Genomic DNA, 57,671 nt, shown 5'->3' with positions numbered 1-57,671 from the left:
GCGCATCGCTGGCGCAAAGTGCTGGGCGGCGGCATGCGGCAATCGGGCGTGCTGGCGGCGGGGTGTCTGTACGCGCTGGATCGCAACGTCGAGCGACTCGCGGACGATCACGCCAACGCCCAACATCTTGCCGACGGTCTCTCGCAGATCGATCAGGTGACGGTGCAGTCACACGCGACGAACATGGTGTTCGCGCAGTTTCCGCAAGAACATTGCGCCCCGCTCGAAGCGTGGCTCAAGGCACGGGGCATTCTCACGCAGATGCTGTATGCGTCGCGCTTTGCGACACATAAGGACGTCTCGCGCGCGGACATCGATACGTTTCTGTCGGCTGTAAAGGCGTATTTCGCTCGCGGCTGATGTCCGTGCGATGCCGGTTTTTTCACCGCGTGTTGACATGGCGCGTTCGGGACGGACAATAATCTCAGCCCCGACACTCGCCAACTCAGGTTCCAAGCGTGAACGACATCACCGGCATTCCCTCCTCGCGGGCTGATCATGTCTATGTCAGCGTCCGCGAAGATATCTTCGATATGCGCCTGCTGCCCGGCGACCGCGTGACGGAAGGCAGCATCGCCGAGCGCTTCGGTGTGTCCCGCACGCCTGCGCGCGAGGCCTTGCAGCGCCTGCAAAGTGACGGCCTGATGCGCGGCTATGTGCGCGGCGGCTGGGAAGTCGTGCCGGTCGATTTCAAGCGCTTCGAAGACCTCTACGAAATGCGCAAGCTGATTGAAACCTTTGCGGTCTCGAAGCTTGCGAGTGCCGAAGGAGAGCTTTCCGAAGGCGTCGCACAGATGCTCGGTCAGCTCGAACAAATCTGGAAGATCCCGCCTGCTCATCGTAGGCGTGACGGCCGCGAGATGGTCGCGCTCGACGAAGCATTTCATCACGCCCTCGTGCAGGCCGCCGATAACGCCGAGCTGACCAATGCGATGCAGCGCGTGACCGATCGCATCCGGGTCGTGCGGCGACTCGATCTCGTGTATGGCGACTGCATCGACGAAACCTACGACGAACATGTGGCGATCCTCGATGCGATCCGTTGTCGCGAAACGGATCGTAGCGTTGCGTTGATCGCGCGCCATATCGAGGGTAGCCGCGCTGAGGTGCGCACCTTGACGGGCGAGCGCCTGCAACGCGCACGCACTGCAATGGGGCCGAATGCGGCCCCCTATGCACCACCAAGGTTGCGAGGCACCAAGTAGCGACATCGCCGCGTGTGCCGGCCGCGCGAAATCCTATCTGGCGCGCGTGAGCGGTCGACTCACGTCCTGGCATGCTTCTCGCATAGGTGACGGGTATGTATACAAGCAAAAGTCCCGTCAAATATGTCATCTAATTTTCTCAATCCGACGCGCGGCGCGCGTGGCATGGCCGTCGCGCCGAACGCGCTCGCGGCGCAGAGCGCGTTGGCCATCATGCGGGACGGCGGCAACGCCGTCGAAGCCATGATTGCCGCTGCCGCGACTATCGCAGTCGTCTATCCGCACATGAACAGCATCGGCGGCGACGGCTTCTGGCTAATCTCTCGTCCCGGCGCGGAGCCGGTGGGCATCGAGGCCTGCGGCGGCGCCGCGCTCGCTGCGACGATCGAAGCGTATCGCTCTCGCGGATATACGACGATTCCGACGCGCGGCCCGCTGGCCGCGAACACCGTCGCGGGCACCGTGTCCGGTTGGCAGCTCGCGCACCGCTGGTCGCAGGGCGCGCTCGGCGGCAAGCTGCCCCTCAAGCGTCTTCTCGAAGACGCCATTCACTACGCGAAGTCCGGCGTGCCCGTCACGCGTAGCCAGGCACAATGTGTCGACAGCCGGCGCGCCGAACTGAGCCCGATCGCCGGTTTCGCAGATACCTTTCTGCATGACGGCCGCGCGCCGGCAACGGGCGAGCGTTTCGTCGCGCCGCGTCTCGCCGCAACCTTGGAGCGCCTCGCCGAAGCGGGTCTCGACGACTTCTATCGCGGCGATCTCGCGCGCAGCATCGCGAGCGATCTTCAGTCCGCCGGCTCGCTGCTTGCGCTTGCCGATCTCGAAGGGCACGAGGCGCGCTTACGCAAGCCGCTCGCACTCCAGCACTCGCTCGGCACGATCTACAACATGCCGCCGCCGACACAGGGTCTCGTGTCGCTGCTGATTCTCGGCATTCTCGACCGCGTGCTGACGAAAGACATGGATCCGCTCGGGCCTGAGTTCGTCCACGCGTGCGTCGAGGCAACCAAGCTTGCTTTCGCGATTCGCGACGCGCACGTCACCGATCCCGATCACATGACGGTCGATCCCGCCACGCTGCTCGAACCGGCCGCACTCGACGCGATGGCCGCGCGCGTCTCGCCGACGCGAGCCGCGCCCTGGCCGGCCGGTCGCGGACCGGGCGACACCGTATGGCTAGGCGTGACGGATAGCGAAGGCGTTGCGGTGAGTTTCATCCAGAGCATTTATCACGAGTTCGGCAGCGGCATCGTCCTGCCGGGCTCCGGCATCAACTGGCAGAACCGCGGCTGCAGTTTCTCGCTTGACGAGCACGCGCTCAATCCGCTGATGCCACGGCGCAGGCCATTTCATACACTCAATCCGGCGCTGGCGCGCTTTGCCGATGGCCGCACGATGGTGTACGGCAACATGGGCGGAGACGGACAGCCCCAATCGCAGAGCGCGGTGTTCTCACGCATCGCGAATTTCGGCTGGAACCCGCAGGCGGCGATCGACGCGCCTCGCTGGCTGCTGGGCCGGACATGGGGTCAATCGACCGACACGCTCAAGCTCGAGCCACGCTTCGCCGCGCACACGGCAGCAACGCTCAGCGCGTTCGGACACGAGGTCGAGATGATGGCGCCTTACGATGAAGCGATGGGGCATGCCGGCGCAATCGTTCGACATCCTGATGGATTAATCGAAGCGGGCTACGATCCGCGCAGTGACGGGGCCGCTGCGGGCTGGTAGACACCGCGCGCTTTTTCTCAAACGACTTGCAGTTCCGGCCGTTCAGGTCCGGAGGACGGCGCACGTCTCGCGCATGCCGGCTGGCATGCGCTCAGGAAACGGAGAACACCATGAACACACGCTTGCAACCGACGGCGCCGCGTATCGAGAATGTCTCGACGCCCGCCACGCATAACCGCTGGATTCAACTTGGGCTGGGTCTCGTCTGCATGATGTCGATCTCGAGTCCGCAATACGTCTGGACGTTGATGACCAAACCGCTCGCCGCGAAACTGGGCATCGCGTTGCCTGAACTGCAGGTGACGTTCTCGTTGCTGATCATTCTGCAGACGTTTTTTTCGCCGTTTCAAGGCAAGCTGATCGACCGCTTCGGTCCGCGCACGCTGATCTCGTTCGGCACTGTGATGTCCGGCCTGAGTTGGGTGTTCGCGTCGCAGGTCCAGAGTGCGCCGATGCTCTATCTGACGTATGGCGTAATCGGCGGCCTTGGCACGGGCATCGTATATGTTGGCGTTGTCGGACTGATGGTGCGCTGGTTCCCCGCGCAGCGCGGCTTCGCGGCGGGCGCTGTCGCCGCCGGCTATGGCATGGGCGCGATCGTCACGACGTTTCCGATCGCGGCCTCGTTGCAGGCGCGCGGTGTCGACGCGACGCTGTGGATGTTCGGCATCGCGTTCGCGGTGGTGGGGCTGCTGGCATCGCAGGGCTTGCGTGTGCCACCCGCGCATGGTGCCGCCGCCGGAGGCAATGCGAATGTCGTCGGTTCGGCGGTGGCGAATCTGCGCCCGTCGCAAACGCTCAGGACGCCGATCTTCTGGCTAATGTTTGCCATGATGACGATGATGTCGACGTCCGGTCTGATGGTCACGTCGCAAATGGCCACGTTCGCCGCCGATTTCGGCGTGACCAAAGTGCTCGTGTTCGGCATGGCCGCGCTTCCGCTTGCGTTGACGATCGACCGCTTCACGAACGGACTCACGCGGCCGCTGTTCGGCTGGGTGTCCGACAAATTCGGCCGCGAAAACACGATGTTTTTCGCGTTCGCCCTGGAAGGCGTCGCGATGGCGCTGTGGCTGTTCACGCGCGATAACGCGGTGCTGTTCGTGTTGCTGTCTGGCGTGGTGTTCTTCGGCTGGGGCGAAATCTTCTCGCTGTTCCCGGCGACGCTGACCGACACGTTCGGCACGCGGCATGCCACGGAAAACTATGGCTGGCTCTACATTTCGCAGGGCATCGGCTCGATCTTGGGCGGCCCGCTCGCGGCATTGATGCACCAGCATGCGGGTAGCTGGTTGCCGGTGTTCGGCGCGGCGATCACGCTTGACATCGTTACCGCATTGCTCGCGATTGCAGTGCTCAAGCCGATGCGCGGCCGTTTTCTTGCCGCACCGCGCGGCGTTTGACGGAAACTGGGCGCTAGTTCGTTGTATGACCGGTTGCCAGGTGGCGCGCCCTTCATGGGCGCGCCCCGCAATTGGCCGCTTTGCGCGCCAAATACTCATCTCCCATACCGTCACGGTCACGCCTCTTCTAACAGGCGTCGTTCATCCGCCGTCGGTCTTGTACGTTGAAGCGGGCTCCCTCGTCGGACTTCAAGTGACGCTCCGAAATGACTGAAACGTCATCCAGGAGTCATGTCGTGTTAACGACCGAATTCCGATAATGACAACCGGGATCATCCCCGTCCGCTCGAAACTTCAACGAGTTTTATATGAAAATCAAACTTTGTGCGGTGCTCGTGAGTCTGTGCGTTGCGACGCCCGCATTTGCCGATGCGGAGCATAGCTGTCCACAATCCACTAACCCCGCTCAGACATCCGTGGGCGATATGTCTCAAGTCCAACGGCCTGCTTCAGAAAAGACGCGCGGGATGGTGCGACAAGAGCTGATCGAAGCCGAACGCGCCGGCCTGGTGCCGGCTCCAAAACATGACTATCCGCCGAGTCAGGTAGCGATCGAGCATAACCAGAAGCGTTTCCATTCTGCCGAGACTTACTGGGCGAGCAAACAGCAATCGATGCAGTACTCGAAAAGCAATTGATGTCGGCGCGAGTCTCCATGCTGAGCGGCTCGCGGCTTGATCGTCGCGGATATGCATTTGGATCGCCGCCGTGATAGTCTCGATCCCACATATTTAATCTTCACGCTGCTCCGGACCAACATGCGCACACAGTGGACCACCGACGACATTGTGCCCCAGACCGGCAAGCGAGTGCTCATCACGGGAGCGAATAGCGGCATCGGCTATCACGCTGCATTGATGCTGGCGCGCAAAGGGGCGCAGGTCATCCTGGCATGTCGCGATAGACGACGCGGAGAAGAAGCTCTCGCGCACCTGAAATCCGAAGTTCCAGAAGCAAGCGCAGAACTGGCGATTCTCGACCTCGCTTCCCTCGCGTCCGTCCGCTCGTTCGCGCAGAAGCAACTCGCGGAACGACGTCGCATCGATATTCTGGTGAGCAATGCCGGCGTCATGGCGCCGCCGAAACGTCTTGAGACCGCCGATGGCTTCGAGCTGCAGTTCGGCACCAATATGCTTGGCCATTACGCACTCACGGTGCTGCTCATGCCCGCTCTTGAACTTGCCGCGACTGAATCGCGTCACCGGCCACGCATCGTTACAATTGCTTCCATCGCGCACAAGCAGGGGAGAATTGATTTCGACGATCTGCAGTCCGAGAAGCACTATTCGCCGATGCAGTCCTATCGCCAGTCGAAGCTTGCGAATTTGATGTTTGCGCTTGAGCTCGACCGTCGACTGCGCGCGGCGAATTCCCGTGTCATGTCTGTGGCGGCCCACCCCGGAGTCGCGAACACCAACCTGTTTCGTTCCGGCGATCGATCCGCGCTCTCACGTGCTGCTCGCAGCGTCGCTGGCCGCGTTATCGGCATCGCGCTGAACAGCGAATCCGCCGGCGCGCTTCCGACGCTTTACACGGCGACGTCGCCCCACGTCGATGGTGGCGGCTATTACGGGCCGCAAGGTTTCCTCGAGGCACGCGGGCGCAGGATCGGCGAAGCGAGTGTCGCGAGGCAGGCCATGGATGAATTGACCGCCCAGCGTTTGTGGCAGGTATGCGAATCTGTCACGCAGATTCGTTTTCGTCTGCAGTCCGAGCGGACCGCGTGAGTTGGAAGCACTATGCCACCGGATTTTTGCGAATCGCACTAATTGAACGACAGGTTACACACCATGCGAATACTCATTATCGAGGACGAGCCGAAAATGGCTTCCTATCTCCGCAAGGGGCTTATGGAAGCGAGCTTCCAGGCAGATACCGCCCTTGATGGCAAGGAGGGCCTCTTCCTTGCGCTTAATGAAGATTACGATTTGATTCTGCTTGACGTGATGCTGCCCAAACTCAACGGGCTCGAAGTCCTCAAGCGCATACGGGAGAAAAAACATACGCCGATACTGCTGTTGACGGCTCGCGACACGGTCCAGGACAAAGTCGTCGGGCTCGAGTCCGGTGCGGACGATTACCTGTCCAAACCGTTCGCCTACGTCGAGTTGCTGGCCCGGGTTCGCGCGCTACTGCGAAGGCCGGCGCAGTCGTCGGTCACTGTTTTGTGTGTCTCCGACATGGAGATCGATCTGGTCAGGCGGCGCGTGCGGCGCGGCAATGTGCGCATCGAATTGACGGCTCAAGAGTTTGCACTGTTGAAGTTGCTCACCGAGCGCCAGGGCGAAGTGCTGACCCGGGCTTTCGTGACTTCCCACGTGTGGGATATCAACTTCGACAGCGACACGAATATCGTGGACGTCGCGGTCAAGCGCCTGCGCACGAAGATCGATAACCCGTTCGAAAAGAAGCTGCTGCATACAGTTCGCGGCATGGGCTACGTGCTGGAGGACAGGGCATGATTGCGGCCGGCGCGCCGTATTCACTCCTGAAGCGGCTCGCACTCGCGTTTTCGATTCTTGCCATCCTCGTCCTATCGCTCGCCGGCGGGCTTCTCTACCATACGCTTTCGCTGGAACTGCGACGCCGTGACGACCGCGAAATTGCGGGGAAGCTTCAGGAGTTCATGGAGCAGGCTCGCACATTTGGCAGCGCGGTGTCGGTCGCGCAAAACGGTGCAGTATTTCAGGAGGCGCTGCTTTCACATCCCGCGGTGTCCTTCGCGATATCCGGCGGGCGTGGTGAACTGTTGGTGTACACGGGGGGACGCGGGGAACGTCTGGCATCCGGGCTGGGCAAAGACGCCGAGTCTGGGCCGTTCACCTGCAATCCGCCGGTCGTCGGGCCTGCCCGCTGCGTAGTCGGGCGCGAAAAGCTGTTGTCAGGGGAAACGATCCAGGTCGTGCTCGCGCACGCGGCTCATGAACGGCACGCGGTGCTGCGCGCTTTTCAGGAGGACGTATTGCTCGTGCTCGTGGGCGGCTCGCTGCTGATGGGCTCACTCGGTTATGCGATCGCGAAACGGGGCCTCGCGCCTGTGAAAACGATCGGCGCCCGCATTTCCAGCATCGAGGCACACAATCTCGACAATCGACTGCAGATGGGCGGCGGCGCCGTCGAGCTTCGCGACATAGCTGTCCCGGTCAATCGCATGCTCGACCGGCTCGAGCGCGCCTTCACGCGCCTCTCGCAGTTCTCGTCGGATTTGGCGCATGACATGCGCACGCCGCTCGCGAATATCATCAGTTCGTCGCAAATCACGCTGTCCCGGCCGCGCACGATTGATGAGTACGAGACGCTCATCGATTCGAATATCGAGGAGTGCGAGCGACTGCAGCGCATGATCGAAACCATGCTGTTTCTCGCGAGGGCAGATCATGCCAGACAGCAACTCAAGCTAGGGTCGCTCGACTGTCAAAGCGAATTCGCCAAACTCACCGCATTTTTCGATGCCGTCGCGGAGAATAAGAGCGTTCAGTTCTTGGTCGATGGGCACGTGCAAGTACGAGCCGATCCGACGCTGTTCAGGCGCGCCGTCAGCAATCTGCTATCCAATGCGCTGGAGCATGCCGGGACTGCGTCCGAAGTCGCGCTGCGAGCGTTCCGCTCGGGAGAGTATGTTGCCGTGCAGGTTATCAATAACGGCGAGAGCATTCCGCCCGAACATATCGATAAAATCTTCGACCGCTTCTATCGCGTCAATGCTGCCAGAGAGGGATCGGCGAAGAATACCGGCCTCGGTCTTGCGATCGTCAAAGCGATCATGGAATCGCACCGAGGCAAGGTCGAAGTGGTGAGCCGCGCAGGCAGCACAGCGTTTACGCTGTATTTTCCGACTCTCGTCTAAAACGCGGCGCACGCGCAGCCCGTTCTCTCCGCCTCTCCCTCGCACGTCCCAGGCTAAATGTCGAAAATGACATTTAGCCGCCATGTGTGTATCAGCCGCAGATTTCGATAATTGACAGCAAGCGATCGAGGACGTTGAGTCCTCGCTCTTCGAGAGTGTCAAGTCAATTCTATTCTGCGAGGGACTCATTGAAAACCAAGTACCAGCGGCGCTTGTATGCGTCCGTCGCCGGGGCCGGCTTGATCGTTCTGTGCGGCGCCTTCGCGATTCATTCGCGGAGCACGCGTGCAGCGGCCGAGCCCGTAGCCGCCGAATCTGTCACGTCTGCGGCAGCGAGCAGTACTCCTACTTTTTCGAGCGCCGTCGACCTGGCGCCCGAGGCGCTCTCGAACCTGCATCTGCAGATCGCCGACGCGGCGCTTCGCCCGGGCGTGCGGACCATCACCGCGCCGGGTGTGATCGCCTTCAACGGAAAACAGCTCGCACAACTGAGTTCCCCATCCAGAGGGCGGATCGAGGCCGTCGACGTCGCGGTGGGCGACCACGTGCGCGCGGGGCAGCGACTTGCCGTGCTCGACGAATTCGACCTCTCCGACGTGCGCAGTCAACTCGCCAACGCGCAAGCCGCGCTCGCCGATGCGACGGCCGCAGCGGACGCGGCGCGCGCCGCGCTCGCGCGCGGCACTGAGTTGGTCGACGCCGGCGGCATTGCGCAAAGCGAACTCGAGCGCCGTCGCGCGATGGCGGCCAGTGCCGAGGCCACGCTGCGGTCCCGGCAAGCGGATCTGCAGAAATGGCGCGGCATGACACAACGATTGATGCCGATCGATGTCGCCGCGAAGGCTAGAGGCGACATGCGCACCTTGGCCGCATTGAGTCCGCGCGACTCGCTCGGCGCCGTGGTCGCGCCCTTCGACGGGGTCGTCACGGCAGTGAGTACGGCCGCCGGCAACATCGTCGATACATCGCAGTCGCTCGTCACGGTGACGGATCTGTCGACCGTGTGGCTGCAAGTCAGCGTGCCGGAACACGACGCCGCGGCCGTGCACGCAGGCCAGACAGTCGCGATGAACGTGGATGCCTATCCGAACCAGCCGTTCAACGGACGCGTCATCGAGGTCGCCGATCAGGCTGATCCGAATACGGGCACGGTCACGGTGCGTTGCGAAGTGCCGAACCCCGGCGGGCTGCTGCGCGCCAACATGTTCGCCACGGCAAACATCGCGGCGCCGCTCGGCCACGATTCCGTGCTGGTGCCCGATTCCGCGCTACAGGACGTGAACGGTCAGACCGTCGTATTCGTGCCTGCGGGCAAGGGTCACTTCCTCCCGCGCACGGTCCATACCGGCGTGGTCGCGACCGGCATGACAGAGATCGTGAGCGGGGTCACGGCCGGAACGCCGGTGGTTGCCGACGGGAGCTACTGGCTGAAGGCCGCGCTGATGCGAACCACTATTCCGGACGAAGGCTGAACCAGCGAGCGCAGGTCATGATTACGAAGATTGTCGATGCGGCGCTGAAGAATCGCGCCATGGTACTGATCCTGGTCGCCGTACTGATCGCCTTTGGGCTCGTCAGCATGCAGCGACTGCCATTCGATGCGCAGCCCGATATCTCGCCGGTCCAGGTGCTCGTGACGACGCAAGCGCCGGGGCTCGCTCCGGTCGATGTCGAACGCTCGATTACCGCGCCCGTCGAACTCGCCCTGCAAGGGCTGCCCGGCATGCAGGCGCTGCGCTCCGTTTCCCGTTATGGCCTGTCGGTCATCTACGTGCGCTTTGCCGACGGCTCGAACATCTATCAGGATCGCAATCTGATTGGCGAGCGCCTGCAGACGGTGCAGCTTCCGCCCGGAACAAATCCGCCTCAGATGGGACCGCTGTCGGATGGCCTGAGCGAGATCTATCAATTTCAGGTGCGTGGCCACGGGCAATCGCTGATGGCGCTGCGAACGCTGCTCGACTGGCAGATCGCGCCGAAATTCCGCGAAGTGCCGGGCGTGGTCGACGTCAACGTCAATGGCGGCGAACTGAAGACCTACGAAGTGCAGGTGGCGGACGACGCGCTCACACGCTACGGCCTCTCGACCGCCGACATCTTCAATGCCGTGCAAATGAACAACGGCGCAACCGGCGGCGCGACCATCGAGCACAACGGTGGGGAGGCCATCATTCGCGGCGAGGGGTTGCTTCGCAACGAGACGGACATCGGCAACATCGTGTTGCGCACCGGGCCGGACGGCACGCCGCTTTATGTTCGCAATGTTGCGCGCATCGTCCAGGCGCCGATGCCCCGGCTGGGCGCAGTCACACGCGACGGCAAGGGCGAAGCCGTTGTCGGGGTCGTTCTGATGGGACTCGGGCAGAACACGCGTATCGTCGCGCAGCGGGTTCAGGACGCCGTCAAGGAAATCAACAAGACGCTGCCGCCCGGCGTCGAAATCGCACCGTACTACAACCGCGCCGACCTGATGAACCGCGTGCTGCACACAGTCGCTCACAACATGGTCGAAGGCGCTGTTCTCGTGATTGCCGTGCTGCTGCTGTTGCTGGGCAATGTGCGCGCCGGCCTGATCGTCGCGCTGGCGATTCCCTTGTCGATGCTGGCCGCGGCGATCGCCATGTACAGCGCTGGCATGTCGGGCAACCTCATGAGCCTCGGCGCCATCGATTTCGGCCTGCTCGTCGACGGCGCGGTGGTCATGATCGAGAACGTCGTACGGCGGCGCGCGGAAGCACCGGCGCGGCCCATGCAGGCGGTCGTGCTCGAGGCATCCAGGGAAGTCGCGCGGCCCGTCACGTTTGCGGTCCTGATCATTACCGCCGTCTATCTGCCGATTCTCAGCCTGCAGGGCGTCGAGGGAAAGATGTTCCGCCCAATGGCGTTGACGGTCGTGTTCGCACTCCTCGCGTCGCTCGTGCTCACGTTGACCGTGATGCCCGTTCTCGCGAGCTTTCTGCTGCGCGGCAAGGTGGCCGAACACGAGAGCCGCATCATCCATTGGATGCGGCGGCGCTACGAGCCGCTGCTCACGCGCGCGGCGCAACGTCCCGCACTGACCATCGGGTTTGCCGTGCTGCTGCTCGCGCTCGCGGGCGTCCTCGGCTCGCGCCTCGGCGCGGAATTCCTGCCGCGTCTGGAAGAAGGGGCGCTCACAGTCACGACCACGAAGCTGCCTGGCATCTCCGTGCCGTCGGCGGTCGAGTCACAGACGATGGTCGAGCGAACGCTCAAGCGCTTTCCCGAAGTTCAGTCCGCGGTCACGCTTGGGGGCAGCTCCGAGATTCCCACCGATCCGATGGGTGTCGAGCAAAGCGACACCTTCATCATGCTCAAGCCGAAATCGGAGTGGAAGACCGCGCAAACTCAGGAGGGACTGGTCGAAGCGTATTCGGATGCGCTCAATCGCGCGGTTCCCGGCCTCACGCTTGATTGGGCCCAGCCGATCCAGATGCGCATGGACGACATGCTCGCGGGCGTGCAGGCGGATGTGGCGGTGATGATTCACGGCAACGACCTCGACGCGTTGCACGATACCGCGCAGCGTATTGCGAGCGTGATCGCTCGCGTGCCGGGAGCAGCCGACGTGCAAGCGCAACAGACGGTCGGCCAACCGTACTTGCGCATCATCGTGAACCGGGATGCGGTGGCGCGCTATGGCCTCAATGCAAGCCAGGTGCTCGACGTGGTGCAGGCGCTTGGAGGTCGCGCCGTTGGCTCGATTTCGAATAACGATGGCCGCTTCGACATACGCGTTCGTCTGACGCCGCAAGACCGCAATGATGTGGCGCGAATCGGCGCGCTACGCGTGAGCAACGGCGCGGGCAAGGCCGTGCCGCTCGCCGAAGTTGCCGACATCCGGATGGAGCCCGGTCCTTCGACGATCGAGCGCGAAGAGGGGCAGCGCGTGATCATGGTGCAGGCCAACGTGCGCGGCCGCGATCTCGCCGGCTTCGTGCTCGCTGCGCAACATGCCGTTGCTGCGCAGGTCAAGCTTCCGCCCGGATACAGCCTGTCGTGGAACGGCAGCTTCAAGAATCTGCAGGAGGCGATGTCGCGGCTCTACGTGGTCGTGCCCGTCGCGCTGGCGGTGATCTTCGTCCTGCTTTATCTGATGTTCGACAGCGTGAGCCTGGCAGCGCTCATCTTCTTCAACGTGCCGTTTGCGGCAATCGGCGGGATCCTGGCGCTCTGGGCACGCGGCCTGCCGTTCAGCATTTCGGCCGCCGTCGGCTTCATCGCGCTGTTCGGCATTGCCGTGTTGAACGGGGTCGTGCTGGTCAGCTACATCGTCGAGAAGCGAGCGAGCGGCTTTGGCGCTCTCGAGGCTGCACGGCAGGCTGCATTGACGCGGCTGCGTCCCGTGCTGATGACGGCGACCGTCGCGAGTCTGGGCTTCCTGCCTATGGCTTTTTCCACGAGTTCCGGCGCGGAAGTGCAACGGCCGCTCGCCACGGTGGTGATCGGTGGACTGGTGTCGGCCACGCTGCTGACCTTGCTGGTGCTGCCGTCCCTGTACCCGTGGTTCGACCGCCGCAAGCGCACGGTGCCGCAAGAGCAAACCGTACTGGAACACGCAGAATGACACATGGCGCTACTCGCATGATCACCTTCAAACGTTCGTCCAGCCTGTTGATACCGTTGCTGCTCGCGGGTTGCGCGGTTGGTCCCAACTTCACACAGCCTGCCGCACCGGCTGGGGCCGGCTATACGCAAGCGCCGTTGCCTTCGAGGACCGCTGCGGCGACCGGCGCGGATGGGCCGGCGCAGGACTTCGTCGTCGGCGGCGATATACCCGGGCAATGGTGGACGCTGTTCCAGTCGCCGCAGTTGAACCGGTTGATCGATCGCGCGTTCAGGCATAGCCCGACGATCGACGCCGCACAAGCTGCGCTGACCGGCGCGCGCGAAAACATGCTGGCGCAGGAGGGGGCATTTTTTCCCAGCATCGGCCTCGATGCGTCGGGCAGCAGGAACGGGACGCCGACTGCGAGCCTCGCACCGGTCGCGGCGAACAACCAGCGCATCTATTCGCTCTACACAGGCGAGCTGACCGTTTCATATTCGCTCGACGCATTCGGCCTGAATCGTCGGACCGTCGAATCGGCGGCCGCGCAAGCCGAGAACCAACGCTTCGAACTCGAAGCGGCCTATCTGACGTTGAGCAGCAACGTGGTGCTCGCGGCGATCGACGAAGCGGCCTTGCGCGGTCAGATTGCCGCGCAAGAGGAGATGATCAAGGCCGACACCGAACTCGCGGACATCGTCCACCGCGAATACACGCTCGGCGAGGCCGCACAGGCCGATGTGTTGCAACAGCAGGCCGTCCTCGCCCAGGCACGAGCTGCGTTGCCGCCGCTTGAAAAGCAACTGGCGCTGCAGCGCGATGCACTGACTGCTCTGGTGGGAGGTTTTCCGAATGAAGAGCTGGCGGTGCGCTTCGATCTGGCGCACTTGCACCTGCCCGACGATCTTCCGGTGAGTCTGCCGTCCAGGCTGGTCGAGCAACGCCCGGATATTCGCGCCGCTGCCGCCGCGCTGCACGCGGCCTCCGCACAAGTCGGCGTCGCCGTCGCCAACCGGCTGCCGCAGATCTCACTGACCGCCGCACTGGGCACCTCACCTAATGCTCTCGCCAACGCGTTCACGCCGTACAACCAGTTCTTCAACGTGCTAGGCAAGGTCGCGCAACCCATCTTCCAGGGCGGGGCGCTGCTGCACCGCCAGCGCGCAGCTCAGGCGGTCTACGATCAGGCCGGGGCGCAGTACCGCCTGACTGTCATCAATGCGTTCCAGAACGTCGCCGATGTCTTGCAGAGCGTGCAAGCCGATGCGAAGACGCTGGAAGCGTCCGTGGCCGCCGAAGACGCTGCGTCGCGCAGCCTCGATATCGCCCGCCGGAAGCTGCAGGCCGGGGAGATCGCTTACCTGTCCGTGCTGACGGCACAGCAAAGCTACGAAATGGCGCACGTCGCCGCGATCCAGGCGAGATCCGCGAGGCTCGCCGACACGGCGGCGCTCTTTCAGGCCGTTGGCGGTGGTTGGTGGAACAGGCCGGATGCGCTTGTCTCGAGCACGGCGCTAAAAGAAGCTCATTGACTTGAACTACGCGACACATTCCTTATGACACGAACTCTCATTGGCTTGACCTTTGTCGCTTTGCTGAACGGCTGCGCATATCCGTCGGAACAGGCTCACGGTGCGCCGCTTGCGCAAACTGCGATAACCCGGACCGTCGACTATGCGGGCCTGCCCTGCGGCAATCAGAACTTGCACGTCAAATCGCCGGCGTGCTACTTCCCGCGCCAAGTGCAAATACCTGCTGCCACGCTGCAGGCTGGGACGGCGCCATCGCATTGAGTCGGCGTATTGCGCCCGGCAGTCGAAGCGTCCAGCTTGCAGGGCGCGCTGCCAACTCGACCGGCCGTACTACAGCATCGACCCGCTCGCGGCGCTGATTACCCGGTTCGCGCCCGTGCAAGCATTTGTGCGCGCTGGAACAAGTCCACCGAATTTCGTCCACCTACCCTTGGTCTCGTGCGATGCAACCAGGCGTACATGGGGTGGGCCTTTGACATCTGCCGTTCGGGAGTATGGGATGAACACAAATATTGTCGGTCATGGACGTGGTGTGCCGCACGCGGGCGCTTCTGGCCACCGCTGGCGCGAGCTGCTTCTTGGCGCTGTCAGTCTGCTGGCGCTGGGGATGTCGGGTCACGCTCAGGCCGCCGCGCCGGTGCCCGCCGAGTGTGCCGCGCTGCAGGCGAAATACCCGCAATTCAAGGGCAAGACGCTGATCAACGCGATCAACCCGCACACGCCGGGTTACGAAGCGCTGGACCCGAACGATCCGACGAAATACATCGGGTTCGACATCGATCTCGGCGAGGCGATCGGCAATTGCCTCGGCTTCAAGATGGCGTACAAGCCTGTTGCGTTCTCGGCGCTGCTGCCGACGCTGCAAAGCGGCCAGGCCGACATTGTGATCTCTGATATCTATGCGACCGAGGAGCGCGCGAAGGCGGCGGACTTCATCACCTATTCGAAAGTGTTCGACGGCGTGCTGGTTGCGAAGGGCAATCCGAAGAAAATCAGCGGCATCAACCAGACGATGTGCGGCACGACTGCTGCGGAGAACACCGGTTACGTCGAAGTGCCGCTGATCCAGAAGCTCGCACCGGCTTGCAAGGCGGCGAACAAGCCGGAAGCTGCCGTGCAGCTGTACGACAACAACGCGAACGCGATCCAGGCGATTCTCTCAGGTCGCGCCGACACCTATATCAACGACGTGAATACGGTGGACCAGGCAGTCAAGGCGTATCCGGGCCAGCTCGAAAAGGCCAATGCGGTGACACTGCCGTATTCGATCGGTATCGGCGTACCCAAAACGAATCCGACAATGCGCGCGGCTGTGATGGCGGCGCTCGTCGCGATCCAGAAGTCCGGCGCCCAGACCGAGCTGCTGAAGAAGTGGTCGCTTGGTGCTGAAAATCTCGAAACTCCCAAGCTGATTGCCTCGAACTGATGAATTTGTTCCTGCACTATCTCGGCCTGCCGTATCTGTTAAGCGGCATCGGCTTCACCATCGCAGTCACGGCCCTCGGGCTGGCAGGCGGTCTGATCGTGGGACTGGTGCTCGCGAGCATGCAGCTGAGCAAGGTGGGGCCGCTTGCCGCCATTGCACGCGGCTACACGGTGATTTTTCGCGGAACGCCGCTGATCCTGCAACTCGTGTTCGCGTACGACGCGCTGCCGCACATCGGTTTGAAGTTGAGCGCGATGGGCGCGGCGGGTCTCGCGCTTGCGGCGAACGAGGGACCGTTCATCGCGGAAATCCTGCGCTCCGGCGTGCTCGGCGTCGACCGTGGGCAAGTTCTTGCGGGGCAGGCGCTCGGCATGACGCCAACCGTGTTGCTGCGCCGTGTGATCGCGCCGCAGGCGATCCGCACCATGGTGCCGGCGCTCGGCAACGAATCGGTCAGCGCGTTGAAGAACTCGTCGCTGGCCTCCGTGATCGCGGTCGACGAACTGACCTTGCGCAGCACGCAACTCGCATCGTCGACGTTCGATTTCTTCTCGATCTTCTTCGCGTCGGGGTTGATGTATCTCGTGCTGACCGGCTTGATTGCCGCGATCCAGCTATTCGCCGAAACCGCGCTCGATCTCGATCGCAATCCGTCTGAACGCTTTGCGCGACTGCTACCGTGGCGTCGGGCCGCGACCGCCGCGCAGCCGTCCGGCGCCAGCGCCGGCGCAAGCTTATCCGTCGATGCGCCGCTCGAAGCCGCGCCCGTGCCCATTGCGCGCAAGGCCCGTGCGGAGCGCGCAAGCCGCTACGAGGTACTGCAGAAGCAGAAGGCGGCCGTGCAGGTGAAAGGGCTGAGCAAGCGTTACGGCAAGCAGACCGTACTCGACGGCTTCGACCTCACGGTCCGCTTCGGCGAGGTCATTGCGCTGCTCGGGCCGAGCGGGTCGGGCAAGAGCACGCTGCTGCGCTGTATCAATCACCTGGAGCAGCGGGATGCCGGCGAAATCCGTATCGGCGGCAAGCGCATCGGTTTCCGGGTCGACGGTCAACCAATGACGCAGGGCGACCTCGCCAACGAGCGAGCGAGTGCCGGCGTCGGCATGGTGTTCCAGCATTTCAATCTGTTCAGTCATCTGACGGCGTGCGAGAACATCGCCGGACCGCTGCGCTGGGTGCACGGGATGGCGCCGGCCGACGCAGAGCGCCGCGCGCGTGAACTGCTCGAACGCGTCGGCCTCAGTCATCGCGCGGATGCGCTGCCGCGACATCTGTCGGGCGGCCAGCAGCAGCGCGTCGCGATCGCACGCGCGCTGGCACCCAATCCTCGCGTGCTGCTGCTCGACGAACCGACGTCCGCGCTCGACCCCGAACTCGTCGGCGAGGTACTCGACGTGATTCAGCGGCTCGTGGACGAAGGCGGCCTGACCATGATCATCTCCACGCACCAGTTGCGCTTTGCCGATCAGGTCGCCGATCGCGTCGTGTTCATGAGCGGCGGCGCGGTGGTCGAACAGGGGCCCACGCATGAAGTGCTCACCCAGCCGCGCCATCCGTTGACAGCTCGATTCCTGAGCGTGATGGGCGCGGACGACCGGCTCGAAGTCGCGTCTTGACGGCGCGCGCCATTCAGCATCGCCCGGCCGTTGGCGCCGGGCGTCTTACAAGGTTCGAACAGACATGAAGCACCATACACTCCCCGTTTCGCCTGAAACGGTTCATTGGGGTTACTTCAGCAAACAGGTCGCGCCCGCGTTGACGGTGCGTTCCGGCGACCGGATCACGATCGAGACGCTGACTCACCATGCGAACGATGACCACGAACGGATGGTCGCAGGCGACCCCGGCGCCGAAAGCATCTTTCACTGGACTCGCGAGCACAAGGCCATGCCGCGCCGGGGCGCGGGTCCAACCGATGGACCGCTTACGCTCGGGTCGGGCGAAGGTGTCGGCGTGCATCTGATGACCGGGCCGGTCGCGATCGAGGGGGCCGAGCCGGGCGACGTGCTCGAAGTGCGGATTCTCGACGTGCGCCCGCGGCCGAGCTGCAATGCGTGCTATCGCGGCCGTTGTTTCGGTTCGAACGTCGCCGCATCGTGGGGCTTTCACTACCGCGATCTCATCGAGGAGCCGAAGCCGCGTGAAGTCGTGACGATCTTCGAGCTCGATACCTCGGGCGAGCCATTTGCGCGCGCGGTCTATAACTACGTGTGGACGCCGCAAACCGACCCGGACGGCGTGGTCCACGCGACGATCGATTACCCGGGCGTCAAGGTCGACCATACGCTGGTGAAGAAACGCGAGAACATCCTGCCGAACGTGAAGGTGCCGGCGAGGCTGCATTTCGGCACGATGGGGCTCGCGCCTGCGGAGCTCGACTATGTCAGCTCGATTCCGCCCAGCTACACCGGCGGCAATATCGACGATTGGCGCGTCGGAAAAGGGGCGCGGATGTATTACCCGGTCGCAGTCGAAGGCGCATTCTTTTCTGTCGGCGATCCGCATGCGGCGCAGGGTGACAGTGAACTCGGCGGTACGGCGATCGAAACCTCGCTCACCGGCGACTTCGAATTCGTGCTGCACAAGAAAAACGATCTCGGCGGCACGATTCTCGAAGGCCTCACGCATCCGATGCTGGAAACCGACGACCAATGGTCGGTGTACGGATTCACTTTCGCCAACTACCTGGCGGAACTCGGCCCGGCAGGGCAGACCGAGGTGGGACAGCACGCGAGCCTCGACAAGGCAATGCGCGACGCGTTCCGCAAGCTGCGGCGTTTCCTGATGACCGTGCACAGGCTAAGCGAGGACGAGGCCATTGCGCTGATGTCGGTCGCCGCGGATTTCGGCGTCACGCAAGTGGTCGACGGCAATTGGGGCGTGCATGGCTCAATTCGCAAGAACGTCTTTGTCGACGGCACCGGCCGCTGAACGGTCCCGCTCGGGCCGTAGGCGATTCGCCGCGCGTGTGCGCGGGCGTCCCGTATGCGTCAGCGCGGTGCATACGGGCGTTGCTGGTGCCTGCGCGCACGACCCTCGTGGACGTGCGTGCGCCGGCGCTCGGGGCTCTGCGCCACCGCGATGCACTCGACTCATACTGGTGCGGTTATTGCTCTTTTGGGCGACCCGTATCGCTCGTCGAATCGGTCCTCGGGTAACGGGCGATGCGCTCGTGCGACGGGCGTCTGTTCTGGAGTCAACGTTGGATCTGTTGCGCTTTACTACCGAGTCCTATTCGGAAGCCGAACGGCTTCGCGCCTGGGTGAAAGCGCTTGACACAATGGGATGGCGTAGCGGTGCGATTGCTTCTGTGCGGGCGTTGCGCGGCACGATCCTCGCGCAGCGGTCGCTCGGCGGTTTCGATCTGGGCCTGCTGGCGTCGGTGGCGCAAACGCTCGAACCGAATGCCGCCGGTGGTGACGGCGTGCTGATCGTGCTGCACCTTGACGGTGTAGCGACCCTGCTTGCCAACGGCACGCGTCAGCCTCTTGCAGTGAACGACCTCGTTTATCTGCCGTCGGGCGAAGGTGCCTCGCTGCACTTCGCGACCGATTTCCGCGCTTTTGTCGCCCGTGTACCGCGCTCGGCCATCAGGGGGCGGCTGTTTGCGTCGTCGATGAATGCCGGCCGGATCGCCGGAGATGCCGGTGTCGGGCACGTGTTTTCCGGTTTTCTTGCGTCCCTTGCGGAAGGCGTGGAGATGTTGTCCGCCAACGACCTGCGTCCGCTGGAACTCGCACTGGTCGAGTTTCTCGTGGCGATTCTGTCCGTGCAACAGCGCGAAACGCCGATTAGCGGGCTGACATCGTCACAGGCGGCCATCTTCTCACGCGTGTGCCGCAGTATCGATGCGCAGCTTGGCGACCCCAACATCAGTCTCGCGAGTCTCGCCGCAGTGGAGCGCGTCTCGCAGCGCTACCTGCAAAAGCTATTCGAAACTGCTGGCCAGAGCTTCTCCACGTATTTGCGGCTGAGCCGCCTTGAACGCTGCAGGGCCGAACTCGTCGATCCGCTCCACGAAAAGATGTCGATTTCGGATATCTGCTTTCGTTGGGGCTTCAACGATCCGGCGCATTTCAGCCGTGCGTTTCGCGAGCAGTATCACACCTCGCCGCGCGCCTTCCGTCATGAAGCGAGCCTCGATTTGGCCCGGCGTGTGGTGCAGCGCATTTCGCGCGGATTGCCGCTGAACACGGATGCGCTGCTGGTTCCCGCGCAAGCCGCGGCGCAGGCAGGCGGGCAAGCGCCGTCGCGGGAAGCAACGCTCGACGCTGCTGCCGGTGCGATCGTGGCCAGTCGCCCCGCCGACACGCGAACCGGCTCGGGGCAGGGAATCAGCAGCCGGTCTGGCAAGCCGCGCCACCATCTGTTGCGCGCAACGGCCAACACGGTGCATTGGGGCTATTTCTCACACGACCTGAAGCCGGTGCTCGAAGTCGACAGCGGCGATAGCGTGACGATCGAGACGCTGACACAGCATGCGTCGGACGACTGGGCGCGCATGGTGGCCGGCGATCCGGGCGCTGAAAGCGTGTTCCACTGGACGGCCGAGCGCAAGAACGTGAACCGGCGCGGTGCCGGACCGATCGACGCATCGATCTACGGACGAGGTGCGGGCGAAGGGTTTGGGGTGCATATCTGCACCGGTCCGATTGCGGTACTTGGCGCCGAGCCAGGCGACATACTGGAAGTCAGAATCCTCGAGGTCCATCCGCGGCGCTGCGCGAATCCGCAATTCAGCGGGCGTGCGTTCGGCAGCAATGCGGCCGCGTGGTGGGGTTTTCATTACCGGGAACTGTTGACCGAGCCTAAACCGCGCGAAGTCGTCACGATTTACGAACTCGACGCGGCGCCCCGGCCGGACCAGGGTACGCCCTTTGCGCGCGCGGTCTACAACTACCGCTGGACGCCGCAACGCGATCCGTTCGGGGTCGTGCATCCGACCATCGACTATCCAGGCGTACCCGTCGATCATTCCACCGTCGAGGAGAACTATGGAATTCTCAAGGGTGTCAAGATTCCGGTGCGTCCGCATTTCGGTCTGATCGCGGTCGCGCCGCAACAGGACGGTCTCATCGACTCGATTCCGCCGTCCGCGTTCGGCGGTAACCTGGACAACTGGCGCGTCGCGCAGGGTGCGAGCGTCTATCTGCCGGTGGGGGTTCCCGGCGCATTGCTGTCGGTCGGGGATCCGCACGCATCGCAGGGCGATTCCGAGCTATGTGGGACAGCGATCGAATGCTCGCTGACCGGCAAGTTCCAACTGGTATTGCACAAGAGAGCGACTCTGGCCGGCCAACCGTATGCCGATCTCACGTACCCGCTCGTCGAAACCGCCGACGAGTGGGTGCTGCATGGATTCAGTCATGCCAACTATCTGGCTGAGTTCGGCGCGCACGCGCAGAGCAAGGTCTACGAGAAATCGACGCTGGATCTCGCGATGCGTGACGCGTTCATCAAGACTCGTCGCTTTCTGATGACCACCAAGGGTCTTACCGAAGACGAAGCAATCTCGTTGATATCGGTTGCAGTCGACTTTGGTGTGACACAGGTCGTCGACGGCAACTGGGGTGTGCACGCGATCATCCGCAAGGCCTTGTTCGCGGAATGATCATCTTGTCGTGCGTGCGCGATCGGTCTGCCGAAGCGGTGCGCGCACGATGCTTTCCTTGTTTTCACGGAGTTGTCGCAGATGGATGTATCTACAAAATTCTGGATGGTCGAGGGCGGGCCGACACCGGTAGGCCCGTTCTCCCATGCGACCGAGCACGGCGGCTGGGTGTTTCTCACAGGCCAGATGCCGACGGCGCCGGAAGATGACGACGCACCGCTTCCCGAAGGTGTGGCCGCCCAGACGACGCGAGTGATGGACAATCTGATACTGGTGTTGAAGGGGATGGGTCTGGGCCTCGAACATGTCCTTTCGGCGCGGATTTTCCTGACCGAATTCAAACGGGATTACGCGACGATGAACGCGGTCTATGCAGCTTATTTTCCGACCGGGAGATTGCCGGCACGGACCTGTATTGGCGTGACCGGATTGGCGCGTGACGCCCTCGTCGAAATTGACTTCATTGCTTGCAGGCCGAGTTGAACAGCGACTCGATGCAGCCGTTATACCAGGAAGTCAACGGGCCCATGCTACCGCGCCGTCTCGACAGTCACCTCGCCGTGCAACAGGAATGACGCCATCTCAGGTGCATCGCGACGGGCATCGGTCACGAGCGTCCACTCGCGTTCGAGCGGTGTCCAGTGTTGCTGGCTTGCGCGGTTGAGCTTGTGCGAGGTGACCAGTATGAAGAGTTGAGCGGCCTGCCTGATGATGCATTCCTTCAGGTAGGCCTGCTCCGCCGACGCCTCGCAGAGGCCTCGGTCAGCCACCACGCCGTCTGCACCGAGAAATGCCTTGTCGACGGACACTCGGCTCAAGGCAAGCTGCGCAAGCGGGCCGAGCGTGCTCATGCTGGTGGGACGCAGATCGCCGCCGATCAAGGTAACGGGCACTTCGCTCGCAGCGAGCGTGTTCACGGCCAACAGATTGTTGGTCACAACGCGAACCTCGCGACGGCCGGCGAGCAAACGTGCCATTGCCGCTGTGGTGGTGCCGCCGTCGAGAAAGATAGTATCGCCATCCTGCACATGGCTCACGGCCACGCGTGCGATTGCCTCCTTTTGCTCGCGAAAACTCTCGCGGCGACTATCGAGCGATTCCTCGGGTTCGTGGATACCGAGCGAAGCGGCCGCGCCTCCGTAGGTGCGCACAATGCGCCGTTCGTCGGCGAGCGCGCGCAGGTCGCGGCGGACGGTCGCCTCGGACATGCCGAAGTGCTCGCACAACGCGCTGACATCGGTCATGCCGGAGAGGACGGCCTGCAGCATTGCCTCGCGGCGGTTCGTAACTTTCATGGTGATGATTTGCTTGGATGGTGCACCGTGCAAAGGCGTCGAATCGCGTAAGTGTAATCAAACCGGCCGGCGGGGCAATGGGGCGGGGCAGGCAGGCGCGCGCCGCGCAGATGTGCCCGCCCGCGCCGGCGGCCTGCTGCGTCAAATTGACTAAATTGATTGAATCGATCAATTCAGGTGAAAGCTATCGCCCGCTCCGTTTTCAAAATACCGCTTGGAAAAAGGGTTATTCCGGAAAGATTTGCGCAAAGCGGAGGGCGGGCGTACACTCCGAAATGATTGACTCGATCATCGAAGTGATCAAATCAATCATAATCAACCGAGAGGCAACCATGGCCCAACTACCCATCAAGCGCGCAATCGAACGCGTACCCGGCGGGATGATGATCGTCCCGCTCCTGCTCGGCGCAGTCATCGCCACCTTTCTACCGGGCATGCCGAAATTCTTCGGCTCCTTCACGAATGCGTTGTTTACGGGTGCGTTGCCTATCCTTGCTGTGTTCTACGTGTGCATGGGCTCGTCCATCGATATCAAGGCGACGCCATATCTGCTGAAGAAGGGCGGCGCGCTGTTTGCCGCGAAGGTGGGGTCGGCAATTGTCGTCGGCTTCGTGCTGGGCCATTTTCTTGGCGAGATGCCCGTTTCCTCCGGTCTGTTCGCCGGCATGTCGACGCTCGCGGTGGTCGCCGCGATGAACGACACCAACGGCGGCCTCTACATGGCGTTGATGGGGCAATATGGCAAGTCTGAAGACGTCGGCGCGTACACGATCATGTCGCTCGAATCCGGCCCGTTCCTCACCATGGTCACGCTCGGCGTGGCCGGGCTTTCCGCGTTTCCCTGGCAGACGCTGGTCGGCAGCGTCCTGCCGTTGGCGGCCGGCATGCTGCTTGGCAATCTCGACCGGGAAATGCGCGCCTTTCTTGGCCGCGCCGTGCCGGTCATGATTCCGTTCTTCGCGTTGGCGCTCGGTGCGAGCCTCGACCTGCACAAGGTGTGGCAAGCGGGCCTGCTGGGCATCGGCCTCGGCATTGCCGTGGTGATCGTCACGGGCATTCCCCTTTACCTCACCGATCGGCTGACGGGCGGCACGGGTGTCGCTGGGGTGGCCGCCGCCAACACAGCGGGCAACGGCGCGGCGGTGCCGGCGCTGATCGCCGCGGCCAATCCGGTCTACGCTGAAGCCGCCAAAAGCGCGACGCTGCTGGTTGCCGCGTGCGTGGTCGTGACGGCCATCGTTTCGCCCATACTTACTGCGGCGGTCGCAAAGCGCGCCGCCGCGCGTACGGAAGCGAGCGACTCGACCGTCGGAGCGACACGTTGAGCATGACTAGACTTCTGATCGTCGCCGACGACCTGTCCGGCGCCGCCGATTGCGCGATTGCCTTCGCCGCTGCCGGTCTGCGCACGGCGGTGAGCCTCACGACGGCGCAGGCGATGCCGCACGCCGAAGTGATCGCGGTGGATACCGACACGCGCCGTATGTCACCCGCTGACGCGGCACGTTGCACGGGCGCGGCGTTGCAGATGTACGGCGCGCCGGCCTGCCGGTTGTACAAAAAAATCGATTCCACCTTGCGCGGGAACTGGGCCACCGAAGTCGCCGGCTTGCAGCCGCTCGCGGGGCTTGCCATTGTCGCACCGGCTTACCCGGCGACCGGGCGTACCGTGTGTGACGGCGGGGTCTTCGTGCGCGGCGTTCCACTCGAAGAGACCGAAACCTGGCAGCTCGAACACGCTGAAGGTTCTGCCGATCTCGCGACGATGCTGGAGTCCGCGGGCCTCACCACGGCGCCGCTGACGGTCGCGGCGCTGCGCGGCGATCGGCAGGCATTGCGCGAGACCATCGGCGCAATGATGCGCGGCGGCATGCAGGCGCTGGTCGTCGATGCGCAAACCGATGCGGACCTCAGGGCGCTCGCCGAGGCCACAGCGTCGCTGGACGGCCCGTTCTTCTGGGTCGGCTCTGGCGGACTGGCTCGCGAGCTGGCTTTGGTGAGCGGCCAGTCCGCGCCCGCGCCGGACCAAAACGCGGCGCCGTCACAGATGCACCGGCAGGACGGCGCGGTGCTGATTCTGGTCGGTAGCCTCTCGGCGGTCTCGGAGCAGCAATGTGCAATGCTGCGCGAGCGTGCGGGCATCGCCGAGTTCGTGGTGCCGCCCGCCTTGCTGCGAGACGGCGAGCGGCATCCGGAATGGCCGGCCTGGCAGGCCCGCGTGGCCGCGCACCTTGGCGAACGCACCGATCTGCTGCTGCGAATCGGGCGCGACGAAGCGTTCAATCCGGCCGAAGGTGCGCATCTGTCGAAGGTGTTGGCTGCGCTCGTTGCGCCATCGTTTGCGCATCTCAGCGGACTGATCGCCACCGGCGGCGAAACTGCGCGCGCGATGCTGAGCGCGGCAGGCATCGCCAGTTTGCAATTGCTGTCGGAGATCGAGCCGGGCGTCGCGGTAGCGCGTCCGCATGGCCGCGAGCACCTCACGATTGTCACCAAGGCCGGCGCATTCGGCAGCGCGCACGCGCTGTACGGCGCTTACCTTCATCTGAGGAGCGCGACGGACTCCGCGCGCGGCGGGCCGGAACTCAGCAGCCCGGCCGCCACCTCCGCACCCTCAACGGCTTGCAGCACGAGCCCACGGAATTCAGCCAAAACATTATGAGCAACTACCTTCCTGTCATCGGGATCACGATGGGCGACGCAGCCGGCGTGGGTCCCGAGATCGTGGTCAAGAGCCTGACGCACGAGTCGGTCTATCAGCAGTGCCGCCCGCTTGTCATCGGCGATGCGGCACGCGTCGAGCGCGCGAATGAGATTCTTGGCGGCAGCGCCACCGTGCGTCGTATCGAGAAGGCGTCGGAGGCCCGCTATGAGCCGGGGACCATCGAGTGTATCGACCTCGCGCTGATTCCCGCCGACCTGCCGTTTGGCAAGCTGTCGGCACTCGCGGGCGACGCCGCCTACCGCTACATTGCGCGCGCGGTCGAGCTGGCAAAAGCCGGCGAGATCGACGCGATCTGCACAGCGCCCTTGAACAAGGAGGCGCTGCACGCGGGCGGTCACAAGTATCCCGGGCACACCGAGATGCTCGCGCATCTCACCGGCATCGACGAAGTCTCGATGATGCTCGTCGCGCCTAAATTGCGCGTGATTCACGTGACCACGCACATCGGCATCATCGATGCGATTCGCAAGATCGAGCCGGGCCTCGTGCAGCGCACGATCGAACGCGGTCATGCGACGCTCGTGAAGGCCGGCATCGCCAATCCGCGCATCGCCGTGTGCGGCATCAATCCGCATGCGGGCGAAAACGGCCTGTTCGGTTACGGCGAGGAAGAAGAAAAGATCGTTCCCGCGGTGCAGCGTCTTCGCGAGCGAGGCTGGGACATTGAAGGTCCGTTGCCTGCCGATACGCTTTTCTTCCGCGCCGGACGCGGCGATTTCGACCTGGTGGTCGCGATGTATCACGATCAGGGTCACGGTCCGGTCAAAGTTCTTGGGCTGGAGGCAGGCGTCAATGTGACGGTCGGTCTGGACGTGATCCGCACCTCGGTCGATCACGGCACGGCGTTCGACATCGCCGGCAAGGGCATTGCCGATGAGCGCAGTCTCCTCGAAGCCTTGCGTCAGGGCGCTGAGCTTGCCACGCGGCGAGCCTGAGGCGCGGCGATGGGAGCACTTGTGCGCAGAACCGCGGACTTCCACCAGAAGCTGCTGGAGGCCGGCGTCGCGCTGTTTGCCGCAACCGGTTATCACGGCACTGGCGTGAAGGACATCGTTGCGCGCGCGGGCGTGCCGAAGGGATCGTTCTACAACTACTTCGACAGCAAGGAAGCGTTTGGCGCGGCGATCCTGCGTCACTACGCGGACGAGCAGGCGGCAGAGTGGCAGCAGTATTCGATCGAAGCGGATGCGCCTGATCCGCTGCTCGCGCTACGCGGCATCTACGAGCGCATGGTGGCCGACTATGAGGCTTGCGACGATCGTTGCGGATGCCTGTTAGGCAATTTTGCCGGCGAAATCGCGCAGTCGAGCGATCTGTGCCGTCGTGCGGCTCGCCAGACGGTCGACGAATGGCGCATGCGTTGTGCGGAGTACCTGCGCCGAGGACAGGAGGTCGGTTCGGTGCGCCGCGATCTTCCGGCTGATGCAATGGCAGACCTTTTCTGGAACATGTGGGAAGGCAGCCTGTTGCGGATGAAGCTGGAGGACTCAGTCGAACCATTGAAGGCCTGTGTGCATTCGATGTTCGATCTGTTTTTCAAGTCCCAGCAATAACAGTAGCGAGGTCGGCACGCCGGGCGGCGCGCAATCGCTCTGCGGAGCGCGTTTTGTTCGCAGTTGAGACGACCGGTCATATCAATCCAGGAAAGCAAGGTCCCGATGCAAAACTTCATCTTCCACAATCCAACTCGCATTCTGTTCGGCGAAGGCCAGATCGCCGCACTCGACACCGAGATTCCGGCCAACGCGCGCGTGATGATCACGTGCGGCGGCGGCAGCATCAAGACCAATGGCGTGCTCGCGCAAGTGCAGGCAGCGCTCGGCGAGCGCCCCTATTTCGTGTTCAGCGGCATCGAGCCCAATCCCACCTACGAAACCTTGATGCAGGCGGTCGAGTTCGCACGTGAGCGCGACGTCGACTTTCTGCTTGCGGTCGGCGGCGGCTCGGTGATCGACGGCACCAAGTTCATCGCGGCCGCGTTAAAGTTCGACGGCGAGCCGTGGGACATCCTCGCGAAACAGGTCGAAGTGCGCGACGCGATGCCGTTCGGCAGTGTGTTGACGTTGCCGGCCACGGGTTCCGAAATGAACAACGGCGGCGTGATCAGCCATCGCGCGAAAGGCGACAAGCTGCCGTTTCGCAGCAATGCAACCTATCCGCGATTTTCCGTGCTCGATCCGGTCACGACCTACTCGCTGCCGCCGCGGCAGATCGCCAACGGCGTCGTCGACGCATTCGTTCATGTCGTCGAGCAGTACCTGACCTATCCGGTCGATGCGAAAGTGCAGGACCGCTTTGCCGAAGGCCTGTTGATCACGCTGACCGAAGTGGGCCCGCAGGCGCTTGCCGAGCCGCACAACTATGAGGTGCGCGCCAACCTCATGTGGACCGCGACCCTCGCGCTCAACGGCCTGATCGGCGCAGGCGTGCCGCAGGACTGGGCGACTCACATGCTCGGCCACGAAATCACCGCGCTGCACGGGCTCGATCATGCGCAGACGCTCGCGATCGTGCTGCCGGCCATGCTGAGCGTGCGACGGCAACAGAAGCACGCCAAGCTGCTGCAATACGCGGAGCGCGTCTGGAACATTACCGAGGGCGGCGAGGACGAGCGCATCAGCGCGGCGATCACGGCAACCCGCGTGTTCTTCGAGCGCATGTCGCTCGGGACCCGGTTGCGCGACTATCAGATTGGCGGCAGCTCCATCGGCGCGCTGATCAACAAGCTCGAAGAGCACGGGATGACGGCGTTGGGCGAGCACGGCGACGTGACGCTCGAAGTCAGCCGCCAGGTCTATCAACTTGCAGTCTGAGCGATCCCGTGTCCGCTTGACTGTTCTCCTGGATTATCACCATGAAGATTGGATTCGTAGGTCTTGGCTCGATGGGCGCCGCAATTGCGATGAACCTGGTCGAGTCGGGGCATGAGGTACATGTTTTCAACCGCACGGCCGCGAGGGCGGAGCCCTTGCGCGCCGCGGGCGCACGCGTCGCCACAAGCCCGGCGCACGCCGCGGAGTCGGCTGACGTCGTGTTCACGATGGTCGCGGACGATGCCGCGCATGCCGCCGTCACGTTCGGCGAGGCCGGTATTGCTAAAGCGCTGCGACCGGGCGCGCTGCATATCTCGATGAGCACGATTAGTGTGGCGGCCGCGCAGGATCACGCGACGCGCTACCGCGAAGCGGATCTCCCTTTCGTGTCCGCGCCGGTATTCGGCCGGCCCGACGCCGCGGCGGCGCGCAAGCTCTTCATCATGGCCGCGGGCGACGACGCGCATCTCACCGTCGCGGTCCCGCTTCTCGAGCAACTCGGACAGTCGGTCGGTATCGTCGGCACCGATCCTTCGCAGGCGAACCTCGTGAAGCTGATCGGCAATTTCATGCTGTCCGCGATCATCGAAACTTTGGGGGAGGCGTGTGCGGTGGCCGGCAAGGCGGGCATCGACCCGATGCGCCTAGTCGAATTGCTGACGAGCGCGAACTTCAACGCGCCGCCGTACAAGATCTACGGCCCGTTGATCGCGTCACAGCAGTTCCAGCCGCCGGGCTTTTCGTTGCCGCTCGGCCAGAAGGATAACCGTCTGATGCTGGCGGCCGCCGAGGCGCTGGGTGTGCCGCTGCCGCTGGCGAGCCTCGTGCGCGACCGCTTCCTGACCTTGCGTTCGCAAGGGATTGGCGCCGCGCACGACTGGTCGGCCGTAGCGTTGTGTGCGTTGTCCGATGCGGGCATGAGCAAGCCGGTTCACTTCCCAATCTAGCCGCCCCGCGGCTGATTCGACAGTCTTCACTCTGGGCCCTAGAACGGCTTACTGCTGCCGCGGCTGGCCACGGCAGCAGTAAGCCGTTCTTGGGCTACCATCCGAATCTTTGCCGGAGACTGTCTGCACTGAACGAGGATGCGAGCCCCACGGCGAAGATTGTCATGTCATCGGTCGCTCAGCATGGCTCTTTTCAGACGCCTCTCAGAAATGCGCCACAGCGGTAGTCAAATCAGGGTATCGCGTGGCGGGTTCGTCTGACCTTGGCAATGACCGCGCCGAGAGCATGCAGGCGAATTTGCGTTTATACGCTCTTCGAATTTCCATCCTCAAGCAAGACAGCCCCTGAGTGCCGCTCGCCTAGATGATCTTCTGGATTCCTCAACGGACATTCGCCAAGCGATAGGCAACCGCATCCGATACAGGACTCCAGATTAGTTTTGAGGCGCAATAACGCGTCAATCCGTTGCTGTAGGGCTTCATTCCAACTGGCCGAAACCTGCGCCCATTCCGCGGCAGTGGGTTTCCTATCGTGGGGTATGGCGGCCAAGGCGGCGCCGATCTCGACCAGGGGGACGCCTATCCGCTGAGCTACCTTGATGATCGCTATCCGTCTGAGCATCCCACGGCTGTAGAGCCGCTGATTTCCGTTGGTCCGCGTGGGTTTAAGAAGCCCCTTCGATTCGTAGAAGTGCAGGGTGGAGACCGGAACGCCGCTCCGCCGGGACACTTCTCCGACTGATAGCTGCTGCACGGACGTAAGTTTTTCAGACATAACGCTTGACCTCAACCATGGTTGAGAATTTATAACATGGCTCATTGGAGTACGTGAGTGGCTGGCGAGAACCAGTGCATGCACCGAAAAGAGTATCGCAACCTGAGTTGTTCACGAGACAGGCTTCCGAATTTGTTGTTGCGTCATTTATCGAAATCCGAACGTGGATTTTTTCCAAGGAAAGCAACCATGCTAAAAATAGTTGGTATTGCCGGGAGCATTCGGCGTGAGTCGACCCACACGGCCATTTTGAGAGTTCTGAAGGAGCGGCTTGCCGACAGGGTTGAACTCGATCTTGTCAGCCTGGCCCAGGTTCCCCTTTACGATGAAGACCTTGAACATTCGCCCCCGCAAGAAATCACCACGCTGTGGAATGCAGTAAGAAGCTGTGACGGGATGATCATAGGCACCCCGGAATATAACCATGGTATGTCGGGTGTTCTGAAGAATGCGCTGGACTGGCTTTCGCGACCTTATCGGAATAGTCCGATCAAAGGCAAGGCAGTCCTGACGTTCACGGCTTCTTCCGCATTCACGGGCGGAGTGCGCGCGCAAGCTCAGCTAAATGAAACCATTAGCGCAGTCGAGGCTATTCGTGTTGCCTTTCCTCAAATCGCCGTGGGTTCATCGCACACCAAAATAAATAATGGCGTCTTCAATGACGAAAAAACGATTGAATTCATGCTTGAAGGAGTCGGCAGTCTCATAGAGATGATTGAAAAAAATTAGTCGCGGCTTGATAACGTCTTCTTAACCGGCGTAACTTCGCTCATCTGTTACGTCGGTCTTCTGATAAAGCCGAGAAAGATCCACGAAAGCTTACCTGTGAAGGTTGATCATCATGAAGCCCTTGATTCGAGTATTTGCAGTTACCGCCGCTCTTTTGCTTCCCGTCGCTTCGTTTGCCCAGACGAGCTCTGCAATCACCCCCGCTGAAGTCCGTGCGGAACTGGTCCAAATCGAGAAGCCGGGTTATGGGCAGACGCGCTGCGAGAAATCGCACTGCCCGCAAGACAGTCGAGCCGCTGAAGCAAAGGTGGTGGTGATGAACGGCGCAGGGGGTGGGTCTGGCGGTGTCATGAGCGGATTGTCGCAGTCGGGGCAACCGCGCGACATTCGAATGTCGCCATACTCGCCGCCGATCTACATCCACCCATAGGCGGGCGAAAATACGCAGTCCCACCAGTCCGCCAGGCAAGCATGAAAAGACATTCGTCGAACACATCATGATCCTGCCTGGTTTCTTAACCTTCGGCTCATTCCTGCTCCGATGAACGCAAGAGCAATGAGGTGGTTGTGGCAAAAGCGGCGCGACTCTGGTCATGCAGACGCCCGACCATGACGGTTTGCGGCTTCGACAGTGGGATCTTCGCCGCACCTAATCGGTTGAGGATTTCGAACAGCAGATCGCTCTTGATATCCCCCGTGATCCGGGGGCCGCGGACATAGCCGGTGACGCTCAGCGTGATGCCGTCGGGCGTCAGTTGACTGAATATGACGGATGGCGCCGGATGGTCGAGGATCGACGGGTGCGCGTGATAGGCACCCAGAAGAAGATCGCGAGCCTGTTCAGGATCGGTGTCCAGGCTTACCCCGAAATGGACGGCAACATAGGGATCTGCGTCAATCCGTCAAGCGCCCAGAATGGAGATGCAGCAGTTTCCAGCCGGCCTCGCGTTTGATCCAGATTTCCGTTATGAGCGCGCGAATGTTGAGCTCAGATCCATCGGTCCTGCGCACCAGGGATTGCTCGAGATGGCCCGTCGTGATCACGGTGTCTGGCAGGAACCTATACGCGAGCGGTTGCGGACGCACGATTTGACGCACCTTGATCTTCTCGGTAAGGAAGGACAGATACTCCGACTTGCCATGAACGTAGCCAGCTGAATGGACGAACGTCAGATCGTCGTCGAGTAGCGACGCGAGTTTGAGCAGGTCTCCGGCCACTGTGGCGTCGCAGCGCTGTTGTTCCAACGCCTCGACGGCCGCCTGAATGGACGCATCTTTCATCGTAAATCTCCCGAAAATACTGCATGGATACCTCTTGTCGGAGACGGTGCCGGCCGCGTCGTGGCTCGATTCGGCTCAACGCAACAGTTCGCCGCTCAGTCCATCTGTCTTCGAAGGCGACCCGGCCCGAGACTTTCCCGTCGGCAACCCATAGCTCGCAAGTAGCGCGACCGTGCATGCGGCGATGACATACCAGGCTGGCGCTGCCAAGGAGCCGGTCATGCGAATCAGCATGGTCGCCAGCAAGGGCGCAAAGCCGCTGAATACGACAACGGCCAGGTTGTAAGCCAGCGCGATTCCGCTGAATCTGACCTGGACAGGGAATTGGTCGGCGAGCACCGACGCCCATGTTCCGCTTGCCAGTGAAAAAACCAGGCCGGCAAGCACAAACAGCACCACCGGATTGACGGTATGACTCGCCAGCGCTTCATAGAACGGGTAGCTCAATGCGATCAGTAGCGCCGCTGACGCTCGAAGCAGGTGCCGGCGTGGAATCTTGTCCCCGAGCCAGCCTGCGGCGAGGAGGCCGAAGGAACTGACGATCAGATAAGCGTTCTGCGCAATTGCCGCGGTCCGTGGTGCATAGTGCAGCTGCTGGACGAGGTAGGCGGGCATGTGGCCATAAAGTATGCCGTTGACGCCGGCCATCACGGCGATCGTCAGTGCTCCCGTCGCGACCGCTTTGCCATGACGTCGCAAGGCCTCGCGAAAAGGCTGTTTGACGACAGCTCCGTGCATCTTCTTGAACTCGGGCGACTCGTCCAGATTACGGCGCATCAGGTAGGAAGCGATCCCGCAAACGCCGCCGAAAAGAAACGCGATCCTCCAGCCATACGCCGCCGCGTCCGCGGCGGGCAGGTAGGTCTGGATGCCGAGGTTGACGAATGTGGCGAGCAAAACACCTACGTTCACCGCGCAGATAATAATGCCCGCGGCGAGCCCCGCCCGATGCGGCGCGGCTTCCACTGCATAGGTAATCGCACCAGGCATTTCTCCACCGACGCAAAAACCCTGAAGCATGCGCAGCAGGATCAACAGGATCGATGCGGTCATGCCCCAGCTCTGAAAGTTGGGCAGCAGACCAAGACAGATCGTCGCGGTGGTGACCACAATGATTGAGCCGAGAAACACCGGACGCCGGCCATATCGGTCGCCCCAGCTACTGAGCACAATTCCGCCGAGCGGTCGGATCACGTACCCGATCGCGAGCACGGAGAAAGTAGCCAGCATGCTGACCAGCGACGACGAGTTCGGGAAAAACTGGGCCGCGATGTTATGGGCGAAAAAACCGTAGACGATGAAATCGTAAAACTCCAGCGAGCCGCCAAGGCTTGCGATGAGAATCATCTTCCACTGCGACCGGGACAAGCCGGATGACTGTGGACGGTCGGCGCCGCCGACCGGGTTGCGGGATATTCCCATGACTCCTCCAATTGATTATCGGATTCTTTGTCCGATGGTATACGTGCGTCGACCACGAGACAGCTCGCGTGACAACTGGTTTTGCGGGCTCACATGGCCACGGCACCTTCGGTTTGCAAGCCGGGTACGGCGTGGTGCAAAAGGTGTTGCAAGGATTCACCGTCCTGCGCAATGCCGTACACATAACGGTCGGGGCGTACAAGCACCGCCGGGGCGTTGATCGACTCCAACCACTCGCGAACAGCCGCTCCATCGCTGGCCACAATCCCGACGCCCGCTTGCGCAGCGCAATTGGCGACGTCGGGGCATTCACGGAGCAATTCCTGTCGCGCAAGCAGCGCAAACCGATAGCCGACCACGTCGTCCACGAGTTGTCCGTCCAGCAGGCGGGGTTGCGGTGCGATATGCCCGGCCACGCCCGATGGTTCATCGATCCATGCGCCCGGGCCAAGCCTGGGTTGTGGGGTCACAAAATTGCGAATTGCTGCGCTCATCCCTTCATCACGGACTTCGGCCAGGTCTGGCCTCGTCGTTTGAATGACTGAGCCGAGCTGTACCGCCGTTTCGATAAACAAGCGCACGTGCGGCGAGCGTTCGGATTCGTAGCTGTCGAGGAGGGTGTCGGGCGCTTCGCCATGAATGACGGCACCAAGCTTCCACGCGATATTCGACGCGTCGCGAATGCCGGCTCCCATCCCCTGGCCCATAAAGGGTGGCGTCTGATGTGCGGCATCGCCTGCAAGCAGCAGTCGGCCACGGCGCCAACCGTTCGCCACGACCGAGTGAAATGTATATACGGCAGAACGTTCGAGGCGCGCATCGGCCGGAGAAATCCAGCGAGCGAGTTTGTCCCACAGCCATTCGGGGGACGTGAGTTGCGTCACATCATCACCGGGCATCACCATGATTTCCCAGCGGCGCCGATTTCCGGGACCGCGCGTATAAGTGGTCGGGCGCGCCGGGTCGCAGTATTGGACCGAGTAGTCGCCAAGATCGGGCCGCGGTGCATCGAGCAATACGTCGACCACAACCCAGCGTTCATGCGATTTCAGATCGGTCAATTCGGTGCCCATGAAACGTCGCGCAATCGAGCGCGCACCGTCGCAGCCGACTACATATCGCGCGGTGGTACGTCCAAGTTTGCCGCAGCTCGTATCCTCGAAGCGCAACTGGACGCCATCGCTCGCCTCGTCAAGCGCGAACACTTCGTGGCGCAACCGGACGTCAACGCTCGATTGCTGCGCGAGACGCTCGCGTAACGCATTCTCGAGATCGGGCTGGTGGAACTTGTAACTCGCACTCCACCCCTGTGGTCCGATAGAGGTTGGCCGTTGCCAGTCGATCAGCAACTTGCCATCCCCGTTCACGAATTTCATACCGGGACCCACGAACAGCTTCGGTAGCAGCTTGTCGGTTAAACCGAGGGTTTGGAACACGCGCATGCATTCACCGTCGAAATGCACCGCGCGAGGAAGCGCGAAAATCTCCTTGTCTCGCTCCAGCACCAGCACCCGCAAGCCTTCGATTGCCAGCAGATTCGCGAGCGTCGCCCCGGTGGGCCCGAGGCCGATAACGGCAACGTCGTAGTCGCACGCGTGCGTCGAAATAGTTTTCTCTAACATGTCTTGTTCCGCCAGATAAGACGTCGAGCACTCGAACGCGCCCGGCTACGACTTTTACGCTTCGTCGGCGATTGGATTGGATAGAACGCCGATCCGGTCGACCTCCACTTCCGCCACGTCGCCGGCCTTCATGAACAGCGGTGGATTGCGCTTCGCGCCGACGCCGCCAGGCGTGCCGGTTACGATCACATCTCCCGGAGAGAGCGGGGTGAACGTCGAGAGGTAGGCAATCTGTTTGGCAATGCCGTGGATCAGCATCTGCGTCGTCGCGCGTTGCACTTCCTGTCCATTCAGGCGGGTGACGAGCGTCATCGCCGCGTTGGGTTCGATCTCGTCGCTCGTCACCATCCACGGTCCGAACGCGCCCGTGCGATAGAAATTTTTGCCCGGGCCCCACTGGGTCGTATGAAGCTGCCAGTCGCGCACGGAACCGTCGTTGTAGCAGGCGTAGCCAGCGATGTGATTCCACGCGTCGGCCTCGGCGATGCGTCGTCCCCCGCGCCCGATGATGACGGCAATCTCACCCTCATAGTCAAACTTCTGCGACTCCGGCGGACGCAGCATCGGCTGGCCGTGTCCAACCTGAGAAGCCTGCACCCGCATGAAGATGACCGGATGCTCGGTGGTTTCGCGGTTGGTTTCCTTGACGTGGTCTGCGTAGTTGAGTCCCACGCAAAAGATTTGTTCGGGGTTCGGAATCACAGGCAGCAGCGTGACTTCCGACAGCGGGTAGTCGCCCTGCGTGCCATTGGCGGCCTGCGCGGCCTCGCCGAATGCGTCGGCGGCAATCAGTGCCTTCAGATCCGCATAGCGGCCGCCGAGACGCTTGCCAAGGTCGAACACTGTTTCATCGCGAACGATGCCGAACGATGAGCCAAGGTGGGTAGAGAAGCTGGCGAGTTTCATTGATGCTCCGGATAGATAAAAGTCGATAGGATCAACGCCTCGATTCGTAAAAAAACCGTGCATTTCTCTTATGGTGAGAATAAACTAAATTTATCGAATGCCACAACGTGTTTTTTGTTAGGGTTTATCACTACTTGGAGACAAGCATGAACGTTATGAAGAAAGTGAGGGCAGGGCTGTCCCTCAGTCACATGGGCTTCTATGTAAGCGACATGGCGCGCGTGGAGGACTTTTATACGCGGGTGATGGAATTCACCGTGACGGATCGGGGTTCGCTGCAGACGCCGCACGGTGCTGTGCAGTTGGTATTCTTGAGCCGCGATCCCGCGGTGCATCACCAGATCGTGCTCGCGAGCGGCCGCCCCGAGCACTTGGCGTTCAACCCGATCAACCAGATTTCGTTCACAGCTGACAGCCTTGCCACGTTGAGGCGGTTTCATCGGCAGTTCATTGAAGAAGGCCTGCAGGAAATCAATCCCGTCACCCACGGCAATTCGGTCTCGATCTATGCCCGCGATCCGGAGGGCAACCGCCTCGAGCTCTACATCGACACGCCGTGGTACGTCGACCAGCCGATGCGGGTGCCGGTGGACTTCGGCTTGCCCGATGCTGCGCTGATGGCGGCTGTCGAACGCCACGCAAGAACGCTATCGGGATTCAGGCCGCGAAGTGTCTGGCAAACCGAAATGGCCGAGCGCATGGGGCTTGCATAAGCGTGGCGCTGCGTGGTTCGCGTGCGACTGTTTCCGCGCGGTGGTCGTCGAAGGCGTCAATGGTGATCTTGCCAGTGGATATAATTCCGTTCACACACGAGGAGGCGCAGCGCAATAGATGTCGAGCATTACGAGACTTTTATCCATACTTGAGCTGTTTTCGGAGGCGAAGCCGTTCTTGTCCGTCGAAGACGTTGCCGCCGAACTCGATTGCTCAGCCCCAACGGCTTATCGCTATGTACGCGAGCTCCTGGATGCTGGGTTGCTCATCCGGTTTGCAGGAGGAGACTATGGTCTCGGCCCTCGCATCATCAAGCTTGACTACCACCTGCGCATGTCGGATCCGCTGCTTGCGGTCGGGCAGCCGATCATGCGTGAGTTGAGTGAACACTCCGGCTTCGATGTGGTGATGTCGCGGTGGTACGGTAACGAACTCGTGGACACGCATCGTGAGACTCACGGCGCGGCGCTTGACCTCCGGTACGGCCGGGGCCGTCCTCGCCCCCTGTTTCTCGGCGCCGCTCCAAAAGCGATCCTGTCCACCTTTCCGAAGGCCAAGCTCGCGGTCCTGTTCGATCAGTATGCTCACGAGATCGCGCAGAGCGGCCTTGGGGCGACACTCGACGAGTTTCGCGCGTCGCTGCTCAAAATCCGGCGTGCCGGTTTTTATCTGTCGAGGGGCGAACTGGAAAGCAGCGTTTCTGCACTGGCGTCGCCGCTATTTACGGACGACTCCGGTGAAGCAGTCGGTTCGCTTGCGGTAATCGTGCCGACCCAGCGACTCGAATTTGCCAATCTGGACCGTCTTGTCGAATCGGTCCGGGAGGCAGCGGCGCGAATCTCGCAGCGTACGTGTGCGTTGGTTGAAAGTCGGGGGACCGGAGCCATCACGTCGTCGCACGCCGTTGCGCGAGCCAAGCCGTCCGCATGATGGCCGTCAAGTGAGCGTCATTCGATCCCGCTCGCGCACTTGAACCTCTGTGTGTTCGGGGGAATTCGTCACGGTTAGCTGCGCTGATTGTGTTGTCCTCGAGCGCGCCCAAGCCGAAGCGGGCGGACGGGGCGTTGATGGCGGTGGGAACTACGCGCGTGGATACTGTTAGGATTCTTGCGAGATTTTTTCTGCTGCTTAAAGATTGAACTTCCCTGTATATGGACGAATCCTCTATCGGGAGTAGCAATTGTCATAATTTCTTGTCCTATCTAATGTTGGTCGCGAGCCACTTTCCAAACCCGCCCGAAACTACCCTTTGAGGACCTAAGCATGTCAGATCGTACTCTTACGAGCGCTGCTGGCGCCCCCGTCGCCGACAACCAGAATTCGATGACGGCCGGCGTGCGCGGCCCGGTTGTCCTGCAAGACGTATGGCTGCTCGAAAAACTCGCTCACTTCGATCGCGAAGTGATTCCCGAGCGCCGCGTTCATGCTAAAGGCTCGGGCGCGTTCGGCACGCTGAAGGTGACCCACGATATCTCGCGCTACACCAAGGCCAAAGTGTTCGCCGAAGTCGGCAAGGAAACACCGCTCTTCATGCGTTTTTCGACGGTGGCCGGCGAACGCGGCGCGGCCGACGCGGAACGCGACGTGCGCGGCTTCTCGATCAAGTTCTACACAGAAGAAGGCAACTGGGACGTGGTGGGCAACAACACGCCGGTGTTTTTCATCCGCGATCCGCTGAAGTTTCCGGACTTCATCCACACGCAAAAGCGTGACCCGTACACCAACCTGCGCAGTAACGTTGCCGCGTGGGATTTCTGGTCGCGTCATCCGGAGTCGCTGCATCAGGTGACGATCCTGATGAGCGACCGTGGTATTCCGCAGAACTTCCGTCAGATGCACGGCTTCGGTTCGCACACGTACTCGTTCATCAACGCGAACAACGAGCGCTTTTGGGTGAAGTTCCACTTCAAGTCGATGCAGAGCATCGAAAACTTTACCGATGCCGAAGCGGCGCAAGTGGTCGCGCAGGACCGTGAAAGCGCGCAACGGGATCTGATCGGCAACATCGACGCGGGCAAATTCCCGAAATGGCGCTTCGCGATTCAGGTAATGCCGGAGGCGGAAGCCGCGGCGTATCGCTTCAATCCGTTCGACATCACGAAGGTGTGGACGCAGAAAGACTATCCGTTGATCGACGTCGGCACGATCGAGCTGAACCGCAACGCGGCCAACTATTTCGCGGACGTCGAACAGGCGGCGTTCACGCCGGCTAACGTGGTGCCGGGCATCGGCTTCTCGCCGGACCGGCTGTTGCAAGGGCGTCTTTTCTCGTATGGCGACACCCAGCGCTATCGGCTTGGTGTGAATCATCATCAGATTCCTGTGAACGCGTCGCGCTGCCCGTTCCAGCATTCGTTCCATCGTGACGGCGCGATGCGCACGGACGGCAATCTCGGCGGCAACGTGAACTACGAGCCGAACTCGTTCGGCGACTTCGCACAATACCGCAATGCGGCCGAGCCGCCGCTCGCAGCTGGCGCGGTGGGTCGCTACGATCATCGCGACGACGATGACTACTACAGCCAGCCGGGTGCGCTGTTCCGTCTGTTCGATGTGGCGCAACGCGCGCGGCTGTTCGGCAACATCGCGCGCCACATCAACGGCGTGCCGCTGACGATTGTTGCGCGTCAGATCGAGCATTTCCGTCAGGCCGACCCGGCTTATGCGGAAGGGGTAATCGCAGCGCTTGGGCGGTGAAACGAAGCGGCCGAAGCGAGATAAGTCGACGGACGGGTTCTGCGCGGCAGTAAGGGCGTCTGACGCGCGTCCCCCCTCGTTTTCGCGGCCCAGGCAATAACTCTCGACTGAGTTGATGTTGAGGTTCAATGGCGTATTTTTGACCCAACTCGCTAATCATGCCGCGGAGTGGCGACTAAAGAGGCAGCGCATTACGCATGCTTTTCATGGTTCCGTATTGCCCGTTGTCAGGCGTCGGCATCTTCGCAACGGGCACGGCTCGACGCCGATCGCCGTGCGCGACGTCACAATCGTATCGCGCAATGAGCTTCCGTCCGTCGTTGCACATATTCAGCAACTGGCTTCGGATTACGAGGACTCGGAGAAACCGCTGGCGGCGATTCATGCTCAACACAACGACATCACAGCGACTGAACGCGCGATCTATGCGCGTATTGTCGATGCGCGCAGCAAGGCCTCGCCGCTCATCGAGGAGGTGATCGCGCGGCAAACGGCGGGTGATAGGGACGGGGCACGCAAGGTATTGCATGGAAAATGCGCGGCCTGCATTCATCGAGTGGCTCGCGGCAATCAATCAACTAATCGATTTTCGGGAAACGCTAAACCGGCAGGGCGGCGCAGAGGCTCGCCAGGTCAGTACCGATTTCCGGTTGATGATGGTCGGGTCGACCTTGGTGGCTTGTGCGATCGGTGTCGCGTCCCGTTCGTCGTCGTGCGCAATATCGTCCAGTCGCTCGGCGCCGATCCTTGCGGGCTAATCGAATTCGCCGACGCGATCCGGTATGGCGATTTGTTGCGGCGCGCTGACCTGCGTGCTGGCGACACGGGCAGCGTGAGCCATGAAATCGCCACGGGCAACGCGCCGGCGCGAGCGGGTACTCAAGGACGCAAGGACGCGGCTTTGCAGCGGTGGCCGGGAGGTCAGGGTGGTCGCGCACTGCTCCGCCGAGGCAGCGAAGAGATCAAGCTGAGGGAGGACTTCGAAGCCCATTCAAAGTCGGTTGTGTACGCGTCCTCTTGGCAGTCTATGAGCCAATGAAAGCAGCGTGTCATGAGCCGTCCAAGGACGGCGATCTTGCCTCCAGTGTCAACGGGGCGTTCAGTTGATGCCGGGGCTTACCGCCCAGAAAAAATCACCTTTCCGGCCAAGCCGTTGGGACACTCCTGTCTAAACGACACTGGCAGCATTGCAACCCGACGCAGGCGGCCGAGTGTCGTGCTGGCGACCCGGGTGCCCGCTCATCTAACACCGCCGCACGCGCATCGCTGACGCACCAAGGCCCGGCCGGTGCATACGCTACTGGACCACAAGGTGGACGCGAACGTCCTGATGGCTCTCGACAGGCTTGCCGTTCTCGATGGCGGGGAAGAAACGCCAGTTGTGCAGCGAGGCGAGCAACAACTGATTCAGACGCGGCTGTTGCGTCGGCTGTACGAGTTCGACGTCGACGGAACCGTTGGGGTGAATCGTGAAGCGCGCAAGCGCAATCGCGTGATACGCGGCTTCACGCAAGTCGTCCGGGATTTCCGGCAGTGGCTGCGCGATCGCGCGCGCGGCGGTATGAGCACTGCCGTTGGCGGCGGGGTCGGTCGCGCCTGGCGAGTGATTGGCTGTGCTGGCCGGTGGAGTGGCCGATGCCAGTGGCGCGGAAGGCGCGGGCGATGGCGCGGCGGAGGGTGCTGCAACGGGCGAGGGTGTGGCAGTTGGCGCAGGTGCAGCCGGTGGCCCTGCAGCCGGCGCAGGCGCGGCATGTTGCGGGGCCGGTTCTTCGTGTACGGGGCGCGCGTGATGCACCGGCTGCGGTGCTGCACGCGCGACGTTCACGGGCGGTATCGGGTGCGTCGGCGCAGCCTGCGCGGGTGCGCCTGCGCGCGGGGGCGGCTCGATTTCAAGGAGCTGCGCGTCGAGATGTGCGGGCAACGGCAGCTTGATCTCCGGCGTGGCAAGCAGTCCACCCACGAGCAAGAGCGTTGCGCACCACAACCCGAGCCCGATGACCGCTACAACCGCGATGCGTGTTTTCGGTTCGTCGAGCCAGGCCGTGTTGAGGCGGCGGCCGTCGTTACTCATGGTGAACGGCGATCAGGAAATGCTGGGCGCCAGCTTTTCGCGCTTCGAGCATCGCTTTGACGACTACGCCGTGCGATGCGGCGTCATCGGCCGCAACCACCAGATTGCCGTCCGGTTTCAGCAGCGGCCGCAGCGCACCCGCCAGCGCCGCGAGCGGCACCGCCTGGCGGTTGACGAAGATGGCATTGGCGCGCGTGACGGTGAGGGTGAGTGGCGTATCCAGACTGAGCTGCTGCGCCTGGCCGACCGGCAAGTCGATTTTCATCGAATCGAGCCGCTGCATCGAAAGCGATGCGAGCATGAACGTGGCCAGCAAGAAGAACATCACGTCGATCATCGGGATGATTTCGATCTTCCCGCGCCGTGCCTGTCTTGAGCGTTTCAGTTTCACGTGCGCTGCCCTTCCGCATGCTCACGGGCGAACCGCAACTGCGCCGCTCCTTCCGCGTGTTCCCGGTCGAGCCGGAGCTGACCGATCAGCCGTGTGCCGACCCGCTCGAAGTGATCGAGCAGCTCGCCCACCCGCCGCGAAAAATAATTGAACGCGAAGAGCACGACGAGAGCGATCAGCAGTCCGATCGCAGTCGCGATCAGCGCCTGCGCGACGCCGCCCGTCACGCCGGTCGGGTTCACGACGCCCTGTCCGCCGATCAGCCGAAACGAGTGCATCATGCCGATGATCGTTCCAAGCAGTCCAAGCAGAGGCGCGGCTGTGACTATGGTTTCGAGCAGCCACAGCCCCCGGTTCAGCGCGCGCTCGATATGCTGCGCGGCGGTCTCGGCACGAGACTCGATCCACCAGATCGGCGCGTTGCCGCCCTCCAGAATCGGCGCGGCGAAGCTGCGCAGCGCATGGCGCTCCGGCAGCGCGGCAATCTGCGCGCGTGTCTGCGCGAAATCGACAACGGGCGCTTCTATCAGGTCGTCAATGCAGGACGGGATCGCCGCGAGCCGGTGCAGCGAGTAAGTCTTGTCGAGGATAATCGCCAGGCCGATCACCGCGAGCACGGTTAACGGGTAGATCACCCATCCGCCCAGGCGTACGGCGAGAAACAGTTCGGCAAGATCGTTCATGGTGTCGTGACCTCTTGCGCACGCGGCGTACGCCGCGCGGGCGGGTTAAAAGAATTTCGTGATGCCTGCGTAGAACGCGCGCATCGGTCCGAACTGCGCGGCGCCAACGCCGATCCCTGAACCGTCGCGCAATTGGTAGGTGCGATTGAGCAGATTGACCACGACCACGCGGCCATCGAAGTTGCCGATGAGGGGCGCGTTGAAGTGATGGATGACTGCAAGGTTGACATCCACGTAGAACGGCACATGGTCCGTGTTCGCAAAGCCGCTGCGCAGCCCGCTGCCGAAGACGGTATCCGCGCTGTAGGTCGTGCGTGCAAACGTGTAGGCGATGCCCGCCGAACCGGTGACCAACTGGTCGTGATCGAGGTGGACGGGATTGTTGGCGATGTACGCAAGTTCATCGGGCGTGAAATTGAACTGGCCCGTGATGATGTTTTCGCCGGTTGCGCGGCTGAGCGCGAGGTTCGCGTATGCGGAAAAATGCTCGTCGGTGTAGTTGGCGGTGAGTTCAACGCCGTAGTCGTGGCCGGTCTGGTAATTGTACGGCGTGTTGATCAGGGCGGAGCCGAACTGTCCTTCGTCGAGCAGATCGGTTGCCTTCTTGTAGTATGCGTCCACGCCTACCGTGATGGCGGAGGTGACGCGCTGGCTTACGCCGACATCGAAGTAATGGCTGCGCTCGGGCCGCACCGGCGAATTTTGCTGACTCGCTGCCTGGTTCGTCGTGTTGTTGAACTGCGCAACCGTGGTCGGCGCGATCAATTCGAGCGGGGGCGGCGTGAAGTACCGGGCGTAGCCCGCATGCAGCGTGGTGCTCGGCGTTGCCTTGTAGATGGCGCCGATGCGCGGGCTCAACTGGCTGGCGTCGACAATTTCGTTCATTTTGTCGTATCGCACCCCGTAATTGATGATGAGCTTGTCGTTCACCCTCCATTCGTCTTGGACATAGGCGCCGAAGAGCCGGCCGATCGTCGTGCTCGCGCTGTTGACCGTGAACGGCTGGTCGGAGGACTGTGCGCCATCGACAGTGGGGAACACCGAGACACTGTCGCTGGCGACCGCGCGGTCCTGTTCGAAATACACGCCGGCGCGCAGCGTGTGCGAACTGTTCAGCCGGTAGGTGGTATCGCCCTGCAGTCCATTGGCCCAATTGCTGCGGAAGTCTTGCGAGGCGACGCCGTTAAAGAGCAGGTCGCCAATCGGGTCGGGGTTGAACTGCGTGCGCGTATAGCGCGTGAAGTACGCGACCTGATAGTCGAGCTTGTCGCCGTTCGTCCCCTGCAACGCGACTGTCGCGAAGTTATTGAGCTCGCTCTGGGTTTCGTTGAGCGCAGCCGAATCGAAACTGGGCTGGCCATTGAGCGTGAACTGGGTCGGCTGACCCGGTGTATTCGGGATCTGGAACTGGTTGCTCGCGGTGCCGAACGCGACGCTGACCCGCGTAAGCGGATTGATCAGGTACGACATGTAGCCGAACGCGTTGCCTTGCCGGGTATGATCGTGCAGCGGCGAACCGTTCGACGTCGGCGCTTCGATGCCGAGATCGTTGACGCCCGCCGACCCGCTAAAGTAATAGCTCAGCGCGCCCCTGGTGCCGTACACGTCGCCGCTTGTCTGCGCGGTGCCATGGCTGCCGCCGTATACGCCTATCGTTCCGCCGTCGCCGGTCTCGCCCGATTTGGTCTTGATGTCGACGATGCCGGCCGTGCGCCACCCGTATTGCGCGGGAAGCGCGCCGGTGAGCAGGTCCATCTGGTCGATGATGCGGGTATCGAATGACTGGCCGAAGCCAGAGATCGGCTCCGGAATCATGATGCCGTTGATCCGATATTGAAGGTTGGCGTGTTCGCCGCGCACGTGGACCATACCGTACGAATCCTGCGCGACGCCGGGGGCGTGCAGCAGGACCTGGTTGAACGGCGTCGACTCGCCTTGCGGCATGTTGTTGATGTCCGCCGCGGTGATCCGGTACACGCTGCTGCCGGTTTCCGGCGACAGTCCGTTGCGCGCCTGGTCCAGACGCTGGGCGTTCACGCGGACGTCAATCGCGTCGCTCTTGGCGAGCGCGACCGTAACGGAACTTGCCGTTCCGGCGCGGGTAGTGGCAACGCTGCTGCCACTCGCGAAGCCCGCTGCGGTGACCACCACCGCATAGGTTCCGGGCACGATGTTGGGCACTGAGAATTGCCCGGTTGCATCGGTGTTTGTCTCTCCGGCCGAGGCGCCGGTCGCGGTTTGAAGGGTCACACTGGCGCTTGCGACCGGCTTGCCGAGACTATCGGTGACGAGCCCCCCTACCGAGCTGTCGCTCGGCGCGGCACAGACATGACCGGCTATGCTTTGCGCAAGTAGTAGCAGCGCAGCGTGGGAGATAAGTGTGCGATCTTTCATTGTTTCGACTGTCTTAATTGAAGAGGTACATCGCGCTACGCGCTTGGCCCCCGTGCGTAGTAGTCAGGCTCACTTGCCCCAGGCGATTCAGCGCTGCGCTGCCGCTTCTTACCCCGTCGTTGTCCAGCGACTGGCTGCTTTTCTTCGCGGGAAGCCTAAAATGCAATGCCGTGCGCAATGTTATAACATTGCGATAAGAAATGAAACAGCCTGGCATTTGCTTGTCACGGTCGCGCATGCGCTACGCCCAGGCACGGAAGGTCCGCCAGCGTCCGAGCGTGCTTCGCACACCCCCTTGATGTCCGTTTCGTGGCCCACCATGACGCAACGCGCAGTACGTGCCGCGTCCTCGAGCTTGCGTTGCAGCGCCTCATCATGGACCGCCGCGACCAACCCACAGCGCTTGCACACCATAAAAACTTCGTGTTGTCGGTCAGGGTCGACGTCTGCGCACACCATAAAGGTGCTGGTCGTGGGGACCCGCCTCACCAAGGCCCGGCGGTTCATGGTCCCTATGAGCTACTCGACGACCTCAACAGGCGGGTCACCGCGGCGGCAATCGGCGCTCTCAAATGCGGATTCAACCAATCGATGCAACACAATAGAAGCGGCGTGAGTCGCGTGTGCGGCGTGAGCGGCGGGAGTGCTGCATCGACCGGTCGATCCGCAAGTCCAACGGCCATTCGCTAACGCTAACGCTAACGTGAAGTCGCCTGCCGCTTGTCGGCCATTGCACACGTTCGCATCTTGCTTCGGATCGCAGTTGAATGACTGCGCTGCGGAACCAAAGGTCAACTGGCGTAATGCCGCCCGATTGGTATCAAATGCGCATCGCGGCCAGCAGTCAAAATGACAAAATAGTAATTTTCCCGCCACCCTTTCGACAGGGGCGGTACGGCAAGATCTCATGCAAGCATCACTCGGACGATAGACATTGCTTACCGAAGACTTCCATCGGAGCTTCGCTGTCGATGATCGTCGCCGCGAGGATCACGAAGCGGAGGTGGGCCATTGTGGCAGCGGACGACAAGATCACCAATCCGGATTTCGAGCGCTCTCAGTTGAAGGAACACATTTATGTCACGTTTCAATCGACGCACGAACCGAGATACGTTGTTCTCCGTAGTTCTCGACGCATCGACTGCCGTCGCAATTCCTACGGATTGTCGTGCAACGCCGACCGCGCCGATGCCAGAAGGATGGTTCGACGAAGAGGTCGGCTATCTCAGCGAAATGCCAACGACCCTTCGTATCCGCACGGGCATGCATGGGCAACGGCTCGACTGAGCGTCACCAAAAAAACAATGCCGGCAAACGCGGCCGTTGAGCGTGGGCATCATTCCATCGACGTGCTCCATCCATGAATACTGTTCAGACGGAACTAACCAGTGATGGCACGCATCCATCAACGCATCAGCCGTTGGGACTGGCCGTATTGCTCAGGGCGGCAACGGCTGGAAACGATCTGACACCGTTGGGGCAAAGCCTGCTCAAGCACGTCACACACCATGACGACCCGTACGCGCTTCTCGATCTGTCGCTCGTACTGCAATTGAAGTACGAGAAGGAAGCCGCAATCGCCGTCCAGGCGCAGGCGATTCAGATGTGCAGGCACTATCGATTGAAGGACGCCCAAACAACTGGGCGTTCAGTCAAGGTACTAGCGCTGAAGGCTCCTGGCGATCTGATGGCGAACACGCCTTTCGAATGCCTCCTTGAGAACGCCGACCTGCAGATAGACGTCGTGTATGTTGACGCCCATTCACCGCAAGACATCAGTCTGCCAGAACATGACGTTATCTTCGTGGCCGCGTGCGCATCCGATGAAAACGCTGGCGCTCTTGCAAAAATTGCGTCGCTAACCAACAGCACACCTTGCCAGGTGCTGAACCAGCCAGAACGTATCGCGCACACGACGCGCGATGCAGCCTATACGTTGCTAGGAACGGTGCCCGGCATCTGCATGGCTCACACGATACGCCTGCCACGCGAGCGGATCCTCGAAGCGGCGTCGGGTGCGTTCGAGCTGTCTGATCTGCTGGACGGAAATTTCCCGTTCATCATTCGGCCCACAGGATCGCACGCTGGACAGGGACTGGCAAAGGTGACTGACAGCCGGGAGCTGGCGCTGTACGTGAATGATTCCGCGGCCACGGAATTCTATGTGGCGCCTTTTATCGATTACTCCAGTACTGACGGCCTTTTTCGCAAATACCGGATCGTGATGATCGAGGGAACGCCATTCTTGTGCCATATGGGAATTTCGAAAGAGTGGATGGTTCACTATCCCTATGCAGAAATGGTCGCGCACTCCGACCGTCGGGACGAAGAAGCGCACCTGATGGCGAATTTCGACTCCGATTTTGCAGTACGTCACGAAGAGGCGCTCCGGATGAGCGCGGAATTGACCGGCCTCGACTACGTTGGATTTGACTGTGCTGAAACGGAGGATGGCCGGCTGCTCATCTTTGAAATCGCCACTGCAATGGTAGTGCACGACATGGACGATCCGAACACCTTTCCGTACAAGCTGCCGCAGATGCGCCGAGTATTCGACGCATTTGATGAGATGCTGCGCCGCAGGTCCGCAAAGTCGTGCTGATCCAACCTGACTGCTTTCGAAGAACAATGAAATCCAATGCATTGAATTTCTCTGGTGGTCCCGGAGCGCTCCCGGAAACTGTACTGGAGCAGACTCGCGAGGCCGTGCTGGCCCTGCCGGAAACGGGCATCTCAGTGCTCGGCATGAGCCATCGCTCGGACTGGTTCCGCTCAATACTGAACGAAGCGGAACTGAATCTGCGCCACCTGCTTGGTATTTCCGACGACTACGCCGTTACGTTTCTGCAGGGGGGGAGCAGTCTGCAGTTCGCAATGATTCCAATGAACTTTGCTGTCAATGACCTCTCACCGCCAGAATATGTGACATCGGGCTACTGGAGCGGCCGGGCGACGTCAGAAGCGGCCAAGGTGATGGCCAGAAAAGTTGCCTGGGATGGCAAGGCTACCGGCTATCGGCAACTACCTGACCTTCATGCATTGAATATATCCAGGTCGGCCGCCTATCTGCACTATGTGTCGAACGAGACTGTGGAGGGGCTCCAGTTTCCCGTTTGCGACGAAGCGACACCGGTGCCACTCATTGCGGACATGTCCTCTGACTTTCTGTCAAAGCCCTTCCGGCCCGACGTGTTCTCGATGATGTATGCCCACGCGCAGAAGAACCTCGGTCCTGCTGGGGTAACGGTTGCAGTGATCCAGCGTGCGCTTCTGGAACGGATTCCGGACGGACTGCCTGCCATTCTCGATTTCCGCACGCATATAACGCATGGTTCGAATTACAACACCCCGCCGGTGTTTGCAATCTATGTGCTGACGTTGATTACGCGCTGGCTGCGCTTTGATGTCGGTAGCTTGCAGGCGATGCAAAGCGTCAATGAAAGAAAGGCGCGGCGGTTGTACGAGACACTGGACGGTATGGAAGACGCCATATCCATTCACGCGGACCGCCGCTGGCGCTCACAAATGAATGTAGCCTTTACCTTCGGAGACTCCCGACTCGACGACGCGTTTATCCTGGGAGCCCGGGAGCGGGGCATCATCGGCCTGGAGGGACATCGGTCAATTGGGGGGCTGCGTGCGTCGCTATATAACGCCGTTACCGAGCAGGCCGTCGAGATGTTAAGCAATGCGCTCAAGGACTTCGGCGTGCAACGCGTCTGACCCATACAGCGCTCGCAGGGCGAACGATGGCATTGTCAGGCTGCTGGGGTTGCCGCGTAAGATGACGCGATGAAGAAAGCAAAAAAGCTCTATCACGGCCACCGTTTCCAAAGTCGAGCCCAGTTTTATGCCGAGCCACTTGGCCAGCGGCTCTACTTTCCTGTTTCTTTGATCTATTTTCGCGCCGCATAAAAAATTGTGGACGCTATGAGACGATGAGCTCCCTGATCCTTTGGTGTGCGAGCGCTATATGCAGCCCTTACGAAGTGCGGACTGCTTTGAACAAACGCGCGCGGAGGCACTAATGGCGCGCGTTGATGATCATTCAATACCGCATGACGCAGCCGCCGCCCGCTCGTTCCGCGATTCGCTGTTGGCGATGCTCGGCATCGGTCTCGTCAACATGCTCGTCGCGCTCGATCAGACGGTTGTCAGCACCGCGCTGCCTTCCATCGTCGCCGATCTGAAGGGCGCTGAATACTACGCCTGGATTGCCAGCGTTTATCTGCTCGCATCCGTCGTCTCGGTCCCGATCTTCGGCCGGCTCGGCGACTACTTCGGCCGCAAGAGTTTCGTTATCGCATCGATCATCACGTTCACAGCTGCCTCTGCGCTATGCGGATTCGCGCCGAACGTAGCAATGCTCGTATTCGAGCGCGCCCTGCAGGGGATTGGCGGCGGGATGATGATCGGCACGGCGTTCGCTTCGATCCCCGATCTGTTTCCCGATCCGCACGCCCGTGTACGCTGGCAGGTCGTGATGGCGGGTTCCTATGGAATCGCTACCGCAGCCGGGCCGTTTCTCGGCGGATTCCTGAGCGCGGTCTACGGCTGGCGCGCGACGTTCCTCATCAACCTGCCGGTCGGGCTCGCAGGCCTCTATTGTGTGATTCGCTATTTGCCCCATATCGAGCATGCCCGTAAGCAGCGCACGACGATCGACTGGACAGGCGCAGCGTTGCTATCGGTCATGCTCGCGTCGCTGCAAATGGGTATCGAGCGGCTGCCCGCCAAAGGGCTTGCGTCGTCGACGCTGACGCTTGTCGCGATTGCGATCGGGTCGTGCGTCCTGCTGTACAAGTGGGAAAAGCGCCATGCGCAGCCGATTCTGCCGATCGACCTGTTCGCCGACCGCAATCTCGTGCTGCTCTTCGTGCTCTCGTTCGTCGCCGGTTTCGCGATGTTTTCGCTGCTGTTCTTCACACCGTTGCTGCTGCAAACGGGCTTCGGCATGACGCCTCAGGCGGCAGGCATCGCGGTGACGCCGCTGCCGGTGTGCCTGGCCCTTGGCAGCCTGGCGAATACGCGCATCGTCACACGTTTGCGCGCCCCGATGACAATCGTCACGGTTGGCTTCGCCTTGATCGGCGCCGGTTGCGTCGGTACGTCGATGCTCGACAGCACAAGCCCGCATGCGTTGGGCGCGTTGTCGATGGGCGCAGTAGGCGTCGGCCTCGGCTTCATCTTCAACAACCTCAATGTATTTGCGCAGGAGTTGAGCGGACGCGCACGTTTCGGCATCACAACCGCGCTGATCCAGTCGACGCGGATGGTGGGCGGTATGCTGGGGACGGCCACGATTGGCACGCTCGTCTCGCGCAGCCTGGCACGTGTCGTCGCCGGCGCCGGCAGTGGTGCGCTCGCCGGCAATCGGGCCGCTGTCGTGCACGCGATCCATATGGGGTTCGGGTTCGACGTCGTGGTGGTATGCGGCGCGGTGGTCTGTGCGCAGCGCGTCGTCGGCGTGCGCCTGCGTCAGGTGCCTTCGCCACGGCAAGTCGAATGATAGAGCCGCAATAGGCGAAGTCGCGGCGGACGCCTTCACTCTGGTCTGTACTCGAGCAAATTTACGATCGTCGCTTCTTCAAATCACCGCTGCCCTGACACCTCGTTGAAGCGGCCTACGGCGCAGAACGACCTGCCGCGCCAATCCGACTAAGTGCCTTTGATTCCAACGGCCGGAGTCCGGTCAAGTCGAGATGAGACGCGGTGACTTAAGGCAAGGTTTGTCTGTTGCCAGCGCTTTCGTCTGGCGGTGCCCCCATAACCCGACCATGATTCCGTTTTCACACCCGACTCATCGAACCGGACATGCAGATATCCCGCGTCCGGCTCTCGGACAAGACATTACGCCTTCGTACACGGCAAATTAAGCCAAGGGCCCGTCAGGCGTACGAGACTGAAGTGCCCGTAGAGATGCTGGAGTGGATAGCTCCCGCCCCCGCGACGCCTGACCTTACGCTTGTTGCATAACCACTGGCGCAACCGCGCAGCGGCATAGCTGTCGAGCGCCCTATATGCGCGTCTTTTTTCGTGCCTACACTGAAGTAGTTTGCCCAGCCGCGTAGCGCGCGTGAGGCGATCCATCCGCTCGCGCGCAGGCTTGGGCAGACTGGTTTGGCGCGTCTTCTCCAGAGTGCAGTCTGCGCGCTTGGCTGCGCGGCGAACGTGACCGCATGCAGGTGATCCGGATGCCATCGGCACAGGGCGAAGCCTCCCGCCATCTGATGTCAAGGGCTCGCAGCGAAAACCATCACGTTGGACGGCTACGCGGCGCCTCACCGCGCGGTGCGCGGAATGAAGGCTGACGAGTCGCTGCCGGAGGTGACAACGTCGCGATCGTCGAAGTACTTGAACAACTTGATAGAGCAGGACCGTCGCAATATCAAGTCCAGGGCCAATGCTACTCGCCTTCAAACGTTTCAGGAATGCGGCCACTATGCCGGCATCGCAATGATGCGTCGCATTCGAAAAGGTCAGTTCGCTCTCACGACCGTTTTGCGCCCGCCGCCGAAATTTGCGCCAGAGCCCCTTTCTTCGGATCGCAGTTGAATGACTGCTTTGCGGAACCATAGGTCAATTGGCGTTATTGTCCAAAGCGGCCGCCCTATTGGTGTCAAATGCGCATCGCGGCGAGCAGTCAACATGACAAAACGGTAATTTTCCCGACACCCTTTCGACAGGGTCACCGCGGCAAGATCCCATGCAAGCATCACCCGGAACTTCTCTATGAGTGGATCGTCGCCGAGTACGAGGCCGGCTAGGACCGTTGCGGTTGCGACGATGAACGGCGTGAGGGCTTACGTCGTGACACCCGCCGTCATTCCTTTCGCGCGATGGATTCTGCGATGCCGCGGCGGTTGTCTACGCGCACGGTCATGATCTGAAGGACCCGCTGCTGTCACCTATCTACCGAGATATGCATGGCTCCGCCGGCGATCTTGACCACGGGGACACGGGACCTGCTGCTGAGCAACACGGTCCGTGTACACCGGAAGCCATTGATGTGGCTTCTTTACCTTTAGTGTTTCCAACCCACGTCTCAGAGTAGAGAAAAAATGCAACAACACACCATTGGAACGTCGAACCTTCGAATCGCACCCCTCGTCTTTGGCGGCAACGTCTTCGGCTGGACGGCCGATGAGCCAACGTCGTTTTCCATCCTCGACGCCTTCGTCGACCTTGGCTTGAACTTCGTTGATACCGCCGACAGCTACTCGCACTGGGCCGAGGGCAATCAGGGCGGCGAGTCCGAAACCATCATCGGCAAGTGGTTCAGCCAAAGCGGCAAGCGGGACAAGATCGTGCTCGCGACCAAGGTCGGCATGTGGAAGAAGCGGCCGGGGCTGTCAGCGGCCAACATCGAGGCAGCCGTCAACGAGTCGCTGCGCCGGTTGCAGACCGACTACATCGACGTCTATTTCTCCCACATCGACGACGACAAGACGCCGTTCGAAGAGACGCTCGGCGCATATCAGAGGCTGATCGAGGCGGGCAAAGTGCGCGTGATCGGAGCGTCGAACTTCAGCGGCGAGCGGCTCGAGGCAGCACTGAAGGTATCAAAGGAATCGGGGTTGCCGGCGTATCAGGTTCTTCAGCCGGAGTACAACCTTTACGATCGTAAGGGCTACGAAACCGATCTCGAGCCGGTCGTGCAGACCCATGAATTGGCGGTGGTTACTTTCTTCAGCCTGGCGAGCGGTTTCCTGAGCGGAAAATACAGTTCGAAGGCCGACGCGGCGAAGGGTGCGCGCAGCGCGCTTGTGGACAAGTATTTCAACGACCGCGGGTTGCGGATCGTCGATGCTCTTGTTGAAGTCGCGAAGCGCAACGACACGACACCTGCAACGGTGGCGCTCGCCTGGATCATCGCGCGGCCAAGCGTGACGGCGCCGATTGCCAGTGCGACGTCGGTGGAGCAACTGGAAGGGTTAGCTGCAGCAACTCGCTTGCAGCTTTCTTCCGAAGACATGAAGCTGCTTGACGAAGCCAGCGCACCGGCGCAATAACCGAGCAGGTACTGTCACCCATTGAACAACGCCGAAACTAGGGTTGCCCGCTGCGGCGTCAAACCGGCTTCCTTGAGCAGTATCGGCATCCAGTTGATCGACGCATAGAAAATCACGAGACCCATGAAATAGGCGAGCCAAAGCATGATGGAACCAACGACGAACGAGCGCGAAAGTACCACTCCGATGCCGCTTTGACGCGCCACGACCGGGGTATGCTCTGCGATGAAGAAGGAGCTAGGTGTAGTCGCGCTCGTCGCCACGCGGGCTAGCACCTTACGAATGCGGGCGACCGGCTTGTTTCTCGCTACCATAAAGCGCGCAGACTCCTGCAGTGCGAAAAAGAGCAACATCGACCAGCAGGAGCGGCGTTGTGCCGCCAAGAACCAGTACGCTTCGCCAGTCGAAATGAGGAATTAGCCACGCAGCAAGAAATCGCGTCATGCGCGACCATCAGTTGCTGCTTCGGCGCCTTGGCCAACGTCGCGATACCCGCCGGCACGATGGACGCATTGCCGTTGACCAGAGTGATGTCCGCTGGTGCTCGGACGGCTTCGAGTTCCGTTGTGACTACGGCTCGCCGTTGCGCGTGACGTTTGCGCTGGACTGCCGTGACCGGGAAGCTATCAGTCGGGCAGCGACTACTGGCGGCCATAGCGGCGACGTCGTGCGTGATGTGATGCTAGCAGCGGTCGAGCAACGCTTCGGCACGACACAGACTTGCGCACCCATCGAATGGCTGTCGGACAACGGTTCTGCCTACATCGACCATCGCACGCGCAGTTTTTGCTCGCGAGCTGGGTCTGGAGCCGTTGACTACACCCGTTCGCACAAAGCTGACGTGCCAACAGCGCGCTTGCATCTGGCCGGTGCCTTTGAACATTACAACGAACGCCACCCGCATAAGGCGCTGAAGTACCGTTCCCCCGAGAGTTCCGGCGAACCGCTGGATCATCAACTTAACGGTGTCCGAGCGTCCTGAGTTACGGGTCAACTCCATGCAGTTGCTCTCGCTGCGCAAAATGCCGCAAGAGTCAGGGCTACAGTGGAGAACATGTTTTGCAAAGGCCATTGCAGTCTTTTTCGGTTCATGTCTCGTCCTCGTTGATGGACAACAAAACAACCTCCGGACAGACAATTTTTTGCAACCTGTTTGCGTCGAGTCCCTGAACGTTGACTTTCGATTAGCTGTATATCGGGGTTTGCACAAGAACTTAAGCGAGTCCAAGCGTTGGGCTTGCCGGCGACCAACGCAATTGAGTTCGGACTGCAGTCACTCGGGATGCGTATGAACGTTGGAAAAGACCAACCAGCTGGGCATCTCCGCCGCGTCTGCTTGTGTATTCATCTAGACGACTTACTAGCGTCACCGCGTCGTCATGTTGCGTTCCTAGAATCCATCCGACGCTGCAGTTCTCAAGCGTGATAATGAGGACATCATGGAAGCAATTCACATCGAACGGCTGTGCAAAACGTTCAACAATGGTCGCAAGGCGCTCGACTCCATCGACCTGAAAGTGAGCGAGGGCGAAATGGTCGCGCTGATCGGTGCGTCCGGTTCGGGCAAGTCGACGCTGCTGCGGCAGATTGCAGGCTTCACAGCGTCCGACCCGGCACCGTCGCACGTGACGCTGCTCGGGCGGCCTATCCAGCAGAATGGCAAGGTAGCGCGCGAAGTCCGCAGAATCCGTCGCGATGTCGCTTTTGTATTCCAGCAATTCAACCTGGTCGGGCGTCTCACGGTCCGCACGAATGTGCTGATCGGCGCGTTGTCGCGCGTGTCATTGTGGCGGCGTTTGATTGGTCGGTTCCCGCGCGGCGAGCAGGAACTTGCGGCAGCCTCGCTCTCGGCCATGGGCATTGCCGACCATATCAATGAGCGCGCCAGCACGCTATCGGGCGGCCAGCAGCAGCGCGCTGCGCTTGCACGCGCGCTGGTCCAGCGGGCACGCATTGTCCTTGCCGATGAACCGATCGCATCGCTTGATCCCGAATCTTCACGACGCGTGATGGAACTGCTCCAGTCGCTGAACGAAGACCACGGCCTGACGGTGGTCGTGTCGCTCCATCAGATCGACATTGCGATGAAGTACTGTGCTAGAACGGTCGCGCTGCGTAACGGTTGTGTGGTGTACGACGGCCCTTCCGCGAGCCTTACACCGGCGTTGTTGCGCGAGCTTTATGGTGCGGCGGCCGAAGAATTACTGACCGATACCACTATCGACAGCGATGCCGATGCCGATACAGGCCCGGCCCAGCACGACCCGGTTCGCCAGAACGAACGCGCAGCAGTGCGTGTCGAAGCCGCATCGACTCGAGCAGCTGCATTCGCGTCGGTCGCGAGCTGGTGATCAGACAACGTTTTGTTCTCTTCTAAACCTGGACCCATTCGATGAAATCAGCCCGTTTCCTTCTGCCCGCCGCGGTGTTTGCTGCGTGCCTCGTATCGCAGGCAGCACTTGCTGAAACGATCAACTTCGGCATTATCTCGACCGATAGTTCCGCCGCGCTCAAACAGCGCTGGCAACCGCTGATCGACGACCTCAACAAGCAGACCGGCCTCGAAGTGAAGCCGTTCTTCGCGACGGACTATGCCGGCATCATCGAAGGTATGCGTTTCAATAAGGTTCAGATCGGCTACTTTGGCAATGCATCGGCCATTGAAGCAGTGGATCGTGGTAACGGCGAAGTGTTTGCGAAGGTGAAGTACAAAAGCGGTGAGGCGGGGTACTACTCGCTGCTAATCACGAACGTGAACAGCAAGTGGAAAACCGTTGACCAGGTGCTGAAAAATACCCACGACATCAACCTCGGTTTCGGCGATCCAAACTCGACGTCCGGCACGCTCGTGCCGTCGTATTACCTGTTCGCCAGGAACGGCATCTCGGTGCGCAGCGACTTCAAGAGCGTGCTGCCGTCGAGCCATGAAGCTAACATGCTGGCCGTCGTGAACAATCGCGTCGATGTTGCGACCAACAACACCGACATGGTGGAAACATTGCGGCAACAGCACCCCGAGTTGCTGCAGCGCGTGCGCATATTGTGGAAGTCGCCGCTGATTCCGTCGGATCCGATGGTATGGCGCCGTGACTTGCCGCAGGCCACGAAGGACAAGCTGCGCAATTTCTTCGATCACTACGCGCAGACCGATCCGCGCGAGAAAGCGATCGTGGAGGGCATCACGGGCTTGTCGGGCTTCACCGATTCCACCGATGCGCAGTTGGTTCCAATTCGCCAAATGGCCTTGTTCCAGAAGAAGCAACAGATCCAGAACGACGCCCATCTGTCCGATGACGACAAGAAAGCGCAGATTGCCGCGCTCGACCAGAAACTGGCGCAACTCGACAAGGTGGCGGCGAAGTGAAGCACGTAGTCGACGCTTACTCCTTCGATGGCGCCGGCGCACGCCTCGAGGCTATTAAGCACTGGACCCATCCACCCAAGCGCAGCTGGTTGTCGATGCTCGGCTGGGTCGCTTTCGTGGCCATCCTCGGGGTGTCATGGCGTAGCGCCGACATGCGTCCGCTCGATCTGTTCGCCGATCCGGGCAACATGGTGCAGTTCGGCAAGGACTTTTTCCCGCCGGATTTTCACGACTGGCGTACCTATGTTCACGAGATGATCGTGACGCTTGCGGTAGCGGTGTGGGGCACGGCGTTGTCGCTAGTTTTTGCGGTGCCGTGCGGGTTGTTATCGGCTTATAACATTGCGCCGGTGTGGGTCGTCCAGCCCGTGCGACGCTTGATGGACGCTTGCCGCGCGATCAACGAGATGGTCTTCGCGATGCTGTTTATCGTGGCCGTCGGGCTCGGGCCGTTCGCGGGTGTGCTCGCGCTTTGGGTGCACACCACCGGTGTGCTTGCCAAGCTTTTTGCCGAAGCTGTTGAAGCAATCGACGCGCGTCCGGCCGAGGGCGTGCGCGCCACCGGCGCAAGCAGTCTTGACGAAGTGCTTTACGGCGTGCTGCCGCAGGTCCTGCCGCTGTGGATATCGTTCGCGTTGTACCGGTTCGAATCGAACGTGCGCTCGGCGATGGTCGTTGGCATGGTTGGCGCAGGAGGCATTGGTGTGGTGCTGTACGAGTCGATCCGCTCGTTCAACTACGCACAGACTGCGGCTGTATTGCTGATGGTTATCGTGATCGTGAGTTTGATCGATCTTGGCTCTGCATGGCTGCGAGAGCGCGTGATCTAAGCTTGATGTTGCGAAGATATCGGCCGGTACGAAATTGGCACCGGCCGATATTTTTATCGAGCCGGGTTTAGCGGCTGATTGATCGCGGCGAGGAGTTGTTCCCCGGCATCGGCCAGCAGGCCTGAGTTATCGATAGTTATCACCTGCGCCTCTTGCGGCAAGACGAGCGCCGGACGCCGCGCGAGACGCGCCTCCATCTGTTGCGAGTCTTCACGGCCCCGCCGTTGCAGACGCGCTGCAAGTACGGTTGGGTTCGCGTGGATGTGGACGAACTGCGTGTGTGGATAACGTTCGAGCGCGGCAGGCGCGTGCTGACGCGAGCCGTTCACGACCACGGCCAAGCCACGCGCGAGCCACGCATCGATTTCCACGCCGATTCCATAGTGCAGTCCGAGGCTTTGCCAGTGCATCGAAAATACGCCACTTGCGAGGCGCGCAGCGAATTCATCGTGCGTGAGCGCAACGTGATTCTCGCCTACCGAAACGGACCGCGTGATGTATCGATGAGCGAACATCACCTGCGACCCAATGCGCTCGCGCACGAAGCAGAGCAGCGAATCCTTGCCTGCGCCCGATGGTCCCATCACGTAGATCAATCTGCCTCGATCGGCGTTCATGCGCTTTCTCCAGCATCGCCAAAAGGCAGACGCTGCCAAAGAGAGAAGGGCGCGGCGC

Annotated in this window: 47 protein-coding genes and 5 pseudogenes (2 of these 52 only partly in view); 38 read left to right on the top strand and 14 right to left on the bottom strand. The window is 61.5% G+C overall.

What is annotated here, in order from left to right:
• From ltaE to JMY24_RS31405, 16 genes and pseudogenes are all read left to right on the top strand, one after another.
• A protein-coding gene (ltaE, locus tag JMY24_RS31480) for a low-specificity L-threonine aldolase (RefSeq protein ID WP_128598268.1) crosses the window boundary here: on the top strand, positions 1-360 show its 3' end. The gene continues 648 nt to the left of window position 1, outside the view; 360 of the gene's 1,008 nt are visible here — the last part of the coding sequence; the start codon falls outside the window, past its left edge; it ends in the stop codon at positions 358-360.
• A 98-nt stretch (positions 361-458) separates the two neighbouring features.
• Complete coding sequence (locus JMY24_RS31475; protein ID WP_128598269.1) at positions 459-1,205, top strand: GntR family transcriptional regulator; 747 nt, start codon at positions 459-461, stop codon at positions 1,203-1,205.
• Positions 1,206-1,328: 123 nt separating this feature from the next.
• Positions 1,329-2,939: a gamma-glutamyltransferase family protein gene (locus tag JMY24_RS31470; protein WP_201703510.1), complete on the top strand. Its 1,611-nt coding sequence runs from the start codon at positions 1,329-1,331 to the stop codon at positions 2,937-2,939.
• A 110-nt stretch (positions 2,940-3,049) separates the two neighbouring features.
• The gene (gene oxlT / locus JMY24_RS31465; RefSeq protein WP_201703508.1) at positions 3,050-4,342 is read left to right on the top strand and encodes an oxalate/formate MFS antiporter; all 1,293 of its coding nucleotides are present in this window, start codon (positions 3,050-3,052) and stop codon (positions 4,340-4,342) included.
• A 308-nt stretch (positions 4,343-4,650) separates the two neighbouring features.
• Positions 4,651-4,980 carry a DUF4148 domain-containing protein gene (locus tag JMY24_RS31460; RefSeq protein WP_128598637.1) on the top strand — a complete coding sequence of 110 codons (330 nt, stop codon included), beginning with the start codon at positions 4,651-4,653 and terminating at the stop codon, positions 4,978-4,980.
• A 36-nt stretch (positions 4,981-5,016) separates the two neighbouring features.
• Complete coding sequence (locus JMY24_RS31455; RefSeq protein ID WP_236597597.1) at positions 5,017-6,069, top strand: oxidoreductase; 1,053 nt, start codon at positions 5,017-5,019, stop codon at positions 6,067-6,069.
• Between the two features lie 63 nt (positions 6,070-6,132).
• Complete coding sequence (locus JMY24_RS31450; RefSeq protein ID WP_128598636.1) at positions 6,133-6,804, top strand: heavy metal response regulator transcription factor; 672 nt, start codon at positions 6,133-6,135, stop codon at positions 6,802-6,804.
• The gene (locus JMY24_RS31445) at positions 6,801-8,189 is read left to right on the top strand and encodes a heavy metal sensor histidine kinase (RefSeq protein WP_201703506.1); all 1,389 of its coding nucleotides are present in this window, start codon (positions 6,801-6,803) and stop codon (positions 8,187-8,189) included. Before JMY24_RS31450 ends, JMY24_RS31445 begins: the two co-directional genes overlap by 4 nt.
• A gap of 188 nt (positions 8,190-8,377) precedes the next feature.
• A complete protein-coding gene (locus JMY24_RS31440; protein WP_201703505.1) occupies positions 8,378-9,661 on the top strand; it encodes an efflux RND transporter periplasmic adaptor subunit in 1,284 nt (427 codons plus the stop codon).
• 17 nt (positions 9,662-9,678) lie between these two features.
• A complete protein-coding gene (locus JMY24_RS31435; protein WP_128598618.1) occupies positions 9,679-12,774 on the top strand; it encodes an efflux RND transporter permease subunit in 3,096 nt (1,031 codons plus the stop codon).
• 17 nt (positions 12,775-12,791) lie between these two features.
• Entirely contained in the window at positions 12,792-14,288 is a 1,497-nt protein-coding gene (locus tag JMY24_RS31430) for an efflux transporter outer membrane subunit (RefSeq protein ID WP_201703503.1), read from the top strand.
• A gap of 499 nt (positions 14,289-14,787) precedes the next feature.
• On the top strand, positions 14,788-15,714 hold the full coding sequence (locus JMY24_RS31425) for an ABC transporter substrate-binding protein (RefSeq protein WP_128598619.1): 927 nt from the start codon (positions 14,788-14,790) through the stop codon (positions 15,712-15,714).
• Positions 15,714-17,330 (top strand): amino acid ABC transporter permease/ATP-binding protein, encoded by a 1,617-nt coding sequence (locus tag JMY24_RS31420; RefSeq protein WP_201703501.1) that lies wholly within the window; start codon positions 15,714-15,716, stop codon positions 17,328-17,330. Before JMY24_RS31425 ends, JMY24_RS31420 begins: the two co-directional genes overlap by 1 nt.
• A gap of 67 nt (positions 17,331-17,397) precedes the next feature.
• Positions 17,398-18,645: pseudogene (locus tag JMY24_RS31415) on the top strand (acetamidase/formamidase family protein); the annotation flags it as partial.
• Between the two features lie 397 nt (positions 18,646-19,042).
• Positions 19,043-21,325: pseudogene (locus JMY24_RS31410) on the top strand (acetamidase/formamidase family protein); the annotation flags it as partial.
• Between the two features lie 81 nt (positions 21,326-21,406).
• The gene (locus JMY24_RS31405; RefSeq protein WP_128598749.1) at positions 21,407-21,808 is read left to right on the top strand and encodes a RidA family protein; all 402 of its coding nucleotides are present in this window, start codon (positions 21,407-21,409) and stop codon (positions 21,806-21,808) included.
• A 47-nt stretch (positions 21,809-21,855) separates the two neighbouring features.
• Here JMY24_RS31405 and JMY24_RS31400 read toward each other — a convergent pair whose 3' ends face one another.
• A complete protein-coding gene (locus tag JMY24_RS31400) occupies positions 21,856-22,620 on the bottom strand; it encodes a DeoR/GlpR family DNA-binding transcription regulator (RefSeq protein WP_128598748.1) in 765 nt (254 codons plus the stop codon).
• Positions 22,621-22,952: 332 nt separating this feature from the next.
• Between JMY24_RS31400 and JMY24_RS31395 the strand changes: the two genes are divergently transcribed.
• The 6 genes from JMY24_RS31395 to JMY24_RS31370 all read left to right on the top strand — a co-directional run bounded on the left by JMY24_RS31395 (position 22,953) and on the right by JMY24_RS31370 (position 29,105).
• Positions 22,953-23,945 carry a 2-keto-3-deoxygluconate permease gene (locus JMY24_RS31395; protein WP_201703498.1) on the top strand — a complete coding sequence of 331 codons (993 nt, stop codon included), beginning with the start codon at positions 22,953-22,955 and terminating at the stop codon, positions 23,943-23,945.
• 2 nt (positions 23,946-23,947) lie between these two features.
• Positions 23,948-25,282: a four-carbon acid sugar kinase family protein gene (locus tag JMY24_RS31390; protein ID WP_201703496.1), complete on the top strand. Its 1,335-nt coding sequence runs from the start codon at positions 23,948-23,950 to the stop codon at positions 25,280-25,282.
• Complete coding sequence (gene pdxA / locus JMY24_RS31385) at positions 25,279-26,280, top strand: 4-hydroxythreonine-4-phosphate dehydrogenase PdxA (RefSeq protein ID WP_128598713.1); 1,002 nt, start codon at positions 25,279-25,281, stop codon at positions 26,278-26,280. The genes JMY24_RS31390 and pdxA overlap by 4 nt, the downstream gene beginning before the upstream one ends.
• A 9-nt stretch (positions 26,281-26,289) precedes the next feature.
• Positions 26,290-26,898 carry a TetR/AcrR family transcriptional regulator gene (locus JMY24_RS31380; protein WP_128598714.1) on the top strand — a complete coding sequence of 203 codons (609 nt, stop codon included), beginning with the start codon at positions 26,290-26,292 and terminating at the stop codon, positions 26,896-26,898.
• Positions 26,899-27,003: 105 nt separating this feature from the next.
• Entirely contained in the window at positions 27,004-28,158 is a 1,155-nt protein-coding gene (gene yqhD, locus JMY24_RS31375) for an alcohol dehydrogenase (RefSeq protein ID WP_201703494.1), read from the top strand.
• 41 nt (positions 28,159-28,199) lie between these two features.
• Complete coding sequence (locus tag JMY24_RS31370; protein ID WP_201703492.1) at positions 28,200-29,105, top strand: NAD(P)-dependent oxidoreductase; 906 nt, start codon at positions 28,200-28,202, stop codon at positions 29,103-29,105.
• Between the two features lie 304 nt (positions 29,106-29,409).
• On the opposite strand, the gene soxR is transcribed toward JMY24_RS31370, so the two are convergent.
• Entirely contained in the window at positions 29,410-29,880 is a 471-nt protein-coding gene (gene soxR, locus JMY24_RS31365; protein ID WP_128585840.1) for a redox-sensitive transcriptional activator SoxR, read from the bottom strand.
• A 189-nt stretch (positions 29,881-30,069) separates the two neighbouring features.
• Here soxR and JMY24_RS31360 point away from each other — a divergent pair, with 189 nt between their 5' ends.
• Both JMY24_RS31360 and JMY24_RS31355 read left to right on the top strand, forming a co-directional pair.
• The gene (locus JMY24_RS31360) at positions 30,070-30,609 is read left to right on the top strand and encodes an NADPH-dependent FMN reductase (protein WP_201703490.1); all 540 of its coding nucleotides are present in this window, start codon (positions 30,070-30,072) and stop codon (positions 30,607-30,609) included.
• A 112-nt stretch (positions 30,610-30,721) separates the two neighbouring features.
• Positions 30,722-31,039, top strand: coding sequence for a DUF4148 domain-containing protein (locus JMY24_RS31355; protein WP_201703488.1), 318 nt, complete (start codon positions 30,722-30,724; stop codon positions 31,037-31,039).
• Positions 31,040-31,136: 97 nt separating this feature from the next.
• Here JMY24_RS31355 and JMY24_RS38635 read toward each other — a convergent pair whose 3' ends face one another.
• The 5 genes from JMY24_RS38635 to JMY24_RS31335 all read right to left on the bottom strand — a co-directional run bounded on the left by JMY24_RS38635 (position 31,137) and on the right by JMY24_RS31335 (position 35,840).
• Positions 31,137-31,508: a hypothetical protein gene (locus JMY24_RS38635; protein ID WP_328809302.1), complete on the bottom strand. Its 372-nt coding sequence runs from the start codon at positions 31,506-31,508 to the stop codon at positions 31,137-31,139.
• Complete coding sequence (locus JMY24_RS31350) at positions 31,504-31,890, bottom strand: nuclear transport factor 2 family protein (protein WP_128585838.1); 387 nt, start codon at positions 31,888-31,890, stop codon at positions 31,504-31,506. The genes JMY24_RS38635 and JMY24_RS31350 overlap by 5 nt, the downstream gene beginning before the upstream one ends.
• 75 nt (positions 31,891-31,965) lie before the next feature.
• The gene (locus JMY24_RS31345) at positions 31,966-33,312 is read right to left on the bottom strand and encodes an MFS transporter (RefSeq protein WP_128585837.1); all 1,347 of its coding nucleotides are present in this window, start codon (positions 33,310-33,312) and stop codon (positions 31,966-31,968) included.
• A gap of 89 nt (positions 33,313-33,401) precedes the next feature.
• Entirely contained in the window at positions 33,402-34,934 is a 1,533-nt protein-coding gene (gene mhpA, locus JMY24_RS31340) for a bifunctional 3-(3-hydroxy-phenyl)propionate/3-hydroxycinnamic acid hydroxylase MhpA (RefSeq protein ID WP_128598572.1), read from the bottom strand.
• A 54-nt stretch (positions 34,935-34,988) separates the two neighbouring features.
• Positions 34,989-35,840: a fumarylacetoacetate hydrolase family protein gene (locus tag JMY24_RS31335; RefSeq protein ID WP_128585835.1), complete on the bottom strand. Its 852-nt coding sequence runs from the start codon at positions 35,838-35,840 to the stop codon at positions 34,989-34,991.
• Between the two features lie 146 nt (positions 35,841-35,986).
• Here JMY24_RS31335 and JMY24_RS31330 point away from each other — a divergent pair, with 146 nt between their 5' ends.
• The 4 genes from JMY24_RS31330 (at position 35,987) to JMY24_RS31315 (ending at position 40,290) form a co-directional block, all read left to right on the top strand.
• On the top strand, positions 35,987-36,553 hold the full coding sequence (locus tag JMY24_RS31330; RefSeq protein WP_128598573.1) for a VOC family protein: 567 nt from the start codon (positions 35,987-35,989) through the stop codon (positions 36,551-36,553).
• Between the two features lie 118 nt (positions 36,554-36,671).
• The gene (locus JMY24_RS31325) at positions 36,672-37,484 is read left to right on the top strand and encodes an IclR family transcriptional regulator (RefSeq protein WP_128598574.1); all 813 of its coding nucleotides are present in this window, start codon (positions 36,672-36,674) and stop codon (positions 37,482-37,484) included.
• Positions 37,485-37,817: 333 nt separating this feature from the next.
• Positions 37,818-39,251 (top strand): catalase, encoded by a 1,434-nt coding sequence (locus JMY24_RS31320; RefSeq protein WP_201703486.1) that lies wholly within the window; start codon positions 37,818-37,820, stop codon positions 39,249-39,251.
• A gap of 139 nt (positions 39,252-39,390) precedes the next feature.
• Complete coding sequence (locus JMY24_RS31315) at positions 39,391-40,290, top strand: MCP four helix bundle domain-containing protein (protein ID WP_128594277.1); 900 nt, start codon at positions 39,391-39,393, stop codon at positions 40,288-40,290.
• A 258-nt stretch (positions 40,291-40,548) separates the two neighbouring features.
• Here the strand turns inward: JMY24_RS31315 and JMY24_RS38630 are convergent, their stop codons facing one another.
• From JMY24_RS38630 to JMY24_RS31295, 4 genes are read right to left on the bottom strand one after another with little or no spacing between them, the layout of a single operon-like run.
• Positions 40,549-41,322, bottom strand: a complete 774-nt coding sequence (locus tag JMY24_RS38630; protein WP_236597596.1) for an energy transducer TonB — start codon at positions 41,320-41,322, stop codon at positions 40,549-40,551.
• The gene (locus tag JMY24_RS31305) at positions 41,315-41,713 is read right to left on the bottom strand and encodes an ExbD/TolR family protein (RefSeq protein WP_128597544.1); all 399 of its coding nucleotides are present in this window, start codon (positions 41,711-41,713) and stop codon (positions 41,315-41,317) included. Before JMY24_RS31305 ends, JMY24_RS38630 begins: the two co-directional genes overlap by 8 nt.
• Positions 41,710-42,396, bottom strand: a complete 687-nt coding sequence (locus tag JMY24_RS31300; RefSeq protein WP_128597545.1) for a MotA/TolQ/ExbB proton channel family protein — start codon at positions 42,394-42,396, stop codon at positions 41,710-41,712. Before JMY24_RS31300 ends, JMY24_RS31305 begins: the two co-directional genes overlap by 4 nt.
• 45 nt (positions 42,397-42,441) lie before the next feature.
• On the bottom strand, positions 42,442-44,790 hold the full coding sequence (locus JMY24_RS31295) for a TonB-dependent receptor (protein WP_201703484.1): 2,349 nt from the start codon (positions 44,788-44,790) through the stop codon (positions 42,442-42,444).
• 1,077 nt (positions 44,791-45,867) lie between these two features.
• On the opposite strand from JMY24_RS31295, the gene JMY24_RS31290 reads away from it, so the two are divergent.
• From JMY24_RS31290 to JMY24_RS31265, 6 genes and pseudogenes are all read left to right on the top strand, one after another.
• Positions 45,868-46,077 carry a hypothetical protein gene (locus JMY24_RS31290; RefSeq protein WP_164853774.1) on the top strand — a complete coding sequence of 70 codons (210 nt, stop codon included), beginning with the start codon at positions 45,868-45,870 and terminating at the stop codon, positions 46,075-46,077.
• 73 nt (positions 46,078-46,150) lie between these two features.
• Positions 46,151-47,392 (top strand): ATP-grasp domain-containing protein, encoded by a 1,242-nt coding sequence (locus JMY24_RS31285; protein ID WP_128597547.1) that lies wholly within the window; start codon positions 46,151-46,153, stop codon positions 47,390-47,392.
• A 26-nt stretch (positions 47,393-47,418) separates the two neighbouring features.
• Positions 47,419-48,513, top strand: a complete 1,095-nt coding sequence (serC, locus tag JMY24_RS31280) for a 3-phosphoserine/phosphohydroxythreonine transaminase (RefSeq protein WP_128597548.1) — start codon at positions 47,419-47,421, stop codon at positions 48,511-48,513.
• Between the two features lie 304 nt (positions 48,514-48,817).
• Positions 48,818-50,299: an MFS transporter gene (locus tag JMY24_RS31275; RefSeq protein WP_128597549.1), complete on the top strand. Its 1,482-nt coding sequence runs from the start codon at positions 48,818-48,820 to the stop codon at positions 50,297-50,299.
• Between the two features lie 725 nt (positions 50,300-51,024).
• A pseudogene (locus JMY24_RS38625) lies at positions 51,025-51,282 on the top strand (DDE-type integrase/transposase/recombinase); the annotation flags it as partial.
• Between the two features lie 569 nt (positions 51,283-51,851).
• The gene (locus tag JMY24_RS31265; RefSeq protein ID WP_128597550.1) at positions 51,852-52,802 is read left to right on the top strand and encodes an aldo/keto reductase; all 951 of its coding nucleotides are present in this window, start codon (positions 51,852-51,854) and stop codon (positions 52,800-52,802) included.
• Positions 52,803-52,825: 23 nt separating this feature from the next.
• Here JMY24_RS31265 and JMY24_RS39680 read toward each other — a convergent pair.
• Positions 52,826-52,993: pseudogene (locus JMY24_RS39680) on the bottom strand (aromatic acid/H+ symport family MFS transporter); the annotation flags it as partial.
• 245 nt (positions 52,994-53,238) lie between these two features.
• Here JMY24_RS39680 and JMY24_RS31255 point away from each other — a divergent pair.
• The 4 genes and pseudogenes from JMY24_RS31255 to phnE all read left to right on the top strand — a co-directional run.
• Positions 53,239-53,765: pseudogene (locus tag JMY24_RS31255) on the top strand (DDE-type integrase/transposase/recombinase); the annotation flags it as partial.
• 476 nt (positions 53,766-54,241) lie between these two features.
• A complete protein-coding gene (gene phnC / locus JMY24_RS31250) occupies positions 54,242-55,153 on the top strand; it encodes a phosphonate ABC transporter ATP-binding protein (protein ID WP_128597552.1) in 912 nt (303 codons plus the stop codon).
• 41 nt (positions 55,154-55,194) lie between these two features.
• Positions 55,195-56,166, top strand: a complete 972-nt coding sequence (gene phnD / locus JMY24_RS31245) for a phosphonate ABC transporter substrate-binding protein (protein ID WP_128597553.1) — start codon at positions 55,195-55,197, stop codon at positions 56,164-56,166.
• 95 nt (positions 56,167-56,261) lie between these two features.
• Positions 56,262-56,996 (top strand): phosphonate ABC transporter, permease protein PhnE, encoded by a 735-nt coding sequence (gene phnE, locus JMY24_RS31240; RefSeq protein ID WP_128597579.1) that lies wholly within the window; start codon positions 56,262-56,264, stop codon positions 56,994-56,996.
• Positions 56,997-57,049: 53 nt separating this feature from the next.
• Here phnE and phnN read toward each other — a convergent pair whose 3' ends face one another.
• Both phnN and JMY24_RS31230 read right to left on the bottom strand, forming a co-directional pair.
• Positions 57,050-57,613 carry a phosphonate metabolism protein/1,5-bisphosphokinase (PRPP-forming) PhnN gene (phnN, locus tag JMY24_RS31235; RefSeq protein WP_201703482.1) on the bottom strand — a complete coding sequence of 188 codons (564 nt, stop codon included), beginning with the start codon at positions 57,611-57,613 and terminating at the stop codon, positions 57,050-57,052.
• Positions 57,610-57,671, bottom strand: the 3' portion of a protein-coding gene (locus JMY24_RS31230) for a DUF1045 domain-containing protein (protein ID WP_128597554.1). Its footprint extends 658 nt past the window's final position; only the last 62 of its 720 coding nucleotides appear in the window; its start codon lies beyond the right edge, outside the window; it ends in the stop codon at positions 57,610-57,612. Before JMY24_RS31230 ends, phnN begins: the two co-directional genes overlap by 4 nt.

The sequence above is a fragment of the Paraburkholderia kirstenboschensis genome, assembly GCF_904848585.1.
Lineage (GTDB): Bacteria > Pseudomonadota > Gammaproteobacteria > Burkholderiales > Burkholderiaceae > Paraburkholderia > Paraburkholderia kirstenboschensis.
This window is presented reverse-complemented; position numbering and strand designations above follow the sequence as displayed.

Bases quoted from the DNA above. Each gene is read 5' to 3' on its own strand.
- JMY24_RS31470 (WP_201703510.1), top strand. From the start codon at position 1,329: ATGTCATCTAATTTTCTCAATCCGACGCGCGGCGCGCGTGGCATGGCC.
- oxlT (WP_201703508.1), top strand. From the start codon at position 3,050: ATGAACACACGCTTGCAACCGACGGCGCCGCGTATCGAGAATGTCTCG.
- JMY24_RS31460 (WP_128598637.1), top strand. From the start codon at position 4,651: ATGAAAATCAAACTTTGTGCGGTGCTCGTGAGTCTGTGCGTTGCGACG.
- JMY24_RS31450 (WP_128598636.1), top strand. From the start codon at position 6,133: ATGCGAATACTCATTATCGAGGACGAGCCGAAAATGGCTTCCTATCTC.
- JMY24_RS31445 (WP_201703506.1), top strand. From the start codon at position 6,801: ATGATTGCGGCCGGCGCGCCGTATTCACTCCTGAAGCGGCTCGCACTC.
- JMY24_RS31435 (WP_128598618.1), top strand. From the start codon at position 9,679: ATGATTACGAAGATTGTCGATGCGGCGCTGAAGAATCGCGCCATGGTA.
- JMY24_RS31430 (WP_201703503.1), top strand. From the start codon at position 12,792: ATGATCACCTTCAAACGTTCGTCCAGCCTGTTGATACCGTTGCTGCTC.
- JMY24_RS31425 (WP_128598619.1), top strand. From the start codon at position 14,788: ATGAACACAAATATTGTCGGTCATGGACGTGGTGTGCCGCACGCGGGC.
- JMY24_RS31420 (WP_201703501.1), top strand. From the start codon at position 15,714: ATGAATTTGTTCCTGCACTATCTCGGCCTGCCGTATCTGTTAAGCGGC.
- JMY24_RS31405 (WP_128598749.1), top strand. From the start codon at position 21,407: ATGGATGTATCTACAAAATTCTGGATGGTCGAGGGCGGGCCGACACCG.
- JMY24_RS31400 (WP_128598748.1), bottom strand. From the start codon at position 22,620: ATGAAAGTTACGAACCGCCGCGAGGCAATGCTGCAGGCCGTCCTCTCC.
- JMY24_RS31395 (WP_201703498.1), top strand. From the start codon at position 22,953: ATGGCCCAACTACCCATCAAGCGCGCAATCGAACGCGTACCCGGCGGG.
- JMY24_RS31390 (WP_201703496.1), top strand. From the start codon at position 23,948: ATGACTAGACTTCTGATCGTCGCCGACGACCTGTCCGGCGCCGCCGAT.
- pdxA (WP_128598713.1), top strand. From the start codon at position 25,279: ATGAGCAACTACCTTCCTGTCATCGGGATCACGATGGGCGACGCAGCC.
- JMY24_RS31380 (WP_128598714.1), top strand. From the start codon at position 26,290: ATGGGAGCACTTGTGCGCAGAACCGCGGACTTCCACCAGAAGCTGCTG.
- yqhD (WP_201703494.1), top strand. From the start codon at position 27,004: ATGCAAAACTTCATCTTCCACAATCCAACTCGCATTCTGTTCGGCGAA.
- JMY24_RS31370 (WP_201703492.1), top strand. From the start codon at position 28,200: ATGAAGATTGGATTCGTAGGTCTTGGCTCGATGGGCGCCGCAATTGCG.
- soxR (WP_128585840.1), bottom strand. From the start codon at position 29,880: ATGTCTGAAAAACTTACGTCCGTGCAGCAGCTATCAGTCGGAGAAGTG.
- JMY24_RS31360 (WP_201703490.1), top strand. From the start codon at position 30,070: ATGCTAAAAATAGTTGGTATTGCCGGGAGCATTCGGCGTGAGTCGACC.
- JMY24_RS31355 (WP_201703488.1), top strand. From the start codon at position 30,722: ATGAAGCCCTTGATTCGAGTATTTGCAGTTACCGCCGCTCTTTTGCTT.
- JMY24_RS31350 (WP_128585838.1), bottom strand. From the start codon at position 31,890: ATGAAAGATGCGTCCATTCAGGCGGCCGTCGAGGCGTTGGAACAACAG.
- JMY24_RS31345 (WP_128585837.1), bottom strand. From the start codon at position 33,312: ATGGGAATATCCCGCAACCCGGTCGGCGGCGCCGACCGTCCACAGTCA.
- mhpA (WP_128598572.1), bottom strand. From the start codon at position 34,934: ATGTTAGAGAAAACTATTTCGACGCACGCGTGCGACTACGACGTTGCC.
- JMY24_RS31335 (WP_128585835.1), bottom strand. From the start codon at position 35,840: ATGAAACTCGCCAGCTTCTCTACCCACCTTGGCTCATCGTTCGGCATC.
- JMY24_RS31330 (WP_128598573.1), top strand. From the start codon at position 35,987: ATGAACGTTATGAAGAAAGTGAGGGCAGGGCTGTCCCTCAGTCACATG.
- JMY24_RS31325 (WP_128598574.1), top strand. From the start codon at position 36,672: ATGTCGAGCATTACGAGACTTTTATCCATACTTGAGCTGTTTTCGGAG.
- JMY24_RS31320 (WP_201703486.1), top strand. From the start codon at position 37,818: ATGTCAGATCGTACTCTTACGAGCGCTGCTGGCGCCCCCGTCGCCGAC.
- JMY24_RS38630 (WP_236597596.1), bottom strand. From the start codon at position 41,322: ATGAGTAACGACGGCCGCCGCCTCAACACGGCCTGGCTCGACGAACCG.
- JMY24_RS31300 (WP_128597545.1), bottom strand. From the start codon at position 42,396: ATGAACGATCTTGCCGAACTGTTTCTCGCCGTACGCCTGGGCGGATGG.
- JMY24_RS31295 (WP_201703484.1), bottom strand. From the start codon at position 44,790: ATGAAAGATCGCACACTTATCTCCCACGCTGCGCTGCTACTACTTGCG.
- JMY24_RS31290 (WP_164853774.1), top strand. From the start codon at position 45,868: ATGTCACGTTTCAATCGACGCACGAACCGAGATACGTTGTTCTCCGTA.
- JMY24_RS31285 (WP_128597547.1), top strand. From the start codon at position 46,151: ATGAATACTGTTCAGACGGAACTAACCAGTGATGGCACGCATCCATCA.
- serC (WP_128597548.1), top strand. From the start codon at position 47,419: ATGAAATCCAATGCATTGAATTTCTCTGGTGGTCCCGGAGCGCTCCCG.
- JMY24_RS31275 (WP_128597549.1), top strand. From the start codon at position 48,818: ATGGCGCGCGTTGATGATCATTCAATACCGCATGACGCAGCCGCCGCC.
- JMY24_RS31265 (WP_128597550.1), top strand. From the start codon at position 51,852: ATGCAACAACACACCATTGGAACGTCGAACCTTCGAATCGCACCCCTC.
- phnC (WP_128597552.1), top strand. From the start codon at position 54,242: ATGGAAGCAATTCACATCGAACGGCTGTGCAAAACGTTCAACAATGGT.
- phnD (WP_128597553.1), top strand. From the start codon at position 55,195: ATGAAATCAGCCCGTTTCCTTCTGCCCGCCGCGGTGTTTGCTGCGTGC.
- phnE (WP_128597579.1), top strand. From the start codon at position 56,262: ATGCTCGGCTGGGTCGCTTTCGTGGCCATCCTCGGGGTGTCATGGCGT.
- phnN (WP_201703482.1), bottom strand. From the start codon at position 57,613: ATGAACGCCGATCGAGGCAGATTGATCTACGTGATGGGACCATCGGGC.